We start from the raw sequence: 57,031 nt of genomic DNA on the forward strand, positions 1-57,031 counted from the left end.
CAGCGCTACGTCACGCGCTACAACACCGCCAGGCTCCATAGCTATAACGGGTATCGGTCGCCAGTTGCGATGGAAAGGCTGGCGGCGTGAAGCCTTAACTGGTGTCCAGAATTACTTGACCAGTTCAGCTTGCTCGCGAACATCCCCAAGCTTTCGCTAGCAAGGGGCCGCTGGCGGAGGTGCTTGTTTGCGCTCAACCCAATCGAGTGGCCGGTGTATACGGGGCTGGATCGATGATCGGCTCGCGCTCCAGCATAAGGTCCGCCAGCAACCGGCAGGACGCAGGAGCGAGGACGAGCCCGTTACGGTAGTGCCCGCAGTTCAGCCAGAGGCCGTCGAACCCCGCCACCGGGCCAATGAAGGGAATACCTTCCGGCGAGCCAGGGCGCAGTCCGGCCCAGTGCCCCACCAATTCGGCGTCGGCCAGGCCCGGTAGTAGCTCGAAGGCAGATGCCTTGAGACTTTCCAGGGCTTCTTCGGTGGGGGTCTTGTCGAATCCGGCGTGCTCCAGGGTGCTGCCAACGAGGACGTGACCGTCACGCCGCGGAATCGCATAACGTCCCTTGGCCAGCACCATCGACGGCAGGAAGTCCTCCGCGCATTTGAACAGGATCATCTGCCCCTTCACGGGTTCCACCGGCAGTTCGACGCCCAAGGTTCCCAACAGCTCCCCACTCCAGGCACCGGCAGCCAGCACCACCCGATCGGCCAGGAGTTCGCCTTCGACCGTGCTCACACCGGTGACCCGCTGGCCATCACGGACAAAACCGCGCACTTCGCACGACTCATGCAAGGTCACGTTCGGCATCCGTAGCAAAGCCTCTCGCAGGGCACGAGTCAGACGCGGGTTGCGCACATTGGCCACGCCCGCCATATAGATCGCCCGCTGGAAACCCGGTCCGAGCGGGGGAACGGCGGCATGGACCTGCGCCATATCGACCGGGGCCAACGGCCGCCGCTGGGCGGCGGCCCAGGCCAGCGCCTCAGCCTCATCCTCCAGGTCCAGCCAGTAGAGCCCCGTGACGAAGACCTCAGGGTCCACACCAGTTTCTGCGAGCAGTTGCTGACCGAGCTGCGGATAGAAATCCTGCGACCAATGCGCCAACGCCGTAACGGCCGAGGAGTAACGCCAGGGATAGAGCGGGGATACGATGCCTCCGCCCGCCCAGGAGGACTCGCGTCCGCAAGGGCCCTTGTCGAGTACTCCGACACTCAATCCCTCCCGCCCAAGGATGCTTGCGGCAAGGAGACCTATGACGCCCCCCCCCACTATCAAGACGTCCATAGCGCCTCCTCGCATAGCAACAGACGACCCCTGCAGAGAAGCGGGATGTTATACGCGAGCCTCAGGAGGATGACCAGCGGAACGGAGCCGCCGGAGATATTCCTAGTACGTCATCTCCGCACAGCTCAAAACTAAGGTGCCGAAAATACGAAGGCGCCACTCTAGGCGCCTGCGCAGTGCGGTTTGCGGACTTCCGGTCAGTCCCGTTCCCGGAAGAACTCCTTGGTGACGTCAACGATCGACGTCACTGTTCCAAAAAATCCTCCGGCGTGTCTGATCGGTTTCAGGTTCGATCGGAATGGGGTCCAGGCCCTCACAACCAATGCAGACAGTCACGGTTTGCTCGTTGCCCTTTTCATCCGTGACCGGGACAGTGGTGATAATGGGCGGAATGGGCATACCACCGCCGGCAATATCTGTCGTCCTCTCAACATCACAGGAACGTGGGTTGAAGAGATTCACCCGGTAACCGGTGGCGATGCCCAGCGGCCTGGAGCAGCCGTTCTCCGAAGTACCACCGGGCCGGTACGAGTTGAAGAAGATCTGTCCCCCTGCAATCGTCGCCGGATTGACAATCTGTTCTCCTCGTCCTGCCAGGTCGAGGAGCCAGCCGCGTTGACCTTTGCCATTACATTGGTCACTGCTAGTCACATCACCAATCAGGCTTCCGTCTAGATCCACTGGAGAGTCGGAAGCCTCGGCTGGTTGATCAACGAAGACGTAGAAACGATCCTGAACATCTTGCACGAAGGGGTAATCAGTCTTCAAGGGACGTTCGCGATTACCTGAGCCGATGCCAACATAAACACTGTTCTTGACCACTGCAACGCTCGGCTGATTCAGGAAGCGCCGGGTGTTGTTCAGGGTATTGGCAACCTTGACGGTCCTCCATAGGGCGGGACTCAGGGTCGTCAAGGCTCCAGTGGAGTCCAGGGTCGAGAAATTGATGCGATAGAGCCCACCCGCAGCATCGGCCGCATAGGCAAAGTCAATTACGCCATCGAAATTCATATCGACAGAAGCCAAGTCCGCGACAACCGGGGCATCGGTAGTCAACTGTTCCGGACCAGCAATCAAGGTGCCATTGGCCGCGTCGAGTACGTAGATGCCCTTGCCCTTGACATTGAGATCACTGCAGTCGAGGGCCGCTTGCGTCGCATCCAAGCAGGAATCATAGCCCCCCCCAAACATGATGATCGGCTGCATCACACCAATGACGGTATATCCCCCCAGATACCCGGACACTGGCGTCGACCAAGTCTGCCCAAGATCGGAAAAGCCGTTACTACAACTGGCAGGCTCGCTGCTTGTACAGCCGACGCGCCAGAGCAAGGCGGGGTTTGTCGGGTTCGTAACGTTGAACCCATAAACCATCCGGCCACCACGTCGCATGGTCGGGAAGATGTAAGCAAGGTCTACTGCGCTCTGTTGGTTGTAACGAACCAGTTGACCGATTGACCCATCGAAGAAGTAATCTTTTGGGGATTCGCCTGCTTCGGCCTCGCCGAATGCGATCGGCGGTTCATTGTTATACAGCCGCTCAATCTTGCTGTAGTGCTCCGGAGCGATAAAAGACCACTGTTCGACTCCATCCTCGGCCCGCACGGAGCGGAACAAGCCGTCATTAGCACCATAGAATGCGTAGATCCCGTTGTCGTCGCCATAGTTGATGGTCAATGGGCGGGAATGGATCACATCGCCATGCAGGCTGGGTCTTACCCCTTGGTCGTCAGGATTTTCCCCCTGGCCCTGCTCACGCCCATAGAGATACTCAAGCCGGTGGGCGTCGCCCAACGCATCTGCGGAAGTCATGGGCGTCAATCCAGAACTGCCAACAGTCAGGATTGCCCGCTCGCCCAAGTCTGATTGGCGCGTAACCTGCGCCACCCCTCCCTTCTCCACGAATGGGCCATCCGGCAAATCGGACCATGCACTGGTAGTGCTACCCAAGCATTGCCCCAACGGCGCTGGCGTCACACCAAGGTCCTCCCAATAGTCTCTAGAGTCGCTCGTCCAGTAACTGGCAGCACACTCCGCCGCAAATCCCGTTAGAGGATTGATCGCCTGCAAGCGATTGACATCGGCTAGTTCAGGAACACCGTTGAACAGGGCAATCTGATACCGCTTGAGGTTTCCGTACCAACGTGGGTCCCCGTATGGCCTGAACATCCCAATGAAGACCTGGTTTTCTTGTTGCGCTCGATTGGTAGCGCTCAGGGGTAATGTAACGGCCGCAAAGGTAGAGCTCACGGAAAGAATGTCTGATAGTGCACTGTCAATCGCACTGACGATCTCGCCCTCACTCTTGGCAGCAAAATACCTTCCCCCGCCAACGCCCTCGGAGGCACTAAGCATCAGACCAGTCTGCTGGGCGTTCTGCTGTTTATTGAAGACATCGATTGTGTAGGTGGTAATCTTCACCCGCGGCGGGAGTTGCTCGTCTGAGCCAGTCCCTGCAACAGGTACGCCATAGTTATGCAGGAATTTTGCCCAGTCATCGAAGTTCCAATCACGTCCGGCACTCGTATTAGATGATCCGTTGGGGGTAACCACCGTGCTGGTACTCCCCCCTTGAGTAACAAGAAGCTTGTCACCCGCGCTCCCCTTCCCACACGACTGGGTTTGACTAGTCGAGCACTGACAGTCTGCTTTCCCTACGCACCAACCGCTTCCAGAAGACTCTGCCACAGTGCAACTGGCGATATCCGAACTCTGGTTGGCTTTGTAGCACTGAGCGGAAAATCCCAGGTTGACGACAGGATCAGTAACCGTCGTAACGCTAAAGCCCGGGATCGCCAACGGCGCTGGCGTTGAGGTCCCAGCCAGGCCATCTGGCGAGCTCCCAACTTCTGCATAAAGCGCCGTCAAAGCGGCCGTGTTTTCACTGCTATCGAGAACCGGTCCGCTCTGGTCAGGGTTGCCAATGAATATGAGATAGGTATTGACGCAAAGATTATCGGTGGTCAGCGGAGACTTGAAGGTGGAGTAGTTCGTCGCATATGCGCTGGAGTCCGCTAATGAAGGCGTCCCCGCCCCACCATCACTCTGCTGCCTGCCCGCCAAGTAGTTGTAGACGTCGTACATCAGGTCCCCATAGGGGGTATTGGAGTTCCTCTTCTCTGTGGGGTCTTCGATACCGACCTCTATGGCCGTCAATTTGCTATTCAGGCTGGCCAGGCTGCTGTCAGTCAGCTCCTGCAAATTGAATCGAACATAGCCACCATCCTCGTTGGCGTTACCCTGCGTCGTAAACTCAATGAGCGCGACATTGGCCTTACCTACGAGCCCTGCCACGGAGCTCCTGATCGCACGGACCTCGGACTGCCCCTGAGTGAAGCCACCCGGCCACTTCTGAGCCTGTCTGGACCAGTTTGAAGTGTTATCCAGCACGAAAATGACGTTAGGCAAGGGACCAGGACCACCGTCGCTCCCCACGAAGATGTCGATATCTTCTGCGAAGGCCGACAGCGCAATTGAAAAGAGCAATAGAACGCTCTTCAAGCACCCGAGGAAAAGTCTGTTCATTTCTATGCCCTTGCGCCCTTACGACCCTGGACAGGCCGTCGCAATATTATTGCTCGTTGCCCGAATGGCAATGCCTTGCCGCACCGTTACTTCTGCCCCGGTTACTAGGTCAGTGGCGGTTGCAAGGAGCTCCCACACTGAATTGACACACATGGAGTTCTCACCCGGGATAAAACAGCTGGCGTCCTTAGCATTATCTAGATTCAACTCGGAGTTCTTGATGGGAATCACAATCACGCAGGACGGAGTGTCCAGTTTGACGGCTATATCAACTGCCTTGTCGCCATTGAAGTCGTAACACTTGCGATTAGACTCTTCACAGGATGTCAAGAACACCGAACCCGGCGTCTTGATGAACTGAGCCGAACTTATGGCCTCTTCGATTGCAGCATTGGCCGCATGCTTGGAGAGGTTCCGACTCTCCATGTTGTGGATGACCTTCAAGTTGGTCTGGGTAAGGTTGAAACCACTGATGGCCAGCAAGGTGACCAACAGCAGCATGATCAACGCCACCAGCAACACCACGCCGCGCTCTTGCTTCCTCAAGCGCTCTTTCATGGCAACTCCCTCCTGCCCGCCACATTCCGCAGATGGACCGTTGTGGAGTACAACTGCCGCTTGTAGCCTTTCAATGAGTCTGGAACAACGTACGTTACGCCGGCCAAGACATAATCGTTGTCATCCGTATAACCTGAGGTTGGCTCGGGGTTTCTCGCTATCAAATAGACTTTCACGGAAACGACGTCAGCCCACTGCGCACCTGCCGGCGTCCGCGTGAAGGAATCAACCGTCCCGTCGCCGGTCGTATCCAGTCCGTACTCGAAGCGGATTATCTCGATATCGTCCACCAAGGAGGTGACGGTTGAATAATCGTTCCCCAGCAACTCGGCCCGCATCAGTACATCAGAGCTGCTGACGAAATAGACCCGACTGAGCATCTGATATCGCGGTGCCAAGGCCGTGCAGTCACGCGCCTTCAGATCCAGATCGCCAGTATTCGCGCTCAGTTTCAGTTCACCAGGCGCGAGCGACTTGCAGGCGGAAACCTGGATATGGAAGTTCGCGCCCGCCAACGCACACCCCGGCGAGCCCAGTGCACAGGTACTGGCTCGACGAATGGCGATAAAGTCAGTCCCACTTTTCGGACTGGAGCAATTGGTACCACCTCCAAGCGCACCCTGGACGGGGTACCCCATGGCGGCCTCTAGATCACTTTCACTGGTTGGACAGAGCGGAGGCACCGACGCCGGAAGTGTCTGTGCGCCCGCCTCCCCCCAGTAGCCGGCGTTCTCGAGCTCATCCTCCAGAAGCCGGAGCACGTAGTTACCGTTTTCGATCTGCCGACCAGTCCGGTCAATCTCCGTCCTGACCTGATTGTCTTTGAGGAAAATCTCGGTCACCGCTATCAGTATCACCAGCCCCAAAGTCATAGCGATCATGATCTCGACGATCGAGAAACCCTTCTGGGAAATCATGGGTGACTTGGCCAATGACATGATCACTCCCCCAGGAAACCCAATACGACATCAACACTGGCCGTCCGCCGCAGGCGGTCGTCATCACCATACAACCCCTTCCCGCAGTCCGATGCCGGTGCGACAGTCGGACTCAGCCCTTGCCAGGCGACCGTAACTCGAATAGTGGTTTGCTTGCCGGCGCCACCGCTTGCGACATTTTCGATACAACCCCGCGCACCGATGACGCTGCCAAGCTTCTGCGTAGAGTCGGAACCTGAACTGATCTCAGTCCCGCGAAGGGCCTCATTCCAGGCACACAAGTCGTAGTCCACTGAATAGCTCGTCGGGCACGTCTGAGCGTCAGCTCCGTAGACTTCGCTCCCGCCATACGAGCCATCCCGGGCGACCTTGGGATTGTTGCGAATCCTGTTGGCCATATCCTCCACCAACCGCAGCGCCTGGGACCGCTGATAGGCTTCGAACTGACCATTGAGCATCTTGGAGTTCAAGCCAGCCAGCCCAAGGAGCCCAACGGCGAGCACCAGAATGGCCACCAGCACCTCGATCAAGGTGAACCCTCTAGATGAACAGGCACTCCGGCACCTCATATCAGCAGCCCTCATTGCTGGACGTCACCCGCCCATCAGTGCCAAGGGCCAAGCAGCTGATCTTCGCCTCTTCATCACCGATGGCACTGCTGACCTCAAAGGTAACTGCGGTTGCAACCCTTCCGGATGCACTGAATTGGACCTGCACAGCCGATGCCTCTATTTCTACGCCTGTAACCGCGGAGTGGCTGATCAGATCTGGTTGCCCAGCGACGGGGTTCGCCAATGTCCATCCGGCGGCCCAGCCACTGGAATGGCCGGTCAGTATCATTGAACGATTGCGTTTGACCGCCTCGGAACGGGCGAGCACCAGATCCCCATGCAGGTCACTTACGGTGGCGCGAACGCGCTGGGCGGCGATGAAGCTTTGATAGGAGGGAACGGCCACGCCTATCAGCACTGCCAGCAGAGCGATGGCGACCATCAGCTCGATTAGGGTGAACGCCCGCTGCATCGACCGCCCTGAGAGCTTGTCTGGCAGAGGGCCGCCGTCTCGCTGCCCGCCACTCAACCTCACCAAGAGCCGCCCGTCCATGTCTTTCCACCGCTCTGATCGATGGTCAAGTCACCGTCACCAGCCTGAGCTGTGCCCGATTTAGGAGAAGCGGTGATAGTGAATGTTGGTGGAGCATTGCCAACATCACCGATGGAGATAGTGTAGTTCTTAGAGACACTGGCAGGCTCCGTGGCATTTAGGTCGCTGATATTCGCCGTGTACTTCCTAGCATCCATCAGATACTGCTGCTGCTTCTGGGCGAGATCCATCAGATAGGACTGCGCCTCTCCTCGATTCGCCCGAATGACGTAACTCGTGTAGGAAGGATACGCAACCGCCGCGAGAATCCCGATGACGGCAACAGCGATCATGAGCTCGACCAACGAAAAGCCAGACTGGTTCTTTCGCATACCTGACGGTTCCTTGCACGTCGTCTACGGCTTGAAAGGCCTGGGGTTCGCCAGAACTTCCATTGATATTTATTAGTTCAATATTCGCATGAATTTGCGCCGGATTCTCTGAGCAAGTCGACATCCTTTAAGTCCATGGTTTCCGACATAAAGGCCACAGTGCTCGCGACGCTAGGTTATATGCATTTCCCTTGGACCATCCCCGAGGCTACGATAGGCGGCAGCTCCGGTGTGACCACCGGTTAGCCGGGCAGGACGCCCGGAGACAGCCAGGAGGGCATGGATGCTATGTATCTGTCCAAAAAGGGCTTTACCCTTGTCGAGTTGCTGTTCGGACTCGCAATCGTGATGTTACTGATAGGTTTGGCCGCACCTACCTTCCAGAGCATCATTCAGGAGCAGCAGGTTCGCTCTGCCGTGATCTCCTTGGCTAGCAGCCTCCAGCTCGCGAGGGTCGAATCCATCAAGCGCAACAGGCCGGTTTTGGTCGACAATGAGAATGGGGATTGGAGCAGCGGCTGGATCGTCTACGTGGACCTTAACCGCGACGGTAGGCCCGACCCAGGCGAACCTGTTATTCAGCGTGAACCTCCGCTTGCAGCCCAGGTTGTAGTGAATAGCAACAGGCCTATCAGGCGTTATGTGCGCTATACCGCTAACGGCCGGACCAAGATGAATAGCGGAGCGTTCCAAGCCGGCACCTTCTGGGTGTGCCACCTGTCCGGTAACGTTTCCAGAAGAAAAATCATCATCAGTGCCAGTGGCCGGGCTCGTCGTGACGTCGAGCCCGCCGGCCCATGCAGTATCACGCCCTAGAGCGCCTTCACCCGCAATTCCTTGGGCATCGAGAAGGTTACATTCTCTGGCCTGCCATCCAACTCGACCGCCACATCGGCGCCCCATTCGCGCAGTTGCTCGATCACGCCCTGCACCAGCACCTCGGGAGCCGAAGCGCCGGCCGTGATGCCGACCTTCTGCGCATGCTCGAACCATTCGCGCTTCATGTCTTCGGCGCCGTCGATCAGGTAGGCCGGAGTCCCGATGCGCTCGGCAAGCTCGCGCAGGCGGTTGGAGTTGGAGCTGTTCGGGCTGCCTACGACCAGGACCAGGTCGCTTTCATTCGCCAGCTGTTTGACTGCATCCTGGCGATTCTGGGTGGCGTAGCAGATGTCGTCCTTGCGCGGTCCGCCGATACTGGGGAACTTGGCGCGTAGCGCGTCGATGACGCGGCTGGTGTCATCCATCGAAAGGGTCGTCTGGGTGACGAAGGACAGGGCTTCAGGATTGCGCACCACCAGGCGCTCGACGTCTGCTTCGTCTTCAACCAGGTAGATCGCTCCACCCGTGCTGGCGTCGTACTGGCCCATGGTGCCTTCGACTTCCGGGTGCCCGGCGTGGCCGATCAGGATGCACTCGCGGCCATCGCGACTGTAGCGCGCGACTTCCATATGCACCTTGGTCACCAGTGGGCAGGTCGCGTCGAACACCTTGAGGCCACGGCGTTCGGCTTCCTGGCGCACGGCCTGGGAAACGCCATGGGCGCTGAAGATGACGATGACGTTGTCCGGCACCTGGTCCAGCTCTTCGACGAACACTGCGCCACGGGCTCGCAGGTCTTCGACCACGAACTTGTTGTGCACCACTTCGTGGCGCACGTAGATCGGCGGGCCGAAGACTTCCAGCGCTCGGTTGACAATTTCGATGGCGCGATCGACACCGGCACAGAAGCCGCGGGGATTGGCGAGTTTGATTTGCATGGCGGTTACCTCGTCCTGCCTCAGCGGTCTGAAATTAGCCATTCGCGAGCAAGCTCGCTCCTACAAGGGAGGCCGTGGCCTGTCAGGCTGGTTTGACCGCCAGGATTTCCACCTCGAAGCTCAGCGGCTTGCCGGCCAGGGGGTGATTGAAATCGATGGTCACGTGCGAGTCGTCGATGAATTTGACCACACCCGGCAACTCGGCATTCGCCGCATCATTGAAGATGATCAGCAGGCCTTCGGAAAGCTCCATGTCCTGGAACTGGCCACGTGGCATCACTTGCACGTTCTGCGGGTTGTGCTGGCCGAACCCCTGCTCGGGCTCGATGGCCAGCACGCGCTTGTCGCCAGCCTTCAGGCCGAACAGCACGCCCTCGAAACCGGGGAGCAAGTTGCCGTCGCCAACTTTGAAGGTGGCCGGATTCTTGTCGAAAGTACTATCCACCACGTCGCCATTATCCAGCTTGATGGCGAAGTGCAGGGTGACCTCCATGTCCGGCCCTATGCGATGTTCAGTCATGGGCGGTTTCTCCGGGCTTATTCGCTTTGAACATATCCAGCGCCAGCATCACGGCACCGACGGTGATGGCGCTATCGGCCAGGTTGAACGCAGGGAAGTACCAGCGGTTCTGCCAATGCACCAGGATGAAGTCGACCACATGGCCAAGCACCACGCGGTCGTAGAGGTTGCCCAGGGCGCCACCGAGGACCAGGGCCAACGCGACGGCCAGCCAGGTTTCCTGCGGTTTCAGGCGTTTGAGCCACACCACCAGCACGCCGCTGACCACCAGGGCGATCAAGGCGAAGAGCCAACGCTGCCAGCCGGAGCTGTCGGCCAGGAAGCTGAAGGCGGCGCCGGTGTTATAGGCCAGCGTCCAGCTGAAGTAGTCAGGGATGACTACGATCTGCTGGTAAAGGTTGAGCTCAGTCTCGAAGAACCACTTGCTGGCCTGGTCGAGCACGAACACCAGCGTGCTCAACCAGAGCCAGCCCAGGCGGCCGTATGCCTTAGGCATAGTGACGAACCTCGCCGGCGCCATCGATATTCTCTACGCAGCGGTCGCACAGCTCAGGATGCTGGGCGTGCTGACCGACGTCCTCACGGTGGTGCCAGCAGCGGCCGCACTTGGCGTGGGTAGACTTCTGGATCTTCAGCTTGAGGCCGGATACCTCGGTCTCCACGGCATCGGCCGGTGCATTGGCGAGCGGCTGGATCTGCGCAGCCGAGGTGATCAGCACGAAGCGCAGTTCGTCGCCGAGCTTGGTCAAGCGCTCAGCCAGGCTGTCTTCGGCATACAGGGTCACTTCCGCCTGCAGGTTGCCGCCGATGGCCTTGGCACTGCGCAGGTTCTCCAGCTCCTTGTTCACCGAGGCTTTGACGGCCATGACCTGTTCCCAGAACTCGCGGCCCAGTTCGGCGCCTTCCGGCATCTCGGAGAGCCCCTGATACCAGGTGTTGAGCATGACGGACTCGTTGCGCTCGCCCGGCAGGTACTGCCAGATTTCCTCGGCAGTGAAGGCGAGGATCGGCGCAACCCAGCGCACCAGAGCCTCGGCGATGTGGAACAGCGCGGTCTGGCAGGAGCGGCGCGCTACGCTGTCGGCCGCGGTGGTGTACTGGCGGTCCTTGATGATGTCCAGGTAAAAACCGCCCAACTCCTGCACACAGAAGTTGTGCACCCTGGAGTAGACGTTCCAGAAGCGGTATTCGCCGTAGGCTTCTTCCAGCTCACGTTGCAGCAGCAGCGCACGGTCGACAGCCCAACGATCTAGGGCCAGCATGTCCGCAGCGGGCAGCAGGTCTTTCGCCGGGTCGAAGCCGTTGAGGTTGGCCAGCAGGAAGCGCGCGGTGTTGCGGATACGGCGGTAGGCATCGGCGCTGCGCTGGAGAATCTGCTGGGAGACCGCCATCTCGCCGGAATAGTCGGTCGCGGAAACCCACAGGCGCAGGATGTCGGCGCCGAGGCTGTCGGTGACCTGCTGCGGTGCGATGACGTTACCAAGAGACTTGGACATCTTGCGACCGGACTCGTCCACGGTGAAGCCGTGGGTCAGCAGCTGGCGGTAGGGCGCGTGACCGTCAATGGCGCAACCGGTCAGCAAGGACGAGTGGAACCAGCCACGGTGCTGGTCGGAGCCTTCCAGGTAGAGGTCGGCAGCCGGGCCGCTGGTGTGGCCCAGTTCGGCATGGGAGCCGCGCAGTACGTGCCAGTGGGTGGTACCGGAGTCGAACCAGACGTCCAGGGTGTCGCTGATCTTGTCGTACTGGCCGGCCTCGTCACCGAGCAGCTCAGCGGCATCCAGCTTGAACCAGGCCTCGATGCCTTCCTGCTCGACGCGCTGGGCCACCTGCTCCATCAGCTCGACGGTGCGCGGGTGCAGTTCACCGCTCGCCTTGTGCAGGAAGAGCGGAATCGGTACGCCCCAGTTGCGCTGGCGCGAGATGCACCAATCGGGACGACCGGCGATCATGCCATGCAGGCGCGCCTGGCCCCAGGCCGGGACGAATTCGGTCTGGCCGATGGCGTCCAGCGCACGCTCACGCAGGGTGACGCCCTGGTTGGGCTGCTTGTCCATGCCGACGAACCACTGCGCAGTAGCGCGGTAGATCAGCGGGGTCTTGTGGCGCCAGCAGTGCATGTAGCTGTGGGTGATGCCTTCATGCTTGAGCAGCGCGCCCACTTCTTCGAGCTTGGCGACGATGGCCGGATTGGCCTTCCAGATGAACTGGCCACCGAAGAACGGCAGCGAGTCGACGTAGACGCCATTGCTCTGCACGGGGCTGAGAATGTCGTCATTGCTCATGCCGTAGTGCTTGCACGTACGGAAGTCGTCCTCACCGTAGGCCGGTGCGGAGTGAACGATGCCGGTGCCGGCGCCCAGTTCGACGTACTCGGCGAGATACACCGGGGACAGGCGTTCGTAGAACGGATGGCGGAAGCGCACCTGATCCAGCGCCTCACCCTTGGCGGTTGCGATGACCTGGCCCTCCAGGCCGTAGCGCGAAAGGCACGACTCCACCAGCTCTTCGGCCAGCAACAGCAGACGCGCGCCGGTATCGACCAGGGCGTAGGTGAATTCAGGGTGAACGTTCAGCGCCTGGTTGGCCGGGATGGTCCAGGGCGTGGTGGTCCAGATCACGATGGCCGCAGGCTTGGCCAGGCTCGACAGACCAAAGGCCGCTGCCAGCTTGTCGGCATCTTCAACGGCGAAGGCTACGTCGATGGCATCGGACTTCTTGTCCTGGTACTCGACTTCCGCTTCAGCCAGGGCCGAGCCGCAGTCGAAGCACCAGTTCACAGGCTTCAGGCCTTTGAACACGAAACCTTGCTTGACCATTTCCGCCAGCGCGCGGATTTCGCCGGCCTCGTTAGCGAAGTCCATGGTCTTGTAGGGGTTGTCCCAATCACCGAGCACGCCCAGGCGGATGAAGTCGGCTTTCTGGCCTTCGATCTGCTCGGCGGCGTAGGCGCGGCACAGCTCGCGGGTCTTGTCGGCGGAGAGGTTCTTGCCGTGGGTGGTCTCGACCTTGTGTTCGATCGGCAGGCCGTGGCAGTCCCAGCCCGGCACATAGGGGGCGTCGAAGCCGGACAGCGTCTTGGAACGGACGATGATGTCCTTGAGGATCTTGTTGACCGCGTGACCGATGTGAATGTTGCCGTTGGCATATGGCGGGCCATCGTGCAGGACGAACTTCGGGCGCCCTTCACCGATCTGCCGCAGTTTCTGGTACAGGCCAATGCCGTTCCAACGCTGCAGCAGTTCCGGCTCGCGCTGGGGCAGACCGGCCTTCATCGGGAATGCCGTTTCCGGCAGGTTGAGGGTCGCTTTGTAATCGGTCATTTCAGTCCAGGCTCGTCAATTTGAGTGGGTGCCCAGCCAATAGGCACGGGCTGCAGCGACATCCGCATCGATCGCCGACTTCAACGCCTCCAGAGAGGCAAAACGCTGCTCTTCGCGCAGCTTGTGGTGGAAGGTCACGCTGATCCGCTGGTCGTACAGATCGCCGGCGTAATCCAGCAGGTGAACCTCCAGGTGGGCGCGCCCGTCCCCCTTCACACTGGGTCGCACGCCGATGTTGGCCACACCAGGCACCTGGTGGCCATTCAGCTCGACACTCACCAGGTAGACCCCGTTCAGGGGGACCCGGCGACGCTTGAGCTGGACGTTGGCTGTTGGAGTGCCCAGCTGGCGGCCCAGTTTCTGGCCATGCAGGACACGTCCGGTAATGCTGAACGGACGCCCCAGCAAACGCTCAGCCAGCGTGAATTTCCCCTCAGCCAATGCCTGACGCACCCGGGTGCTGCTCACGCGATGACCATCGAGTTCTACGGTCGCTGCCGCCTCGACGCTGAAACCTTCAGCTGCACCGGCCTGCAGCAGGAAGCCGAAATCACCGGCACGGTCGCAGCCAAAGCGGAAGTCATCACCGATTTCCAGGTGGGCCGCCCCCAGGCCTTCGACCAGCACCGCATGAACGAACTCAGCCGCACTCAACTCGCGCAGGCGGCGGTTGAAAGCCAGGCACAACACACGATCGACCCCTTCCCTGGCCAGTAGCTCGAGCTTGTCGCGCAGGCGCGTCAGCCTGACTGGCGCCGTGTCAGGGCCGAAATATTCCCGGGGTTGCGGCTCGAAAATGACCACGCAACTGGGCACGCCAAGCTCGGCGGCACGCTCGCGCAAACGCTTGAGAATGGCCTGATGGCCACGGTGCACGCCGTCGAAATTGCCGATAGTGGCAACACAGCCCCGGTGCTGGGGTTGCAGGTTGTGGAGGCCTCGAACCAGCTGCATAGCACAAGTCTTGTTCACAAAGTGGTCGATTATACGCACAGGTGCCGCCTGACAACAGGCGGCGAAGGCGCGTTAGTGCGATAAGCGGATGCCGGGGCTGCACCCTGCCTCTGGCAGGGTCATTTCACGGCTCGCCTGGCAAAGTCACGCGGACGGAACCCGAGGAGCGCCAGCATGCCGAAATAGGCAATGACACCAGCCGTTACCAGGACGCCCAGCCGCAAAAGGCGCTCAAGCATACCTCCTTGCTCCCATGGCGGCATGAAATGCATGACACCCAGCAGTACGCCGGACATCACTACCACGGCCACTGCCAGCTTACCGAGGAACTTGCCCCAACCAGGTTGCGGCTGGAACAGTTGCTGACGACGCAGCTGCCAGTAGAGCAGACCGGCGTTCATGCAGGCCGCCAGGCTAATGGCCAGCGCCAGGCCGGCGTGCCGCAGCGGGAAGATGAACGCCACGTTCATCACCTGGGTCGCGACCAACGTGAAGATCGCGATACGCACCGGCGTACGGATGTTCTGCCGCGCATAGAAACCGGGCGCCAGCACCTTGACCAGGATGATCCCGAGCAGCCCTACCGCATATGCGATCAAAGCACGCTGTGTCATCAGCGCATCATTCGCGGTGAACTTGCCGTACTGGAAGAGCGACACCGTCAGCGGCTCAGCCAGTAGCGCCAGCGCCAGGGCACAGGGCAGCACCAGCAGGAAACACAGGCGCAGCCCCCAGTCCAGCAACTGCGAGTAGGCATGGCGGTCGTCACTGGCGTAAGTCTTGGCCAGAGATGGCAGCAGGATGGTCCCCAGGGCGACGCCCAACACCCCTGACGGCAGCTCCATCAGGCGATCGGCGTAATACATCCACGACACCGACCCAGCCGCCAGGAAGGAGGCGAAGATGGTGTTGATGATCAACGAAATCTGTCCGACCGAAACTCCGAAGATCGCCGGCCCCATCTGTTTCAGCACTCGCCAGACGCCAGTGTCCCGGACGTTGAGGCGCGGCAGCACCAACATGCCAATCCGCTTGAGTGCAGGCAGCTGATAAAGCAACTGGGCCAGGCCACCGACCAGCACCGCCCACCCGAGTGCCATGACCGGCGGATCGAAATAGGGCGTCAGGAACAACGCGAAGATGATCATGCTGACGTTCAGCAGGGTCGGCACGAACGCGGGAACCGAGAAACGGTTCCAGGTATTGAGAATGGCGCCAGCCAGTGACGACAGTGAGATCAGCAGGATATAGGGGAAGGTCACCCGCAACAGGTCAGAGGTCAGCTCGAACTTCTCGGGGGTATCGGTAAATCCAGGCGCGGTGACCCAGATCACCCACGGCGCAGCCAGCATGCCGAGCAGGGTGACCAGAGCCACCACCAGCGTCAGCAATCCGGCGATGTAGGCAATGAACGTCCGGGTCGCCTCCTCGCCCTGTTGGGTCTTGTATTCGGCCAGGATTGGAACGAAGGCCTGGGAGAACGCCCCCTCGGCAAATATCCGGCGCAGCAGGTTGGGAAGTTTGAAGGCGACGAAAAAGGCGTCGGTCGCCATGCCCGCCCCGAAGAAGCGGGCAATGATCGTGTCCCGTACAAAACCCAGGACACGGGAGATCATGGTGATCGAGCTGACGGCCGCCAGCGACTTGAGGAGGTTCATTCAGGGTCCGAACTAGATGAGACGATGCGCAGGACACCCTGCTGCAGGAACGAGCTTGCTCGCGAACAAGCTCCGCGCCAGGGCATTCGCGAGCAAGCTCGTTCCTGCAAAGGGGATCGAGTTTAGAGGCCGGAAGGGAATAAATCACCCAGATCAAACGTTAACGCTCGTCGCCAAGACACAGACACACGCCTCAACCACCCTTGACAATGGCAAAGCCTGTCGGCATGATTCGCGGCCTTATTTGAATGTATCCCCCCAGTTTCGAGGAGCTTGACGGTGGCCAACACACCTTCTGCCAAAAAACGCGCCAAACAGGCTGAGAAGCGTCGTAGCCATAACGCCAGCCTGCGCTCCATGGTTCGTACCTACATCAAGAACGTGGTCAAGGCTATCGACGCCAAAGACCTGCCGAAGGCTCAAGCCGCTTTCACCGTTGCTGTTCCGGTGATTGACCGCATGGCCGACAAAGGCATCATCCACAAGAACAAAGCTGCTCGTCACAAGAGCCGCCTGAACGCCCATATCAAGGCGCTCGGTCAAGCTGCTGCTTAAGCTTGAGTTCTTGCGAAAAACCGGCCTTCTGGCCGGTTTTTTATTGCCCACAGAAAAGCACATTCAGCACCCGCTCACTGCAGGGCCGCGCTCATTCACCAAGGGCCGCACAGCGCTCCCAACGATTACCGGACAGGCCTCCAGCCCACCCCGAGAATGCCCTGCATAAGCCAACAAAAAGCCCGGATTTCCGGGCTTTTTGTTGGCTCAAGACTTACTGGGCCAGGGCAGGATCGGAATGGCCGTCACCGCATTCTGCGGACTGCCCTCGATCACCCTGTCGCTATAGACGAGATAGACCAGCGCATTGCGCTTGCGATCGAAGAAGCGCACTACCTGCATGGTCTTGAAGACCAGCGATGTACGCTCCTTGAACACCTCCTCGCCATCCTTCAGCTCGCCATTGAAGCGAATCGGCCCCACCTGACGACAAGCGATGGATGCCTCCGCGCGATCCTCGGCCAGCCCCAGACCACCCTTCACACCCCCCGTCTTGGCGCGCGACAGGTAACAAGTGACACCCTCGACCTTGGGATCATCGAACGCCTCTACGACGATCTTGTCGTTCGGCCCCACCCACTTGAAGACCGTGGAAACCGAGCCGATCTCCTCAGCCGACACCATCAATGGCAGTGTCAGCAGGGCCACTACAAATCCCTTGAATACCCGCATCACTCCCTCCTCAAGCTCAGACCAGAATCAGGTTATCTCGGTGTACCAATTCAGGCTCATCCACGTAACCCAACAATTTCTCGATCAACTCGGAAGACTGACCAATGATCTTTTGTGCTTCGAGGGCACTGTAGTTGGCAAGGCCGCGCGCGACCTCAGCGCCATCGGGTCCGACACACACCACCATCTCACCACGACGGAAACTGCCCTGGACCGCCTTCACGCCGACCGGCAGCAAGCTCTTGCGATCCTGGCGCAACGCCTTGACCGCCCCCGCATCCAGCACCAGCGTGCCGCGAGTCTGCAGATGCCCCGCCAGCCATTGCTTGCGCGCTGCCAGGAGGCCGCGCTCAGGCGCCAGCAAGGTACCCAGGCGCTCGCCCGACTTGAGACGGTCCAGCACACGCTCGATACGCCCCCCCACGATCACCGTATAAGCACCAGAACGCGCCGCCAGCCGCGCAGCACGCAACTTGGTCTGCATGCCACCACGACCGAGGGCACCACCAGTACCACCCGCGACGGCATCCAGCGCCGGATCATCGGCACGCGCCTCAAAAATCAACTGGGCATCAGGGTTATGGCGCGGGTCAGCATCGAACATACCGTCTCGGTCGGTCAGGATGACCAGGAGATCCGCTTCGACCAGGTTGGCCACCAGGGCAGCCAGAGTGTCGTTGTCACCAAAGCGGATTTCATCGGTAACGACAGTGTCGTTCTCGTTGATGACCGGGATGGCGCCAAGCTCCACCAGGGTACGCAGAGTGCTGCGGGCATTTAGGTAGCGTTTGCGATCGGACAGATCGTCATGGGTCAGAAGGATCTGCGCGGTATGTCGACCGTGCTCGGCGAAGCTGGACTCCCAGGCCTGTACCAGCCCCATCTGCCCAACCGCAGCCGCCGCCTGCAGCTCATGCACCGCCTTCGGCCGGCTTTGCCAACCCAGGCGACTCATGCCAGCGGCAACCGCCCCAGAGGAAACCAGCACCAACTCGACGCCAGCATTCCTCAGGGCCACCATCTGCTCAACCCATACCGCCATGGCCGAACGATCCAGACCCCGACCATCCGCCGTCAGCAGTGCACTCCCGATCTTCACCACCCAGCGCTGCGCGCCAGTCACCTTGTCCCGCATATCATCCAACCTTAGCTAGAAGGCCGCGCACCAAGGCACGCAGCCCATGCGTTCACCCCGCAGCGCCGCCAGTCGGCGCCCAGGTCAGGGTACGTAGAAGATTTCCGGCCCGTCGCCGTCATCCTCGTCATCATCAAAATCGTCATCATCTTCAGCACCAGCGCTCTTCAAGCCCGCACGACGCAGCGCGCGCTGGTCATCCATGGCCTGCAGACGCGCACGCGCCTCATCCTCGATACGCTGATCCAACTCGACGAGCGCCTCGGCGTATTCGGGCTCCTCTTCCATGCGCAGCGCACGCTCATCCAGGTAACGCATGATTTCCTGGGACAGCGCCTCGGTGCCCTCACGCTCCAGAGCCGAAATAACGAACACCGGCCCCGTCCAACCCAGCCGTTCAATCACGGCCTTCATGCGAGCATCACGGTCTTCATCGAGCAACTGGTCGGCCTTGTTCAGCACCAACCAGCGATCCCTTTCGGTCAGCGCCGGACTGAAACGTCCCAACTCTTCGATGATGGTTTCAGCCGCATCAGCCGGATCGCTTTCATCCAGCGGCGCCATGTCAACGATGTGCAGCAGCAGGCGGGTACGCGCCAGGTGCTTGAGGAAGCGAATCCCCAGGCCGGCACCCTCGGCAGCACCTTCGATCAGCCCCGGAATATCCGCAACGACAAAGCTCTTGAAGCGACCAACGCTGACCACGCCAAGGTTCGGCACCAGGGTGGTGAAGGGATAGTCCGCCACCTTCGGCTTGGCTGCCGAAACCGCACGAATGAAGGTGCTCTTGCCGGCATTCGGCAGACCCAGCAGACCAACATCCGCCAGCACCTTCAGCTCCAGCTTGAGGTCACGGGACTCGCCCGGCTTACCCTTGGTGGTCTGACGCGGCGCGCGGTTGGTACTGGACTTGAAACGGGTATTTCCCAGGCCGTGCCAGCCGCCCTGAGCCACCAGCAGGCGCTGACCCGGCTTGGTCAGGTCACCAATGATTTCCTGGGTTGCAGCATCGATCACCGTGGTGCCGACCGGAACCGGCAACACCAGATCCTCACCCTTGTGCCCAGTGCAGTCCTTGCTGCCGCCATTCTCGCCGCGCTGGGCGTCGAATCGACGGGTATACCGGTAGTCCACCAGGGTATTGAGGTTCGGATCGGCCTCCATGAACACGGAGCCGCCATCGCCCCCGTCGCCACCGTTGGGACCGCCCTTTTCAATGAATTTTTCGCGACGGAAACTCATCAGGCCATTGCCGCCGTCGCCCGCTTTTACAAAGATCGATACTTCATCGACGAATTTCATCAGGACGCCTCCCGCCACGGGGACGGGTTGAGTAAACAAAGCACATAGGATACAGGGAACCCCGCACGATGCAGAGTTTCCATGAAGCAGAAACAAAAAAGCCCCGTCGCAAGACGGGGCTTTTCCAGCGAGGTCGCGATCAGGCCGCGACGATGCTCACGTACTTGCGATTGAAAGCACCTTTGACCTCGAACTTGATCACGCCGTCCACTTTCGCGAACAGGGTGTGATCCTTGCCCAGGCCAACGCCGAAACCGGCGTGGAACTTGGTACCGCGCTGACGCACGATGATGTTGCCAGCTTTGACAACTTGGCCGCCGAACAGCTTCACGCCAAGGCGTTTACTTTCTGAGTCGCGGCCGTTGCGGGTAGAACCGCCAGCTTTTTTGTGTGCCATGAGTCAAATCCTCCAAAAAGGAAATTAGGCCTGGATGCCGGTGATCTTGATTTCAGTGAACCACTGGCGGTGGCCCTGGCGCTTCATGTGGTGCTTACGACGGCGGAACTTGATGATGCGCACTTTGTCGTGACGGCCCTGGGAGACCACTTCAGCGACTACTTTGGCGCCATCAACAACCGGAGCACCGATTTTCACGTCTTCGCCATTGCCGATCAGCAGGACGCGATCGAAAGTCACGGATTCGCCGGTGGCGACTTCGAGCTTCTCGATCTTCAGGAATTCACCTTCAGCGACTTTGTATTGCTTGCCGCCGGTAACGATAACTGCGTACATGGATTTTCTCCGTTAAACCTGCTCACCCGACGCTTTGTAAAAAGAGGTATTGGTCGGCATGGCTGCATGGGGCCGGAACTGACGCCCGTGCAATTGCGTAAGGCAGGAAAATGCCCAAGGAAGTTCAGGGGCCGCGATTGTACGCAAGCCGCGATTGCGGCGCAAGCTCCGCCGGGGCTCGCCTTGACAGTCCCCGGCCCTGTCCCTAGCATGCCGCGCAACCCAACAGGAGCACCTCTGGCTGATGCAACCCCAGGCTTTCTACCGCGTGGTGGCGGACGATTTTACCGCAGTCGACGATATCATTCGCCGGCAACTGACCTCCCGCGTCCCCCTGGTAGAGAAAATCGGTGATTACATCGTCTCTGCCGGCGGTAAGCGCCTGCGCCCCCTGCTGGTACTGCTCAGCGGCAACGCCCTGGGTTACGGCGGCGACCAGCTGCGCCTGCTGGCCGCGACCATCGAGTTCCTGCATACCTCCACCCTGCTGCACGACGATGTGGTCGACGCCTCCGGCCTGCGCCGCGGCCGCTCGACCGCCAATGCCTTATGGGGTAACGCACCCAGCGTGCTGGTCGGCGACTTCCTCTACGCCCGCTCCTTCGAAATGATGGTGGAGCTCGGCTCCATGCCGGTGATGCGCATCATCTCCCAGGCTACCCGCGTGATCGCCGAGGGCGAAGTGCTGCAGCTGTCGAAGATCCGCGACGCCAGCACCACCGAAGAGACCTACATGGAAGTCATCCGCGGCAAGACCGCGATGCTCTTCGAGGCCTCGACCCACAGCGCAGCCGCCCTGGCCAAGGCCCCCGAGGAGCAATCCGAGGCCCTGCGTCGTTTTGGCGACTATCTGGGCATTGCCTTCCAGTTGGTAGACGACCTGCTCGACTACCGAGGTGACGCAGCCAGCCTGGGCAAGAACGTCGGTGACGACCTGGCCGAGGGCAAGCCGACCCTGCCGCTGATCGCCGCCATGCGTGACGGCACCCCGGAGCAGGCCGCTCTGGTTCGCAAGGCCATCCAGCAAGGTGGCAGCCAGGACCTGGAAGGCATTTGTGCCGCTGTAGAAGCTGCTGGCGCCCTTGACTACACCGCTCAGCTCGCCCGCGACTACGCCGCTCGCGCCATCGCCTGCCTGGATACCCTGCCCCGCAGCCAGTATCGCGACGCACTGGTCGAACTCAGCGAGTTCGCCGTAGCCCGTACCCACTGACGCACCCGCAATTCACATCCTGAAGAGCCCGTCCATGTGACGGGCTTTTTTCAGGCTCATCGCGGAGTCTGGGGGAGATGCGAGTTGACAGCCGGATAGCAGGCACTCTCTCTGTAGGAGCCAGCTTGCTGGCAAACATGTGCCATTCGCGATTCGCCAGCAAGCTGGCTCCTACAAGGTTTCGCGCGCCTTCGATGTGTCACTCCGCCCGACAAGTCCGCCAAGGTGGTGTTGCAGGCTGATGCGACAGAACGATTCCCGGTTCACGGATAGTTCCCATGCAGGGTGCCTTTTGGGGTTCATCATGCTTTCCGGGGAAGGCGGGAAGCCGGCGCCAGCCAGTCGATCCGCTCAGATACGCGTCCGCAGTACAGGCAGTCGACGACGCACCGGCAGTTGCAGCAGGACGCGCTGATCCAGCGGGTTGGGTTTGGCCTACCGGCTGCAAATCGGTAAGCGCTCGCCTGGGGCTCAAGACTGATTAGCAGGGTGTCGTGAGTGGATTGGCGACAGGTGACGACCTCGTAGCCTGGCCAGAAAGCAGCAAGATCAATAGGATGCACGGCGACAGCTGGGCGTGGGGGTTGGTGTGTTTGGCGACCGCCAATCTGCCCACTTCCCTGACTGTCAACTCGCTCTGCCCCCAGATTCCGCGAAGAACCTTTTTTCATGGCTGGACAAAAGGCGTCGATTGGTTCTTGCTATTTTGCTAATAAGAATTATTCTCACTAGCAATTTTCAAAGGAGATGAGCCATGACCTACCTGATCGACGCCTGGCTGGATCGCCCGCACCCCTACCTACGAATCCTGCACCGCGAGACGGGCGAAGTTTGTGCCGTATTAAAAGAGGGAGCGCTCGAAGAGCTGCGCGACCAAGGCGACCTCGACTTGGCCGAACTGAGCTCCAGCGAACCGCTGGTACTCAAGGAACTGGTGCGAAATCTGTTCCTGTTCTGCTTTGCCCGGGCCTTGCGCCCGCCTGAGGGGTAGTTCGATGACGCTGGGACGCGTCATCAGCAAGGCCTGCGCCCGGGCGCGAGCCTTGCAGCGAGGGCAAAGGCGCCCTCGCGGTTCCTGGGCAGGCCAGGGAAGGCCCGCCCAGCGGCCATCCGATCGACGAATCAGAGGATGTCGAGCAGCTCCACGTCGAACACCAGGACGCTGTGCGGCGGGATGCTGCCGACAGCCTGGCCACCGTAGGCGAGTTCACTCGGAACATGCAGACGCCACTTGCTGCCAGTGTTCATCAGCTGCAGGGCTTCGACCCAGCCAGCGATCACGCCACCAACCGGGAATTCGGCAGGCTGGCCACGATCGTAGGAACTGTCGAACACAGTGCCGTCGATCAGCGTGCCGTGGTAGTGGGTGCGCACCGTGTCTTCGCGGGACGGCTTGGCGCCCTCGCCTGCCACCAACACTTCGTATTGCAGGCCAGAGGCCAGCACGGTGACGCCTTCACGCTTGGCGTTTTCCACCAGGTACTCGCGACCGGCACCGGCAGCGGCTTCGGCCTTGACCTGTGCTTCGGCTTGCATACGCTCGCGGATCACCTTGAAGCTGGCGGACAGTGCAGCGCCATCAACGCGGCTTTCCTGGCCCTGGAAGGCATCGCGCAGGCCGGCGACTACGGCATCCAGGCTCACGCCCGGCGGGGGGTTGTCACGGATCTGATCGCCGAGCTGGCGGCCGATGCCATAGCTAACGCGGGTTTCGTCGGTGGAAAGATCGAGTTCGGACATGGCGGGGCTCCGCTTGGAAAAAAAGGCCGGCCAGACTAGCACAGCCTCAGGCTCGCAGCGCACCCCCTCGGCCAGCTACCGGCCCCGCCGCGCCCCTTCAGTGCGATAGCCGAGTCGACAGGGGTACGCTCACCTGGTCCTGACCACCCGCTTCGAGCCCACACATTTCGTCGTGGACGACGTCATGGACCAGGTGAAAAGGTAGCTTCGGGAACTGATGGAGCACCTCACGGGCATGCTCGACGGAGCGCAGTTGCACGACATGACCATGGCCATCGTCCAGCGCGTGGTTTCGCCCATCGATACGCGCCTCCAGCAAATAGATGCCGCCTTCCAGGGAGATCAGGTTGAGTTTTTCGATGTGCCCGGCCCGGGCATGGCTGGAGAGGTCTTGCAGGTTCATGGCACCACCTCACGCATGGGTTCACCCCAGAATCTAACGGGTGTTTGCCAGCATGGCCAAGAATCGGCAGATTGAAATGCAACCGCCCGTCTGCTTTTGACAGACGGGCGGTCGGGCTGACGCTGACAGCAGGCGATCAGTGGTCGTGCTTGGTCATCTTGTCCAGGTAGCCCATGGCAAAGGCTGAGATGACGAAGGTCATATGCAGGACGACGTACCACATGATCTTGGTGTTCTCGATGTTCTGGGCATCCATGAAAATGCGCAGCAGATGGATCGAGGAAATCGCGACGATGGACGCGGCCACTTTCATCTTCAGCGAACCGGAGTCCATCTTGCCTAGCCAGCTGAGCTTCTCCTTGCCGTCATCGATGTCCAGCTGGGAGACGAAGTTTTCGTAACCCGAGATCATCACCATGACAAGCAATCCACCGACCAGCGACATGTCGATCAGCGACAGCAGAACCAGGATCAGGTCAGCCTCGGTCTTCTCGAAGACGTGGGGCAGGATGTGGAAGATCTCCTGGAAGAACTTAAGGCTCAACGCCAGCAATGCGAGCGACAGGCCAAGGTAGATGGGAGCCAGCAGCCAACGGGCGGCATACATCGAATTTTCTAGAAGGCGTTCCATGGAACCTCGCTGCAAGGGAAAAAACGGCGGCGAGTATACCGAGGCGGCACTTTCAGAAAAATATCGGGGACCCTCCCAGACATATCCCCACACACTGTGGATAAGTCTGTGAATGAGCCTTGGAATGTCGAGCGTACCCCTGACTACCCGCAGCTCTCATGCGTCCGCTCAAATGTTGCTCAACCTTCCGGTCAGGTATCTGGACGGAACTGGTAATCACCCAGGTTCCGGCAACGCTCACCATTGAGACGTCGCAGCTCCCCCTGAAGGTGTATGCGCCAGATGGGCGGATCGTCCGCCTCCTTGTAGCCTTGTTCGGCCAGGCAATCGGCGATTGCACTGAGCACCGATTCAGCTACCAGAGGCCCATGGAATGGGCCCTGCGCCTTGATCGCCGAGGGCTGCTCCCCAGACATGCCCGCCGCACAGAGCAGCGTCCAGAGTCCTTTTTCTCCCGCCAGCGGGCGAATGACGCATTCGATCCGGGTGACCAATCCCAAGCATTGGCGGGTAAGGCAGAGGTTGCGCGGCATAGCGGCTTTCCTCGCAAGGGCCTGCAATTGAGCCTACACCCGGTTTGCCATATCGGAAAGGGAGCGGCTTATCCACGAAACCTGTGGATAAGCCTGTGCACAGCAAGAGGGAAAAGTGCACATCGAGCATGCCGACCAAGGGATGGCCGGCACTGTTCAGTGACTGACCAGCCGCACTAGAAACACGCCAGGGCAGCTGGTCGCATCACGGACTCAGGCGGGGTCCTGGGTCTTGTCAGCCACGGGCTTCCTGGCCGGAGCCTTGCGCACCGGCTTGGCCGGGGCGGCGGCCTTGGCGGCAACCTCGGCAACTTCAGGCGTCGAAGCAGGCTTTTCCTCTTCGTCCATTCCCATTTCGGCAATTTCACGTAGCCGCGCCACCACTCGGGCGTTGACGCTACCCTCCGGGAACTGCCCCTTTTCATCCGGCACACCAGCCGGCTCGCCGACCAGCAGACCGAGCGCTTCATCGGCCTGACGCACGGCATAGACATGGAACAGGCCATTGCGTACGGCTTGTAGAACGCGCTCGTCGAGCATCAACGTCGCCACGTTGGCCTGGGGAATGATGACACCCTGCTCCCCGGTCAAGCCGCGCGCCTCGCAAAGGCGGAAGAAGCCTTCGATCTTCTCGTTGACCCCGCCCACCGCCTGCACCTCACCGAACTGATTGATCGAGCCAGTGATGGCGAAACACTGCTTGAGGGGCGTGCGCGAAAGCGCCGAGATCAGAGTACAGGCCTCGCCCAGGGATGCGCTGTCGCCATCCACATAACCGTAGGATTGCTCCAGAGCGATACTCGCGGAAATCTCCAGTGGGAACTCCTGAGCATAGCGGCTGCCAAGGTAGCCGGTGAGGATCATCACGCCCTTGGAGTGGATCGGCTGGCCGAGGTTGACCTCACGCTCGATATCGACGATCCCGGAGCTGCCTGGGTAGACGGTGGCGGAAATGCGCGCCGGTACACCAAAGGCCGAGTCGCCGACTTCCAGCACGGTGAGACCGTTGCACTTGCCGACAGCCGCGCCTGCGGTGTCGATCAGGATGATGCCGGCCAGCATGTCGTCGAGGATTCGTGCCGAGACACGTCCGGTGCGGGTGGCCTTGGCCTTGAGGGCACGCTCGATATGCCCTGCATCAGTCACCGCGTCACCGGCGAGATGGCGGATGAAATCCGCCTCGCTGACCAACTGGAACAGGTCGCCGATACGCGCTGACAAGCGCCCCTGGTGTTCGGCCAGACGCGCGCTGTAAGTCGCCAGGCGAGCTACGGCCTCTGCCGTCAGGGGCGCCATGCCCTCTTCGGAGGTACGCGTTTTCAACAGCTGGGCGAACTGCTCGAGGCTGTCTTCGGACAGGGTGATTTCCTCGTCGAAATCCACCAGCACCCGGAACATCTCCTGGAAGTCCGGATCCAGGTCCTGAAGCGTGTAGTAGAGCTGGCGCGAGCCGATGATCACCACCTTGACCTGGAGCGGAATCACCTGCGGCGTCAGGGAAACGGTGGCCAGGCGCCCCAGCTCGGCCAGAGGAGACTCCATCTTCAGCTGGCGGGAATGCAGGGCGCGCTTCAGCGCATCCCAGACGAACGGCTCGCCGAGCAGCTTCTCCGCTTCGAGGACCAGGAAACCGCCATTGGCACGGTGCAGCGCTCCGGGGCGTAGCTGCCGATAGCTGGTGTACAGCGCGCCCTGGTCGGTGCCGTATTCGATACGGCCGAACAGGTTGTCGTAGGTCGGGTGGGACTCGAATACCACCGGCGCGCCACCGCTGGAGTGGTGACCCACTACCAGGCTGGGGCAGTACTGCTCTTCCAGCATCTCGCGGCGCTGGCCATCCGGCTTGTCGTCCAGCAACTGGTCGACCACGGTTTTCAGCAGGTTGATCTGCATGGCCTGGAGATAGGCCACCACCCCGGCGTTCTCCGCGTATTTCTCGGAAAGCGGCGCCAGCAGCGGCTGCAGGGCCTGGGTGATGGTCTCCTCGTTCAGTTGGCGCAGCTGGTTGCTGGTCTCGCGCTTCCATTGCGGCAAGCTGGAAAGCTCCTCATTGAGGCGCTCCTCCAGGGCGGCGATGTCATCGTGGAAGCGCTCGCGCTCGGATTCCGGCAACTGCGAGAAGTCCGCCTCGTCCAGCGCCTTGCCATCCTTCATCGGGGTGAAGGCGATATTGGCGCTATCGCGGTACAGGGCCACGTCTTTCTCCAGCGCAAGCCGCTCGATCACGTCGAGGGCGCGGTCATAGCGCTGGTTGAAGATGCGATCGATGGCGCTCTTCTTCTGTTGATAAGTCGGGGTTTCGAAGACCGCCGGGAAGGTCGACAGCAGGTTATCGACCAGATGACTGATGTCGCAGATGAAGGCGTTTGCCTCACCGGCAGGCAACTGGATCGCGCGCGGCTCCCGCGGCTCCTCGAAATTGTTGACGTAAACCCAGTCAGCGGGGGTTCCGAGGCGCTTGCCCTCTGCCTTGAGGTAGCGCTGTACATAGGAAAACCGCCCGGTACCCGGCTCGCCCATCACATAAACGTTGTAGCCCGGCCGTGGCATCGCCACGCCGAACTGCAGGGCTTCTACCGCGCGCTCCTGGCCGAGCACGCCACGGAAAGGCTCCAGGTCTTCGGTGGACTTGAAACAGAACTGCTCGGGTTGGAAGGGACGGGTCAGCGCATCGGGCGCCAGTCGCAGACTGGCAGCGAAGGAATTCAGCATCGAGAATCCTTGAAGGACGGTGAAGAAGCATTGGCCGCATTCTGGCGCTGCCTGAACATCACTGGCAAGGCATTGCGCCATGCCGTTTTCAGCCGGACATATCCGCACACCCCAGACAGAACTCCGCAGCAGGCAGAACCGCCAGGCGCGCCGGCTCTATGGGCTCACCGCAACGCTGGCAATAACCGTAGCTCCCATCGACCAACCGCAGCTTGGCCATGCCGACACGGCGCAGCGCCGCCTCGGTTTCCGCCAGGATAGCCTCGAGCACCTCGTCGTTTTCCCGCTGTAACGCCTGCTCGGCGAAGTCCGGCGAGTGACTTCGGGCCAGATCCTCGCGGATGGCATTGGCACGAGCGGTGTACTCCGCGATCAGGGCATCGAGAACGGTGCGGGGATCGGTGGCAGTCATATCGTCTACTCCCAGGGTCGTTCATTAAGTGTGGACGCTTTGGCAAAGGCTGCATGCCGCTGTACCAAACTTGCAAATATGGAAGCTCTGGCCTTGCTTGACACCCGCACCGGCCATCCCCAAAGCTCTGACCGCCGACGAACCTCTCGCGAAGAAGAGTTGCGCCCTTGAAACGGATTTTCCCGTACCTGACGCTTTGCACCTGCATCAATAGCCTCGCTACCCCTTCCCTCCCCGCCGAACACCTGGAGGTCCTGGCCGCAGATCCCTACTGGATTGCCCTCGGCCATTATGAGACCGGCAAACTGGGCGGCTGGCGCAGCTACGTGGACGACGAGAAGTTCTTCCTGGCCGACAACGGCGCCAGCGACCCGGCCGCCGAGCTGCGCGCCACGCTGGATGCACTGTACGCCCCGGCCGACCTGGGCGACCAGCACCCTCAATGCACCTACCCGGCGCGTACCCGCTGGCTACGCGACCAACTGCGTCTGACGGACTTGCCGCACCCTGCCTGCGCCGAGTACCGCGCGTGGTTCGCTGATATCAACCCGCACAGCACCGTACTGGTGTTCCCGGCCGCCTACCTGAACAGCCCCTCGTCGATGTTCGGCCACACGCTGTTGCGCATCGACCAGGCGGATGTGCATGAAAACAACACGGCCATGCTCAGTTATGCACTGAACTTCGGGGCCTTCATCGAGGGGGCCGACAACAGCATCCTTTACGCCTGGAAGGGCTTGATGGGTGGCTATCCCGGCCTGTTCGCCCTGGTGCCCTACCGCGACAAGCTCAGCGAGTACAGCCGCCTGGAGAACCGCGACCTCTGGGAGTACCGGCTCAACCTCACCGCTGAGGAAACCGGGCGGATGGTCGAGCACGTCTGGGAGCTGAAGCAGGTCCGCTTCGATTACTACTTCTTTGACGAAAACTGCTCTTACCGCCTGCTGGAGCTGCTGGAAATCGCTCGCCCCGGCATCGAACTCACCGAAGAATTCCCGATCACCGCCATCCCCACCGATACGGTCCGGGCCGTCAAGCAGGCGGGACTGGTGCAGTCCATCGACTACCGGCCGTCGCGGGAGAAGGAACTGCTCGCTCGTGCCGAGCCGCTCGACCATGACGAACAGCAATGGGTGCTTCGCCTGGCCGATGACACCCGCCTGCTGGATGACCCGGCTCTGCTCTCCCTGCAGGCAGAACGCCGTGCCCTGATCCAGGACGCAGCATTTCGCCTGGTGCGCTACCGCTCCACGGGCGAGCAACGCACCCGCGAGAACTCCGTCCGCAGCTTCGAGCTGTTGCAGGCGATCAGCCGCAATCCCCCCCAACCGCTGGACGTCGACCGCCCCGCACTTCCGGAAGAAGGCCACGAATCCCGCACCTGGCAGCTTGGCGCCGGCAGCCGCGATGACCGCGCCTTCGCCGAGTACGGACTGCGAATGGCCTACCACGACCTGAACGACAACCTGGAAGGCTTTCCGATTGGCGCACAGATCGAGATCCTCCAGCTCAAGCTGCGCCAGTACGAAAACAACCATTGGCAATTGCAGCGCCTTGACCTGGCAACCATCCGCTCGCTGACACCCCGTAGCGAGCTGCTCAAGCCCTGGTCCTGGCAGGTGGCCGGCGGCCTTGAACGGGCGCCGGGCGAGGACGACGACGAGCGCCTGGTCAGCCACCTCAATGGCGGCGTCGGCGGTAGCTGGCAACTGGGCGAAGAGGCCCTAGGATTTGCCATGGCCACCGCCCGCATCGAACACAACGAGGACTTCGCCCCCTTCATCGCCAGCGCCGCCGGCTTCGACACCGGACTGCTGTGGCACAACGCCTTGGGCAGCCTCACCCTCGAAGCGGCGGGCAACTACTTCCACAACGGTGAAGTACGGCGCCGCCTGTCGCTCAACCAACAATGGGAAATTTCCCGCAATCTCGGCCTGCGCTTCAGTGCGCAACGGGAGTTCAGCCAACTGGCGTCCCCGGTGAACGAGGTGATGCTGGAACTGAAGTGGTATCACTACTAAGCGCAAACCCGCTCCCCGGGGATCCGGGCTACCTACCTCCCGCGCCTCTTGCAGGAGCCAGCTCGCTGGCGAATTGCGCTGCAACATTCGCGAGCAAGCTCGCTCCTACGTAGTCCGCACTCCACCGGTAAGAACGATGCTCAGCCGGCCCGGAATGGCTCAGAATGCTTATCTACATCCCCATCAGGAACGGTCCATGAAGCACAACGCCCCACAGGTGCTGGAAGTCGCGGGCGGTAAGCCGATCAAGCTCTGGACACAGGATGTGCCGGTGGAGGACGAGGCCCGCCAGCAGCTGATCAATACCGCAAAGATGCCCTTCATCTTCAAGCACCTGGCCGTAATGCCCGACGTGCACTTGGGCAAGGGCTCGACCATCGGCAGCGTGATCCCCACCGTTGGCGCTATCATTCCCGCCGCGGTCGGTGTCGACATCGGCTGCGGCATGATCGCCGCGCTCACCTCGTTGCGCGCGGCAGACCTGCCGGACAACCTGCATCGCCTGCGCAGCGCCATCGAAAAGGCCGTGCCCCACGGCAAGACTTTTGGCAAGCGTGACCAGGGCGCCTGGGACGAGGTACCGGATGCCGCCAGCCAGGCCTGGCGGGCGCTTGACCGGCGCTTCAGGGCCATCACCGCCAAGTACCCGCGTCTGGAGAAGACCAACAACCGCCATCACCTCGGCACCCTGGGCACCGGCAACCACTTCATCGAGGTTTGTCTAGACGAGGCCGACCGCGTCTGGTTCATGCTGCATAGCGGCTCACGCGGCGTGGGCAATGCCATCGGTACGCTGTTCATCGAATTGGCCCAGGCAGACATGCGCCAGCACATCGCCAACCTCCCGGACCGGGACCTGGCCTACTTCGAGGAAGGTAGCCGGCATTTCGACGACTACGTGGAAGCCGTCGGCTGGGCCCAGGACTTCGCCCGCCAGAACCGCGCCCTGATGATGCAGGCGGTGATCGCCGCTGCACGCAAGGTCATTGGCAAGCCGTTCGAGGCGAGCCTCGAGGCGGTGAACTGCCATCACAACTATGTGCAGCGGGAGCAGCACTTCGGCCGCGAGGTGCTGGTGACGCGCAAGGGCGCGGTATCAGCGCAGAAAGGCGAGCTGGGCATCATCCCCGGCTCGATGGGCGCGAAAAGCTTCATCGTTCGCGGGCTCGGCAACGAAGACGCCTTCTGTTCCTGCAGCCACGGAGCCGGGCGGACCATGAGCCGCTCCCGCGCGAAGAAACTGTTCACGGTCGAGGATCAGGTACGCGCCACGGCCCATGTGGAATGTCGCAAGGACAAGGACGTGATCGACGAGATCCCCATGGCCTACAAGGATATAGATGCCGTCATGGCAGCCCAGCGTGACTTGGTCGAAGTGGTGCATACGCTACGGCAGGTGGTATGCGTGAAGGGCTGAGCGCCTTGACGCTTTCATCACATCGCGCCCCTTAGACTCCACGCATGTTCCTTGCTGTGCGCGTCACTTCTGCATGGCGCACTGGAGTCCGAAATGGCGTCACGTCGCGCCACCCTTCTGTTGATCATGCTCACCTACGGCCTGCTGGCGGGCTGTGAAGCCACTCGGGAGCACTTGCTCGCCCAGGGTTATCCCCCGGCGTTTGCCGACGGCTTCGACGATGGCTGCAGCAGCGGTCGCCAGGCGGCGGGCATTATCAGCGGAACGTTTCGCAAGGATGTGCCCCGTTACCTCAAGGACGCGGCTTACGCCGAGGGCTGGAGCGACGGCTTTCGGCAATGTCAGGCGCAGGTGGAAAGCGAAGAGCGCCGCGCCTATTTCGAACGCTTCCATGACGACGAGGATGACGACTGGGAGCGGAACCGGGATAACGCCATGGGGAGGGCGTTGCATCCCGATTGATGGGAGGTTGCCCCTCTCTTGTGAGGGGCGAATGAACTCCCCTCACAAGGCGACGCCTCAAGGAAAGGCCAATGCTTAAACCACCCCTTGCGCCAGCATGGCGTCGGCCACTTTGACGAAGCCAGCGATGTTGGCGCCCTTCACGTAGTTCACCCGGCCGTTTTCTTCGCCGTAGTGCACGCAGGCGTGGTGGATGTTCTGCATGATGCCGTGCAGGCGTTGGTCCACTTCGCCGGCGGTCCAGTGCAAACGCATGGCGTTCTGGCTCATCTCCAGGCCACTGGTGGCCACGCCACCGGCGTTGGAAGCCTTGCCCGGAGCGAAGAGGATGCCCGCCTCGATGAAGATATCCACGGCTTCCAGGGTGGAGGGCATGTTGGCGCCTTCGGCCACGCAGACGCAGCCGTTGGCCAGCAGGGCACGCGCATCCTCGGCGTCCAGTTCGTTCTGGGTCGCGCAGGGCAGCGCGATGTCGCAGGGCAGCGCCCATGGTCGCTGGCCCGCCAGGAAGCGCAGCCCCGGGCCGGTCAGCTCGCTGATACGCCCGCGGCGGACGTTCTTCAGCTCCATCAGGCTTTCCCACTGCTCCAGGGTCAGGCCGGCCTCTGCGAACAGGGTGCCTTCCGAGTCGGACAGCGAGATCACCTTGCCGCCCAGCTCCATGACCTTCTGTGCCGCGTACTGGGCGACATTGCCGGAGCCAGAGATGGCGACGCGTTGGCCGTCGAAGTCGCGACCAATGCCCTTGAGCATCTCCTGAGCGAAGTAGACGCAACCATAACCGGTGGCCTCCGGACGGATCAGGCTGCCACCGTAGGCCAGCCCCTTGCCGGTGAATACCGAGGTGAATTCGTTGGCCAGGCGCTTGTACTGACCGAAGAGGAAGCCGATTTCCCGAGCGCCCACGCCGATGTCACCGGCTGGCACATCCAGGTCGGCGCCGATATGGCGATAGAGCTCGCTCATGAAGGACTGGCAGAAGCGCATCACTTCCGCGTCACTCTTGCCCTTGGGATCGAAATCCGAACCGCCTTTGCCGCCGCCCATGGGCAGCGAGGTCAGCGAGTTCTTGAACACCTGCTCGAACGCCAGGAACTTGAGAACACCGAGATTCACCGAAGGGTGGAAGCGCAGGCCGCCCTTATAAGGGCCGATGGCGCTGCTCATCTGTACGCGGAAGCCACGGTTGACCTGCACCCGCCCCTGGTCATCGACCCACGGCACCCGGAACAGCACCGCGCGCTCTGGCTCCACCAGGCGCTCGAGAATGCCGGCTTGCTGGTATTGCGGGTTGGCCTCAAGGAAAGGCCAGAGGCTGCGCAGCACCTCTTCCACCGCCTGGTGGAACTCGGGCTGATCGGGGTCGCGCCGCTTCAGGCGCGCGAGAAACACGTCGAGGGATTGGCTCATGTCTCTTCCTGGAGATTTGTTGATCGGTCGGACAAAATGGCCGCCGACTCTATCAAGGAAGCGCAGCGCCAGAACAGTGCAAGATGACGCTTTTATGAAACTTTTTGGTGCATGGATATAAATTACCCACCCTCTCCTACCGGCCTTCCGGCAGTTTCACCACTTGGCGAGGGCTGATTCCCAGCCCACTGCGCTTGCCCTGTAGCAACACTTCCCCGCTCTCCGGCAAGGTGCGCCAGAGGCTCTCAGGCACGCAGACACCAAGTGCCACCGCCTGATCATCCAGCACCAGCGCGATGCGATGCCCGCAGCCCAGGCCACCCTCTTCCTTGGCCAGCACACGGGCCGTGAATTCGGCATCTACCCCAAACCACTGGGTATAGAGCGCCGCGACAGGCACGTTGAGCGCCCCCCAGGCCACAAGTGCCATCAGCGAGCCCAATGTCAGGTGCAAGTACAGCCGGGCACTACCCGAATCCAGCTTGAACAGGACAGCCAGGCGCTCGCGCCAGGCCAGCAAGGCATAGAGTCCACCGCCCAGCAGCAAGGCCCCGCCGACCGACCCCAGTTGCCAGGCCGAGGATGGGTAGAAGGAAAAATAGAGGCCGCAGGCCCCGAACAAGGCCAGCGCACACAGCCACATCAGGTAGGCGTTGAATCCTTTCATTCATCACTCCCTGGAAACGACAACGGAGCCTTTCAGCTCCGTTGTCTTGACGCTTACTGCGCCAGCTTCTTGTAACGCACACGGTGCGGCTGGGCTGCCGCCTCGCCGAGGCGTTTCTTGCGGTCCGCTTCGAACTCGGTGTAGTTGCCCTCGAAGAAGACCACCTTGCCGTCATCCTCATAGGACAGGATGTGGGTCGCGATGCGGTCCAGGAACCAACGGTCGTGGGAGATCACGATGGCCGCGCCCGGGAAGTCCAGCAGGGCCTCTTCCAGTGCACGCAGGGTTTCCACGTCCAGGTCGTTGGACGGTTCGTCGAGCAGCAGCACGTTGGCGCCCTGTTTCAAGGTCAGCGCCAGGTGCAGGCGGCCACGCTCACCGCCGGAGAGGTCCTTGACGAACTTCTGCTGGTCCGCGCCCTTGAAGTTGAAGCGGCCGACATAACCACGGGAGGGCACTTCATAGCCACCCACCTTGATCATGTCGAAACCGTCGGAAACCTGCTCCCATACGGTCTTGCCGCCGTCCAGGCTGTCGCGGCTCTGGTCGACGCTGGCGATCTGAACGGTCTCGCCGATCTCGATGGTGCCCGAGTCAGGCTCTTCCTTGCCGGTGATCATGCGGAACAGGGTGGACTTGCCCGCGCCGTTGCCGCCGATCACGCCGACGATGGCGCCTTTCGGCACGCTGAAGGTCAGCCCGTCGATCAGCACGCGATCGCCGTAGCCCTTGCAGACGTTGTTGAACTCGATGACCTTGTCGCCCAGGCGCGGACCGGCCGGGATGTAGATCTCGTTGGTCTCGCTGCGCTTCTGGAATTCCTGCGATTGCATCTCCTCGAAGCGCTGCAGGCGGGCCTTGGACTTCGCCTGACGCGCCTTGGCACCCTGGCGCACCCACTCCAGCTCGGCCTTCATAGCCTTGGCATGGGAGGCTTCCTGCTTGGCCTCCTGGGCCAGGCGGTTGGCCTTGGATTCCAGCCAGCCGGAGTAGTTGCCTTCGAACGGGATGCCGTGGCCACGGTCCAGTTCGAGGATCCAGCCGGCAACGTTGTCGAGGAAGTAACGGTCGTGGGTAATAGCCACCACGGTACCGGGGAAGTCGTGCAGGAAATGCTCCAGCCAGGCGACCGAGTCGGCGTCCAGATGGTTGGTCGGCTCGTCGAGCAGCAGCATGTCGGGGGCCGACAGCAGCAGGCGGCACAATGCGACGCGGCGCTTCTCACCACCGGACAGATGCTCGATCTTGGCATCCCACTGCGGCAGGCGCAGGGCGTCGGCGGCCACTTCCAGTTGACGTTCGAGGTTATGGCCATCGGAGGCCTGAAGGATGGCCTCCAGCTTGGCCTGCTCCGCAGCGAGCGCGTCGAAGTCGGCATCCGGCTCGGCGTAGGCGGCATAGACCTCATCGAGACGGGCCTGGGCCTGCTTGATCTCGCCTACGGCCTCCTCAACGATGTCGCGCACGGTCTTGGTTGGATCGAGTTTCGGCTCCTGCGGCAGGTAGCCAACCTTGATCCCAGGCATCGGACGGGCCTCGCCATCGATCTCGGTATCGACGCCGGCCATGATTCGCAGCAGGGTCGACTTGCCCGCGCCGTTCAGACCGAGCACGCCGATCTTGGCGCCAGGGAAGAAGGACAGGGAAATGTCTTTGAGAATCTCACGCTTCGGGGGCACAACCTTGCCGACCCGGTGCATGGTGTAGACGTATTGAGCCATGGCTACCTTGGTGCTGTGACGAATTGAGAAATGGGCGGGGCGCAGGCTGCGTGAATTGCCGCGAACAACGATCCTGCGAGACGAAAACAGTCGAAAAGCGCGATTACCTTCAGTAAAAGAGCACTTCACCCGGGTTTTGGCCAAGGATTGCTGTCGACGCCGCAGAACCACGCACAGCCGTATTTACACAAACTGAAACGCGGGCGCTCCCGCGCGCGTGGCGCAAAGCTACCGGAATGCACCAGCAAGGGCAAACGACACTCGTCGCCGATGCTGGCACTTTGTCCGCCAGACAGGCATGCTACCGCCCCCCTGATCCTAAGGGCCGCCCCTGCCCACCGAGCCGTACACGCAGGAAACGCACTCGTGCCCCACACCCCGCTGCCTCCAACCTCGAGCGAGCCAGGTCAATCACCCCACGCCCATGCGCGCGGCTCGGTGAAAGGCTTGTTGGCGGGCCTGGTGCTGATGATGTTGGCCCTGCTGCTCTGGCAGTTGCACCTGGAATACCGCCAGCTGCAAGAAAGCGTACGCGAGCGCAGCTACAGCCTGACCAGCGCACTGGCCAGCAACCTGGAACAGAACATGGCCTTGAAGGCGCGCGCCGGCCTGGCCCTTCTCCGACAGGGCACAGCTGCCGGCACCGATCAACAAACGCTACTGGAAAACCTGCGCTCGATCTTTCCGTCACTGCAGAGTCTCGTCTGGCTGAACCTCCGCGGCGGGGCGATACACGACACCCAGGCCGTCAGCGACGACGCCCTTTACCTGGCCAGCCTGGCGCAGCGCAGCGATGGGGAGCCGTACCGCTATGCATTCAGCGCCCAGGATCACGGCCAGGTCTACCTGATCCTGCGCCAGTCCCCGGCCCCCGGCAGCGGTGGCTCCTGGGTCCTCCGCCTCGACCTGGAGACTTCGGGCGCCTGGGCGCTGAGCAGCGAGGATCACGACTATCGCTGGCTGCTGGAGGACCGCTTCAACCAGCGCGTCCTGTTTCACAGCTCCCGCCCCCATGGCAGCAGCCCCATCGTGCTGCCGGTCACTGCCGAAGAGCAGGCGCAAACCATCCTGATTGCCCCGCTGGCCAACAGTGACTGGCAGGTTCGCGCCCTGCACGATGAGCTGCAGGTACGCACCGAGCTGCTGCCGGAACTGCTGGTCAAGCTCCTGCTGTTCCTGATCAGCGCCTGCCTGGCCTTGATCGCGCTCTACTACCTGCAGCGGGAGCAGCGCGGTCTGCGCGAGCTCAACGATGCATCGCGGCGCTCGTTGCGCCAGGCGGCCAGTGCGCTTGGAGTAATCGAAGAGCGAGTGTTGGTGACCCGGGTCGATGGCCGGCTGAGTTATCTCAACCCGCAGGCCGAAGCCATGTTCGGTATCAGCGGGGAGGCCGCGCAGGATCACCACTTGCTAGCCCTGCTGCCGGGGCTTGATCCGCTGATGCTCAACGCCCCTGACCTGCACAACGAACATGGACCAGATCTCGTGCACTTCGAGCGCGACGATGAGCAGCTCATGCTCGCCGTGACTCGGAGCGAGCTGAACGACGGCATCCAGTTGCTCGGCTATGTCTGGGTGCTGCGCGATGTGACCGAGGAACAGCGTGCCCTTCGCGTGCTGCAGGAAACCCGCCGTCGCTACCAGGATATCTTCGAGGGCTCCGGCGTTGCCCTGTGCGTGCTGGACCTCGCTGAACTGCGCACGCACCTGCTTCAACTGGGCCTGCGCGACGCGCCAAGCCTGGCCGCCTGGCTCACCGCCAACCCACTGCAGCACCTCCAGCTGCAACGCCAGCTGCGCATCACCGAGGTCAACCAGGTGGCGCTTCGCCTGCTGGGCGTGAACTGCAGCGAAGAGGCCTGGCAGTTGCTGATCAGCTTCGGCCCCATTCGTGAAAACGGCGTACGCTTCCAGTTGATGGCAGCGCTGCTCAGCAGCCAGTCCCAGGTCGAAGTCGAGTGCCAGATCACCACGCCGCAAGGGCATGAGCGTCACCTGTGGCTGGTCCTGCAACTGCCCTCGATGATCCAGGACCTGCATGCCGTCACCCTCAGCATCAGCGACATCACCAGTCGCAAGCGCATCGAACTCTCGCTGATCGAGCGCGAACGCTTCTGGTCCGATGTCGTGCTGGCCGTCCCCGACTCACTTTACGTACACGACATCGGCGGCAAACGGGTGATGCTCAGCAACAATCGCCTTGGCCCCCAACTCGGCTACAGCCGGGACGAGCTTCGAAAGATGGGCGAGCGCTTCTGGGAGCAGGTCCTGCATCCAGACGACGCAGAGCAGTATTGGCGCATGCGCAGCTTGCAGCAGGTGGTCGGCGACGGTCTGTTGCTGCAGTGCCAGCTGCGCTGGCGGCACAAGGACGGCAGCTGGCGCTGGTTCGATATCCGCGAACAGGCGCTGGCACGGGATGATCGCGGGCGTGTCAGCCGCCTGATCGGCGTCGCGAAGGACATCACCGAACAAATCGAAGCCGCCGAGTCCATGCGCGACAGTGGTCGGCGCTACCGCATGCTGGCCGAAAGCATCAGTGACGTGATTTTCACCACCGACAGCGAGCTGCAGCTGAACTATGTCAGCCCGTCGGTACAACCCGTACTCGGTTACAGCGCCGACTGGGTCATCGACAACAGCTTCCAGGGCATGGCCGCCGATCCGCGCCAGCTGGCCACCCTGTTCGCCCAACTGGAACAGGTCCGCGCTGCGCTGGGCAACCCCAAGCGCCTTGCTGGACTGCGCGATCGGATGCCCGCGCAGGTGTTCCTGTTCGACTGCATGCGCGCCGACGGCCAGAAGATCCCGGTGGAGCTGCGCACCATGCTCATGTGGGACGAACACGGGCGTTTCGAAGGCATGCTTGGCGTCGGCCGCGACATCAGCCAACAGCGCCGTGCCGAAAAAGACCTCCGCATGGCCGCGACCGTCTTCGAGCACTCGACTTCGGCGATCCTGGTGACCGACCCGGCGGGCTATATCGTCCAGGTCAACGAGGCCTTCACTCGCATCAGCGGCTATGCCTCCGGCGATGTGCTCGACCAACTGCCAGCGATCCTCACCGCCGACCGCCAGCAGGCCAACCAGCTCACCTACATCATCAGCCAACTCAACCAGCGCGGCAGCTGGGAGGGTGAGATCTGGCTCAAGCGCCGCCAGGGCGACAACTACCCGGCGTGGGTCGGCATCACCGCCGTGCATGACGAGGAAGGCGACCTGGTCAGCTACGTCTGCTTCTTCAGTGACATCAGCGAACGCAAAGCCAGCGAACAGCGCATCCACCGCCTGGCGTACTACGATGGGCTGACCCACCTGCCCAACCGCACCCTGTTCCAGGACCGCCTGCACACCGCGCTGCAGCATGCCGAAAGGCACCAGGAGTGGGTGGTGCTGATGTTCCTTGACCTCGATCGTTTCAAACCGATCAACGACTCCCTCGGCCACGCTGCCGGCGACCGCATGCTCAAGGATGTGGCCGTGCGCCTTGCCGCCTGCGTCGACGAAGACGACACCGTGGCGCGCATGGGCGGTGACGAGTTCACCCTGCTCCTGCAACCGCGTGCAACCCGCGAAGGCGCCCTGAACCGTGCCATCCACGTTGCCGAGCAGATCCTCGCCAGCCTGGATCGGCCTTTTGTGCTCGAAGGCCGCGAATTCTTCGTCACCGCTAGCATCGGCATCGCCCTGAGCCCTCAGGACGGTCGAGAGCTGAGCCAGCTGATGAAGAACGCCGACACGGCGATGTACCACGCCAAGGAGCGCGGCAAGAACAACTTCCAGTTCTACCAGGCCGACATGAACGCCCGCGCCCTGGAGCGCCTGGAGCTGGAAAGCGACCTTCGCCACGCGCTGGAGCAAGGCGAATTCCTGCTCTATTACCAGCCGCAGTTCTCCGGCGACGGCCGGCGCCTGACGGGCGTCGAAGCCCTGCTGCGCTGGCGCCATCCCACGCGTGGTCTGGTACCGCCAGCCGACTTCATCCCTGTGCTGGAAGAGCTCGGGCTGGTGGTCCAGGTTGGCGACTGGGTACTCAGCGAGGCCTGCCGTCAGCTCAAATGCTGGCATCAGGCGAAAATGCGCCTGCCGAAGATTTCGGTAAACCTTTCCGCACGCCAGTTCGCCGATGGCCAACTGGCCGAGCGCATCGCCGCCATCATCGAAGACAGAGGCCTGCCACCGGCCTGCCTGGAACTGGAACTGACCGAGAGCATCCTGATGCGCGACGTCGGCGCAGCCATGCAGATTCTCGAAAGCCTCAAACGACTTGGCCTGTGCATTGCGGTCGACGACTTCGGCACCGGCTACTCGTCGCTTAACTACCTCAAGCAGTTCCCCATCGACGTACTCAAGATCGACCGCAGCTTCGTCGATGGCCTGCCCGACGGCGAACGTGATGCGCAGATCGCCCGCGCCATCATCGCCATGGCCCATAGCCTGAACCTGGCGGTCATCGCCGAGGGCGTGGAAACCCAGGCGCAGCTGAACTTCCTCCGCGAACATGGCTGCGACGAGGTGCAAGGCTATCTGTTCGGCCACCCCATGCCGGCGCAACAGTTCGAGCGTATGTTCGGCGGCTCCGCACTGTTCGTGCTCAATTGACGCCGGGTGCGCCATGCACATCGGGCAGCCTCACTTCGGTGCGCACGGCCCACGCCACGAGCTGGATGAAGCCCACTTGTCTGTCACATGACCGACCTTCATATGCCAGCCAGCGACCGATGCGTTAGAATGCGCGCCTTTCCCCGTCCCGTTCCCCAAGAGGACCGCCATGTTCAGCCGTGATTTGACCCTCGCCCGCTACGATGCCGACCTGTTTGCCGCCATGGAGCAAGAAGCCCAGCGCCAGGAAGAGCACATCGAGCTGATCGCCTCCGAGAACTACACCAGCCCGGCGGTGATGGAAGCCCAGGGCTCCGTGCTGACCAACAAGTACGCCGAAGGCTACCCGCACAAGCGCTACTACGGTGGCTGCGAATTCGTCGACATCGTCGAGCAGCTGGCCATCGACCGCGCCAAAGAGCTGTTCGGCGCCGACTACGCCAACGTCCAGCCGCACTCCGGTTCCCAGGCCAATAGCGCTGTCTTCCAGGCCCTGGTTCAGCCGGGCGACACCGTACTGGGCATGAGCCTGGCACATGGCGGCCACCTGACCCACGGCGCTTCCGTCAACTTCTCCGGCAAGATCTACAAGGCCGTGCAGTACGGTCTGAACCCGGAAACCGGTCTGATCGACTACGACGAAGTCGAGCGTCTGGCCGTCGAGAACAAGCCGAAGATGATCATCGCCGGCTTCTCCGCCTACTCTCAGGTCCTGGACTTCCCGCGTTTCCGCGCCATTGCCGACAAGGTCGGTGCCTACCTGTTCGTCGACATGGCCCACGTGGCCGGCCTGGTCGCCGCTGGCGTATACCCGAACCCGATGCCCTATGCCGACGTGGTGACCACCACCACCCACAAGACCCTGCGCGGCCCGCGCGGCGGCCTGATCCTGGCCAAGGCGAACGAAGAGATCGAGAAGAAGCTGAACTCCGCCGTCTTCCCGGGCGGCCAGGGCGGCCCGCTGATGCACGTGATCGCCGCCAAGGCCGTGTGCTTCAAGGAAGCTCTGCAGCCTGAGTTCAAGGCTTACCAGGAGCAAGTGGTGAAGAACGCCCAGGCCATGGCCCAGGTGTTCATCGAGCGCGGTTTCGACGTGGTGTCCGGTGGCACCCAGAACCACCTGTTCCTGCTCTCCCTGATCAAGCAGGACATCACCGGTAAGGATGCCGACGCCGCCCTTGGCCGCGCCTTCATCACCGTGAACAAGAACGCCGTCCCGAACGACCCGCGCTCGCCGTTCGTCACTTCCGGTCTGCGTATCGGCACTCCGGCCGTGACCACCCGTGGCTTCAAGGAAGCCGAGTGCCGCGAGTTGGCCGGTTGGATCTGCGACATCCTGGTGAACATGGGCGACGAGTCCGTCGTCGACCGCGTTCGCGATCAGGTCAAGGCCATCTGCGCCAAGCTGCCGGTTTACAGCAAGTAAGCGACAGCAGCACGCAAAAAGCCCGGCACATGCCGGGCTTTTTCGTTTTCGGAGAAGCGCCGCCAGAACTCGTTTGGTAGGTTGGTGCTGAGTGAAACGAAGCCCAACAAGGCATGCGGACACGCCCCACAAATTGGGCTTCGCTGTGCTCAGTCCTTCGCGGCCCGCATCAACCTGCGTCCGGGTCACGCCTGGGCTTCGGCAAAGCCTGCGCGGATCTTCTCTTCCGGTAGCTGGTCGCCGATGAACACGATCACGCTCTCTCGCGCCTCGTCGTCACGCCACTCGCTGTCCCAGTCGAAGCCGTGGAGCCGCAGCACGCCCTGGAACACCATCCGGCGCTCCTCACCAGCGATGGCCAGCACACCCTTGTAGCGCAGCAGCGAGTTGCCGTGCTCTTCCAGCAGCTGCTCCATGAAAGCGCTGAGCTTGTCGATGTCCAGCGGCCGCGCGCTCTTCAGCACCAGGGTAGCGATGCGGTCAGGCGTGCCCGCCGGGGCCAGTGGACGCAAGCTCAGGGTCGGGCCGAAATCGGCATTGAGGTTGAAGCCGCGCACGTCCAGCAGTTCGCCCAGGTCAATGCGGCCGTGCTCCACCACGCGAATCGGCGCCCGCCGGTTGATGCGTTGCAGGCGCTGGCTGAGCGCCTCGAAAGTCGCCTCGTCCACCAGGTCAAGCTTGCTCACCAGGATGCGGTCGGCGAAGCCCACCTGGGCCTGGGCGATGGTTTCCTGCAGGTGCCGCTCGGCGTTCGCCGCATCCACGAGGGTGATGATGCCGTCCAGCACATAGCGCTCGCAGAGTTCCTCGTCGGCGAAGAAGGTCTGCGCCACTGGCGCCGGGTCGGCCAGGCCAGTGCACTCGATCACCAGGCGGTCGAACGCCAGCTCGCCGCTGTCCAGGCGCTCCAGCAGCACGAACAGCGCCTTTTCCAGCTCGACATGGATGGAGCAGCAGACGCAGCCATTGGCCAGCGTCATCACCTGCACCGGCTCGCTGCCGAGCAGCTGGCCGTCGATCGGCGTCTCGCTGAATTCGTTCTCGATCACGGCGATCTTCAGGCCGTGTTCGGCCTTGAGGATATGCCGCAGCAGCGTGGTCTTGCCGGCACCGAGAAAGCCGCTGAGTACGGTCACCGGGATGGGGAGATGGGCAGACATTAGAGCAATCCTTGAAATCGGGGTTCAACCGTAGGAGCGAGCTTGCTCGCGAATCGCTTTGCTCGGGGCTTTCGCGAGCAAGGCCCAAGGGTTCCCCCCTAGATCCTACAAATGAAAAGCGCCACGACGAAGCGTGGCGCTCAGGTTACCGCAACGGGAACTCAACAGCAGCGGACAGGCCTCCCTTTCCCACCACCGTAGCGGGCTTCCTGCCGCTCGCGGAAGAACTCCTCATAGGTCATCACCGATTTGTCCGGGTGCTTGCCGCGCATATGCTCGACGTAGGTATCGTAGTCGGGCATGCCCACCAGCATGCGGGCAGCCTGGCCCAGGTACTTACCCATGCGACTCAGGTCATTGAACATGCGTGAGCCCTCCTCAGGCGTCCGGGATCGGCTGGAACGGCGATTCCTTGTCGCTGCGTTCCGGCTTCATCCAGGCGCTGCGTCCTACCTTGATCGCATAGAACAGGATGCTCAGAACCACGAAGAGGAACAGCACGGTCAGGGTCGCGTTGGTGTAGGCGTTGAAGATCACGTGCTGCATCTGGCCGATGTCCTTGGCCGGAGCCAGGACCTGGCCGGCCTCCAGCGCATCGCTGTACTTCTTGGCCAGGGCCAGGAAGCCGACGGCCGGATTCGGGTCGAGCAGCTTGATCAGGCCTGCCGTAGTGGTGCAGATCAGCAGCCAGGTGGCCGGGATCAGCGTCACCCACACATAGCGCTGGCGCTTCATCTTGATCAGCACCACGCAGCCCAGCATCAGGGCGATGCCCGCCAGCATCTGGTTGGAGATGCCGAACAACGGCCAGAGGGTATTGATGCCACCCAGCGGGTCGACCACGCCCTGGTACAGCAGCCAGCCCCACATGGCGACGCAACCGGCGGTCGCGATCACGTTGGCAGTCCAGGATTCGGTGCGCTGCAGCGGGGAGATGAAGTTGCCCAGCAGGTCCTGCAGCATGAAGCGACCGGCACGGGTGCCCGCATCTACTGCGGTAAGGATGAACAGCGCCTCGAAGAGGATCGCGAAGTGGTACCAGAAGGCCATGGTGTTCTCGCCCGGCAGCAGCTGGTGAAGGATCTGCGCGATACCGACCGCCAGGGTCGGTGCGCCACCGGCGCGCGCCAGCACAGTGTGCTCACCGATATCCCTCGCCGTCGCTTCCAGGGCCTCCGGCGTGATGGCGAAGCCCCAGCTGCTGACAGTGGCGGCGACTGCCTGGACGTCGGTCCCAACCACGGCCGGCGGGCTGTTCATGGCGAAGTACACACCCGGCTCGATCACCGAGGCCGCCACCATGGCCATGATGGCGACGAAGGACTCCATCAACATGCCGCCGTAACCGATGTAACGGGCATGGGACTCGCTGGCCAGCAGCTTGGGCGTGGTACCGGAAGAAATCAACGCATGGAAACCGGACACTGCACCGCAGGCGATGGTGATGAACAGGAAGGGGAACAGCGCGCCCTTCCACACCGGCCCAGTGCCATCGACGAACTGCGTCAGCGCCGGCATCTTCAGGTCCGGCATTGTGATCAGAATGCCAATGGCAAGCGCGACGATGGTACCGATCTTGAGGAAGGTCGACAGGTAATCCCGCGGTGCCAGCACCAGCCACACTGGCAGCACGGCGGCGACGAAGCCGTAGCCGATCAGCATCCAGGTAATCTGGATACCGGTGAAGGTGAAGGCCGGCCCCCAGACCGGGTCAGCGGCGACCTGACCGCCCAGCCAGATAGAGGTCAGGAGCAGGGCGACGCCTACCACCGAAATCTCACCGATGCGGCCTGGGCGGATGTAGCGCATGTAGATACCCATGAACATCGCGATCGGGATGGTCGCCATCACTGTGAACATGCCCCAGGGGCTCTCGGCCAGGGCCTTGACCACGATGAGTGAGAGCACCGCGAGGATGATGACCATGATCAGGAAGGCACCGAACAGCGCGATGGTCCCGGCCACCTGCCCCATCTCCTCGCGCACCAGCTCGCCCAGGGAGCGGCCGTCACGCCGGCTGGAGATGAACAGCACCATGAAGTCCTGCACCGCACCGGCCAGGACCACGCCGGCAATCAGCCAGAGGGTACCTGGCAGGTAGCCCATCTGTGCGGCGAGCACCGGGCCCACCAGGGGGCCGGCACCGGCGATGGCAGCGAAGTGGTGGCCGAACAGAACGTGCTTGTTGGTCGGCACGTAGTCGAGGCCGTCGTTGTGAATGATTGCGGGCGTGGCGCGGGTCGGATCGAGCTGCATCACCTTGGTGGCGATGAACAGGCTGTAGTAACGGTAGGCAACCAGATACAGGGCAACCGCGGCAACCACGATCCACAAGGCGTTGATGGCTTCGCCACGACGCAGCGCGACGACCCCCAAGGCGCATGCGCCGACCACTGCCAACGCTACCCAGGGTAGCTGGCGCAGGACGCTGTTGTTATTGTTCATAAGGCTCTCCAAATGGATAGACAGACAAGCTGCCGCAGAAGCTTAGCCGCTCCACCGGAAATCGGTATGAGACCTTGATCTAGAGCGCTCCGCGACAGAATCGGAGCGTTATTAAGGATCGCCTTCGAACCGAGGGTCCGATGCGTCCTGAAGCAGTGACCACTGCAGGAAACTGGATGCCCCAGACCTGACCGCCTTGCTCTGCAGCTTCCCCCATTGGCAGGACGAGCAAAACAAAAGCCGGGCAGCGCCCGGCTTTGCTCGGCCGTCTGTGCTTAGCTCGGCAGTTTGGCGTAACGCGCGAGTTGCTGGTCCTTGCTCATGACGTCCAGGGTGGCCGCCAGAACCTGCTCGCCAGTCACGTCCGGAGCGGAGAAGATGGTCGAAAAGTTCTCATGAGTGACCTGGGCGAAGCGGGCGCGGTCGGATTGCTCGATGCCCAGGAGAGTGGCATAGGCGTCCAGCGCCTCCCCTTGCCCCTTGGCCATGTCCTCAGCGATGTTGTCGAGCATGCCATTCATGGCGAATAGCGAACGGCCTCCATACCCCAGGCGAACGCTGGAGTCGCAACCGTTGGTCCCCGAAGTCAGACCGAAAGTGGCATTACCCGAAGTACCGTTGGTAGTGGTAGCCAGCAGATGGGGTACCAAGCCTCGCTGCCCTTCGAACAGCATGTTGCCCCAGCCGCAACCGCCGCCCCCGGCCTGGTCGGCTTGTACCGCCAAACTCGCTGCGCCTAGCAGCCCCACGATCAACCCCTTGCTAAGCAGTCGCTTATCCATAGTTGCGCTCCGCATATATTTATAGAAAAACCGCTTAAGCAGCTTTGGCGACAGTTGCAGAACTGTCAAACGCCGACGCGGCGAAGGATGTGCTTACCGGGAGGCGACGGCAGGATTCGGCCTTCGCTATAGTGCACGGACCCTTGAAGGAGAAATGCAATGAGTGACACCGCCAACGATCGTCGGCGCTTTCAGCGCATCACTTTCGATGCCGCTACCGAAATCAAACAGGCCCAACGCAGCTGGACGGTGGAATTGCAGGACATCTCGCTCAAGGGCTTGCTGGTCCAGCGCCCAAGCGATTGGGACGGCAATTCGAATACGCCGTTCAACGCCTGCATTCGCCTGACAGCGGATATCCAGCTGGAGATGGAAGTGGCGCTCACCCGCGAGCAGGACAACCAACTGGGTTTCGTCTGCCGGCACATCGACCTTGATTCCATCAGCCATCTGCGACGCCTGGTAGAACTCAACCTCGGTGACGAGACCCTGCTGGAGCGCGAACTGGCTGCACTGGGCGAAGACTGACCGACGCTGGCGCCCATCCCGCCGGACTGGGCTTCGCAAGGCTCAGCGGAGTACCGTCGGACGGATCGCCACCCGACGGAACACCGCCCGCCCCGGCCTGCTGGCCATTGCTGCTACTCGAACAGGGCATCCAGCGCCTGTTCCAGGCGCGTCACCGCCACCACCTGAAGCCCCGGAGGCGACTCCTTCGGCGCATTGCCCTTGGGCACGATGGCGCGCTTGAAGCCGTGCTTGGCGGCTTCCTTCAAGCGCTCCTGACCACTCGGTACCGGACGCACCTCACCGGAAAGCCCTACCTCGCCAAACACCAGCACATCGTGGGGCAGTGGACGGTTGCGCAGGCTGGACATGATGGCTGCGATCAACGCCAGGTCCGACGCGGTCTCCAGCACCTTCACACCGCCCACGACATTGAGGAATACATCCTGATCGTAGGTCGGAATGCCGCCATGACGGTGCAGCACAGCCAGCAGCATGGCCAGGCGGTTCTGGTCCAGGCCCAGGGTGACCCGTCGTGGATTGGCCAGATGACTGGTGTCCACCAGCGCCTGGACCTCCACCAGCATCGGCCGGGAACCCTCCCAGGTGGCCATCACCACGCTGCCCGGCACCGATTCCTGGGCGCGGGTCAGGAAAATCGCCGATGGGTTGGACACCTCCTTGAGCCCCTTGTCGGTCATGCCGAACACGCCCAACTCATTGACTGCACCAAAGCGGTTCTTCACGGCCCTCAGCAAGCGCAGGCGCCCGTCGGACTCCCCTTCGAAATACAGCACCGTATCGACCATGTGCTCCAGCACACGGGGCCCGGCGAGCGCGCCTTCCTTGGTCACATGCCCCACCAGGAATACGGCCGTGCCGCTTTGTTTGGCGAAGCGCACCAGCAGGGCCGCGCTCTCGCGCACCTGGGCTACGCCGCCCGGGGCCGATTGCAGCTGCTCGGTGAAGATGGTCTGGATCGAGTCGATCACCATCACCTTGGGCTGCTCCATGCGCGCGGTGGCAACGATGGTCTCGATGGAGGTCTCAGTCATCACCTTGAGCTTGTCTTCCGGCAGGCCGAGACGGCGGGCACGCATGGCGACCTGCTGCTGGGACTCTTCACCCGTGACATAAAGGGCGGGAAAGCGCGAGGCGATGTTGCAGAGTGTCTGCAGCAGGATGGTCGACTTGCCAATCCCCGGATCACCGCCGATCAGCACCACCGAACCATCCACCAAGCCACCACCGAGCACCCGATCGAGCTCGTTGGAGCCAGTAGAAAAACGCGGCATCTCTTCGACGCTGACCTCAGCCAGGGTCTTGAGTTGCGCCTGCTGCCCAGCCCAACCGGTACGCCCGCCGGAACTGGCGGCGCCTTCCAGCACGGTTTCCACCAAGGTATTCCAGGCACCGCAATCGGCGCACTGGCCGGCCCATTTGGGAAAGGTCGCACCGCACTCGGTGCAGCCGTACATGCGCTTGGCCTTGGCCATCTGCGGACTCCGTCAAACGAAAGCCCGCATGATAGCCGGATCAGCCGCGGCAGGCGCCTCCACAACCGCAACACTTTCCTGCTGCGCGCTTGCGTAAGCGTTCCAGCTCCAACTCCAACCCTTCCCGACGCATTTCCAGGGCCCTCAAGCTCGAGCCATCCAGAGGTTCGCTCCCCGCCTCGACTCGCCGGATGCGCTGCTGCAGAAGCTCGAACTGCTGTTGCAGGCGATCCAGGTACTCGTCGGCGAGGACTTGTTCAGGAGATGCTTCGGAAGCAGGGTGAGCGCCATGCTGAGTTTGGTTGGTAGACATGAAGGACTCTCCGGACAGGTGATGACTCAGCCTATCCGGAGGCCTGACGGCGCTGATTGATATCGATCAACGCAACAGGACCATCGCCTGCGCGCAAGACCAGAGTTAACGAGTCACCCCGGGGCTGCAGTCAGCTCTGGGCGTCTTTCAGAATCTTGGCAATTTCGTCTTTCAACGCAACCCGCTGCATTTTCAAGCCATTCAGCGCGGTGTCATCCAGAGCCTGGTTGCCGTCTTCGACCTCATAGATGCGTGAATCAAGCTGCTGGTACTCCCCCGCCAGCCGGGCAAAGTGCGCGTCCTTCTGCAGCAACGTGCGCATGGAGTCCTGGAAATCTGGAAACTCGCGGTTCAACGGGTGATGTTCTAGCGGCATGGCAGTGGCCCTCCTTCTGCACCATCAATCTCAGGCTAGTCCACCCAGAGAGGGCTTGAACGCCGACTGACGAAAATACCTTTTGCGGCGCGTAACCGTCCTCCAGCATTCAGAGATGGCAGCATCAGGGTGCTGATTTACACTTCAGCCCAGAATCAATAAACCTCAAGGAGTGAAGCATGAAAGTACTCAGTGAATTCAAAGATTTCGCCGTCAAGGGCAATGTCGTCGATATGGCCGTCGGGATCATTATTGGTGCGGCCTTCGGCAAGATCGTCACGTCTTTCGTTGGCGACGTGATCATGCCGCCCATCGGCCTGCTGATAGGTGGGGTCGACTTCTCGGACCTGGCAATCACGCTCAAGGCCGCGGAAGGTGAAATCCCCGCCGTGGTGCTGAGTTACGGCAAGTTCATCCAGACGGTGCTGGACTTCGTCATTGTCGCTTTCGCCATCTTCATGGGCGTGAAAGCCATCAATAAGCTCAAGCGCGAGGAAGCTGCCGCGCCCGAGGCGCCGCCCGCACCCACCAAGGATCAGGAGCTGCTGAGCGAGATCCGCGACCTGCTCAAGTCACAGCAGAACAAGTAGGCCCGGGCTGCACCTTCTGCTCTGTGGGCGAGTTCATTCGCGAAGCAGGCAACACGCCTACCCTGTCAAAGCAAAAGGGCCGCTTAGCGGCCCTTTCTTCTTTCGCGAATGAATTCGGTCTCATAATGCTCAGTCACCCTAGGACAAGGGCCTAAGTATCAACCGGTTCACCCGCCGCTCCTTAACCTCGACCACTTGTAGCTGCCAGCCGTCGAACTCCAGCGAGTCGCCGATGACGGGCAGGCGGTCCAGCAGACTCATGGCCAGACCGGCAATGGTCTGGTAGTCATCGCTTGGTTTCCCTGAAAACCCCAACCGCTCGCCCAGTAGCGTCAGGTTCACCGCGCCGCTGACCTTCCAGCCCTCTTCGCACGGCTCGATCTCCAGACCATCCACCTCGCTCGCATCCGGCAGCTCACCGGCAATGGATTCGAGAATGTCGGTCATGGTCAGCAGGCCCTCGAAGCCGCCGAACTCATTGACGACAAACGCCACGTGGGTCGAGGCCTTGCGCATTTCTTCCAGCGCACCGAGCACCGAAGCGCTCTCTGGAAGGTTCGGCGGAACACGCAGCAGATGCTGGATATCTGGCACCTGGCCTTGCAGCAGTTCGCGCAGTAGCTCTTTCTTGTGCACATAGCCCAGCGGCTCGTCGACATCGCCGCCACGGATCACCAGCAGACGCGAGTGCGGCGCGCGCAACAGAGCGTCGTAGATGACCTCGCGCGACTCGTCCAGATCGATGCGCTCGACCTCCACACGATTGGTCATCACCGTGCGGATGGCACGATCGGCCAAGCCCAGTACGCCGCTGATCATCACCCGTTCACGGCGATCGAAGGGCACCGCTGCGCCATCGCCGCCGTCCAGCAGGTCGGCAATGTCGTCGCCCACTTCATCGGCTTCGACGCTGCGCCCGCCGAGCAGTCGTAACACGGCATGGGCCGTTCGCTCACGCAGGTCGCGGTCGCCTTGCAAGTGGCGTTTGCGACGCCAACGCACCAGCTGGTTTGCCGCTTCGATCAGCAGCGAGAAGCCGATGGCCGCATACAGGTAGCCCTTGGGAATGTGGAAGCCCAGGCCTTCGGCGGTGAGGCTGAAGCCGATCATCATCAAAAAGCCCAGGCAGAGCATGATCACGGTCGGGTGGGCATTGACGAAGGCGGTCAGTGGCTTGCTGGCCAGGATCATCAGGCCGATGGAAATCACCACGGCGATCATCATCACTTCCAGGTGCTCAACCATGCCGACCGCGGTGATCACCGCATCCAGCGAGAACACCGCGTCCAGCACCACGATCTGCGCCACCACCGGCCAGAACAACGCATAGGTGCGGCTGCCGCCCTGGACGTGGGTGCGGCCCTCCAGGCGCTCGTGCAGTTCCATGGTGGCTTTGAACAGCAGGAACACACCACCGAACAGCATGATCAGGTCACGCCCCGAGAAACTCTTGCCGAGCACCTCGAACAGCGGTTCGGTCAGCGTCACCAGCCAGGAAATGCTCGCCAGCAGGCCCAGGCGCATGAACAGCGCCAGCGACAGGCCGATCAGCCGCGCTCGGTCGCGCTGCGACGGCGGCAGCTTGTCCGCCAGGATGGCGATGAACACCAGGTTGTCGATGCCCAGCACGATCTCCAGGACAATCAGAGTCAGCAGGCCCAGCCAGGCCGTAGGGTCAGCAATCCATTCCATATGTTCAGGCTCTCGCAGCCGTCAGGCGAGCAACAGCAAACGACACCGGCAGGCCACATTGGCCCGGGTATTTCGTCGACGTGCTTGAAGGGGATACAGCAGGGCGCTGCAGATCAGGCCGGCACTCCGAGGTGCCGGGGAGGTAGGTGGCCACGCCCATTCGGGCAGGGGGCGGCTTGCAACAATCGCTGTCCATTGGATTCCAGGTTGGGAAACGGACTGCAAAGCCTAGGTCAGAACGACTCCCGGCTTAAGCCGGGAATCTTTACCAATCATGTACGAATGGTCTCAACGCCTACGGAATAGCGGTCTTGGCTCGATGACCGAGCGGCCGTAGAGCACGCTCACACCGGCTAGTCCCTTGAGCGCATCTTCGGCGGACTTGTCCTCGCGCACGGCAAAGGCATCGAAACCACATTGGCGCATGTGGCTGAGCTGGTCACGCAGCACATCGCCTACTGCTCGCAACTCGCCACGCCAGCCCAGTCGCGTGCGCAGCAGATAAGCCTGGCTGTAGCCACGACCATCGCGAAAGCTGGGAAATTCGACGGCGATCAGCGGCAACTCCTTTAGCCAGGGTCCCAAGGCTTCGACTTCGTCATCCGGCTGCACCAGCAGGCCATCGCGGCGAGTACCGTTCGTCTCCAGACGCTCGCGCCAGAGCGTCATCGGCAGGATCAGCGGCCCATCAGGCCATGGTCCTTGCTCCTCACGCAACAACGTCCAGTCATCTGCCACCAGGCGCGCCTGACCGTCCACCAGCTTGATCAGATTGTTCATGCCACCTCCCCGGCCTTGGCGTAGACCCGCTCCTTGAACGGCTCCAGGCCAATGCGTTGGACGGTATCGACGAAGCGTTCCTCTCCCTCGCGGTAGTCGACGAAGGTCTCGACGATACGCTCGATCACGTCCGGAACCTCTTCGGCACTGAACGAGGGACCGACCACCTTGCCCAGCGCGCTGGCCATGCCCTGAGCGCCACCGAGCGTGATCTGGTACCACTCGCTGCCGCCCTTATCCACACCCAGGATGCCAATGTTGCCGATGTGATGGTGGCCGCAGGCATTCATGCAGCCTGAAATGTTCAGGCTGAGTTCGCCTAGGTCGTGCAGGCGTTCGATATCCTCGAAGCGCGCCTGGATGGCCTGGGCAATAGGGATCGACTTGGCATTAGCCAGCGAGCAGTAGTCACCGCCCGGGCAGGCGATGATGTCGGTCAGCAGGCCGATGTTCGACGTCGCCAGGCCAACGGCCCGGGCCTTCTGCCACAGCGCATGCAGATCGGCCTTGCGCACATCCGGCAGCACCAGGTTCTGCTCGTGAGCGATGCGGATTTCGCCGAAACCGAAGGCATCCGCCCAGTCGGCCACCGCCTCCATCTGCTCGGCGGTCACGTCCCCCGGCGGCGACTCTGGCCCCGGCTTGGTGGACAGCACCACGGCGGCATAGCCCGGCACCTTGTGCGGCTGCAGGTTGCGCGCTGCCCAGCGGGCGAATTCGGGCGCCTCGGCCAGGCGCGTGCCATATTCCAGATAGGTGTGATGCAGCCTGGCGTAGGGTGGCGTATCGAAGCTGGCTGCCACGCGCTGGTATTCGGCCTCGGTCAGCTCGGCGGGCCCATCCTTGAGATGCTGCCACTCGGCTTCCACTTCGCGGGCGAAGGCTTCGATCCCGAGCGCCTTCACCAGGATCTTGATCCGCGCCTTGTACTTGTTGTCGCGCCGGCCGTGGCGGTTGTAGACCCGCAGGATAGCTTCGACGTAGGACAGCAGATGCCGCCAGTGCAGCCCTTCACGGATCTGCAATCCGAGGATCGGCGTGCGCCCCAGGCCCCCGCCCACCATCACTCGCAGGCGCATCTCGCCAACTTCGTCGCGGTAGAGGTAAAGGCCGATATCGTGCATCTGTATTGCTGCACGGTCCTGCTCAGCAGCGCACAGGGCGATCTTGAACTTGCGCGGCAGGAAGAGGAATTCCGGGTTGATGGTGGACCATTGGCGGAGGATTTCCGCCAGCGGACGCGGGTCCAGCAACTCGTCGGCAGCCACTCCGGCGAAGGCCTCGGTGGTGATGTTGCGAACGCAGTTGCCGGAAGTCTGGATGGCGTGCATTTCCACTTCGGCCAGCTGCTCGAGGATATCCGGCACCTCGGCAAGATCGATCCAATTGAACTGGATGTTCTGCCGGGTGGTGAAATGGCCATAGCCGCGGTCATGCTCGCGGGCGATGCGCGCCAGCGTGCGCAGCTGCGTCGACGACAGGGTTCCATAGGGAATGGCCACCCGCAGCATGTAGGCATGCTTTTGCAGGTAGAGACCGTTCTGCAGGCGCAGCGGCAGGAACTCCTCCTCGCTCAGTTCGCCACTGATGCGCCGCGCCACCTGGTCGCGGAACTGGGCGACGCGCTCGAAAACCAGGGCGCGGTCGTAGTCGTCGTAGTGATACATGCCGGGGCTCCCCGCAGGCGGGTGATGAAGAGCCGTCACTATGGCCAGCCGGGCCGTGGATAAACAGCAGCAGATCGTGCGCAAAAAAGCAGATCAGCATGCGTTTCGATTGGCCCTCATCAAACCTGGGCAGGCTCTGGGACAGCCTATTATCTGAGATCCAAAAAGCACCACGATCTGAGTCTGTTTCGTGCGAGCCGACCTTTCTAGAGTGGCCCCCCGCCTCGCTCCCTACTGAAAGGCCTGCACATGAACACCGCACTTAAGGAGCCCACCTACAACTACAAGGTGGTTCGTCAGTTCGCTCTCATGACCATCGTCTGGGGCATCGTCGGCATGGGCCTGGGCGTGTTCATCGCCGCCCAGCTCGTCTGGCCGGCGCTGAACCTCGACCTGCCCTGGACCAGCTTCGGCCGCTTGCGCCCGCTGCACACCAACCTGGTGATCTTCGCCTTTGGCGGCAGCGCGCTGTTCGCCACCAGCTACTACACGGTGCAGCGCACCTGCCAGGCGCGGCTCTATGGTGGCGGGCTTGCCGCCTTCACCTTCTGGGGCTGGCAGGCGCTGGTGGTGATCCTGCTGGTCACCCTGCCCCAGGGCCTGACCACCACCAAGGAATATGCAGAGGTGGAGTTCACCGGTGCGGTGTGGATGGGCATCATCTGGGTCGCTTACGCGGTGGTGTTCTTCGGCACCATCGTCAAGCGCAAGACCCGGCACATCTATGTGGGCAACTGGTTCTTCGGTGCCTTTATCCTGGTCACCGCCATGCTGCACATCATCAACCACCTGGCCATCCCAGTGAGCTGGTTCAAGTCCTACTCGGTGTACTCCGGCGCTACCGACGCCATGGTGCAGTGGTGGTACGGCCACAACGCGGTGGGCTTCTTCCTCACCACCGGCTTCCTCGGGATGATGTACTACTTCATCCCCAAGCAGGCCGGGCGCCCGGTGTATTCCTACCGCCTGTCCATCGTGCACTTCTGGGCGCTGATCACCCTGTACATCTGGGCCGGCCCGCACCACCTGCACTACACCGCCCTGCCGGACTGGGCCCAGTCCCTCGGCATGGTGATGTCGATCATCCTGCTGGCACCTAGCTGGGGCGGCATGATCAACGGCATGATGACCCTCTCCGGCGCCTGGCATAAGCTGCGCGACGACCCGATCCTGCGCTTCCTGGTGGTGTCCCTGGCCTTCTACGGCATGTCCACCTTCGAAGGCCCGATGATGGCCATAAAGACCGTCAACGCCCTCTCCCATTACACCGACTGGACCATCGGCCACGTGCACGCCGGCGCGCTCGGCTGGGTGGCGATGATCACCATCGGCTCGCTCTACCACCTGATCCCCCGGCTCTACGGCCGCGCGCAGATGCACAGCCTCGGCCTGATCAACGCCCACTTCTGGCTCGCCACCATCGGCACCGTGCTCTACATCGCTTCCATGTGGGTCAACGGCATCACCCAGGGCCTGATGTGGCGGGCGGTGAACGAGGACGGCACCCTGACCTACTCCTTCGTCGAGGCGCTGGAGGCCAGCCATCCGGGCTTCGTGGTGCGCCTGGTCGGCGGCGTCTTCTTCGTCACCGGCATGTTGCTGATGGCGTGGAACACCTGGCGCACGGTGCGCGTGGGCGATGCCCGCACCACCGCGGCCGTGCCGCAGGCGGTGGCCCATGGATAGCGAGAGCGCCTTCGCCCTGCTCAGCCTCGGCGCGGTGACTTTCTTCTACCTCGCCACCCAGGCCAGCCTGGGTGGCAGGAGCCAGCGTCAGCTGGACGAAGCCACCATGCTGCCCTTCGCCGATGACGAACCGGTTGCCCGACGCATGGAACGCGCCACCGGCCGCAGCCGCACGGGGTGCAGTTGTCCGGGAAGCTGTGATGGGAGTTGTGCGAGCAGAGTTGAGATGGAGGTTTGAAACTGAACGTATTACGTAGGATGGGTAGAGCCTGCGAAACCCATCAATTCGGCAGCATGGGTTTCGCTCCGCTCTACCCATCCTACAAATCGTCCGCGCGCTACCAGTAGTTCTCCACCGCAACCTGCCCGGGCCGGCGGCTGAGGCTCAGGTGCATGTCACGCTTTTTCAGTACGGCGCGGGTATCGTCGATCATCTGCGGGTTGCCACAGAGCATCACTCGCGAATGCTCAGGCGTCAGTTCGAGGCCGGCGGCGCGCTCCAACTCGCCGTTCTCGATCAGCGTGGTGATGCGTCCGTGCAGCGCGCCGGGCACTTCCTCGCGGGTCACCACGGGGATGTAGGTGAGCTTGTCGGCAGCACCCTCCAGATAGTCCAGTTCCTTCAATGAATGGATCAGCGACTGGTAGGCCAGTTCGGCAGCATGGCGCGCGCTGTAAACCAGCACGATGCGCTCGAAACGCTGCCACACCTCCAGGTCCTGGAGGATGGCGAGGAAGGGTGCCAGCCCGGTGCCGGTCGCCAGCAACCAGAGGTCGCGGCCATCGACGAAGCGGTCAAGGGTGAGGAATCCGAACGCCTGCTTGTCGACCATCAGCGTGTCGCCCACCTTCAAGCGGGAAAGCTCGCTGGTGAACTCGCCGTCCGGCACCACGATCGAGAAGAACTCCAGGTGCTCGTCATAGGGTGCCGAGACCATCGAATAGGCTCGCCACACCGTGCTGCCATCGGCCTTGGTCACCCCAAGGCGCGCAAACTGCCCGGCGCGGAAGCGGAATCCGGCATCGCGGGTGGTGCGCAGGGTGAACAGGCTGGGCGTCAGGGTCTGCACATCCAGCAAGGTCTGGCGGGTGAACTTCTCTTCGCTGGCGGTCATACTCCGCTCCCATCCCTTTTCGATTCGATCCGAAGTCCGCCTCAGTGTCTCGCAAAGCGGCCTTCAGAAACACCGCCGGTTCTTATGCCTATATTCGCTACGCCTTTTGCCCAACTCGAACTACTGCGCCAGCCCGAGCAGCAGGATGATCCGCTGCAGGCCTTCGATGCCGCCGACGAATATCTGCTCAACCACCTGCATGAGCAAGGTCTGGCCGCCGATACCCGCGTCCTGGTACTGAACGACAGCTTCGGTGCCTTGGCCGCCAGCCTGGCCTCCTGTGCACAGGTCACCAGCAGCGGAGACTCGCACCTGGGCCATATCGCCCTGCAACGCAATCTGGCGCGCAATGGCCTGGCCGATGCGGCGGTACGCTTCGTGCCCGCCAGCGAGACAGTCAAGGGGTCCTTCGACCGGGTGCTGATCCGCGTCCCCAAGACCCTGGCCCTGCTGGAGGAACAACTGATCCGCCTGCACGGCCAACTGGCTCCAGGCGCCACGGTAGTGGCTGCCGGCATGGTCAAGCACCTGCCCCATGCGGCGGGTGACCTGCTGGAGAAATACATCGGTCCGATGCAGCCGTCACTGGCGGTGAAGAAGGCCCGCCTGCTGATTGCCACGCCTGTGGATAAACCCGCTGTAGCCTCGCCCTACCCGACCCG

At 61.8% G+C, this 57,031-nt stretch carries 52 protein-coding genes and 1 pseudogene (1 of these 53 cut by a window edge); 14 read left to right on the forward strand and 39 right to left on the reverse strand.

What is annotated here, in order from left to right; all coding sequences use genetic code 11:
* Positions 1-193: 193 nt before the first annotated feature.
* The 7 genes from thiO to J7302_RS26895 all read right to left on the reverse strand — a co-directional run bounded on the left by thiO (position 194) and on the right by J7302_RS26895 (position 7,781).
* Entirely contained in the window at positions 194-1,285 is a 1,092-nt protein-coding gene (thiO, locus tag J7302_RS23070; protein ID WP_215380230.1) for a glycine oxidase ThiO, read from the reverse strand.
* A gap of 231 nt (positions 1,286-1,516) precedes the next feature.
* Complete coding sequence (locus J7302_RS23075) at positions 1,517-4,810, reverse strand: pilus assembly protein (protein ID WP_215380233.1); 3,294 nt, start codon at positions 4,808-4,810, stop codon at positions 1,517-1,519.
* A gap of 18 nt (positions 4,811-4,828) precedes the next feature.
* Positions 4,829-5,368 (reverse strand): hypothetical protein, encoded by a 540-nt coding sequence (locus J7302_RS23080; RefSeq protein WP_215380235.1) that lies wholly within the window; start codon positions 5,366-5,368, stop codon positions 4,829-4,831.
* Positions 5,365-6,306: a PilW family protein gene (locus J7302_RS23085; protein ID WP_215380378.1), complete on the reverse strand. Its 942-nt coding sequence runs from the start codon at positions 6,304-6,306 to the stop codon at positions 5,365-5,367. The genes J7302_RS23080 and J7302_RS23085 overlap by 4 nt, the downstream gene beginning before the upstream one ends.
* 2 nt (positions 6,307-6,308) lie before the next feature.
* On the reverse strand, positions 6,309-6,890 hold the full coding sequence (pilV, locus tag J7302_RS23090) for a type IV pilus modification protein PilV (RefSeq protein ID WP_349814470.1): 582 nt from the start codon (positions 6,888-6,890) through the stop codon (positions 6,309-6,311).
* On the reverse strand, positions 6,877-7,329 hold the full coding sequence (locus J7302_RS23095; protein WP_215380380.1) for a GspH/FimT family pseudopilin: 453 nt from the start codon (positions 7,327-7,329) through the stop codon (positions 6,877-6,879). The genes pilV and J7302_RS23095 overlap by 14 nt, the downstream gene beginning before the upstream one ends.
* Before the next feature lie 59 nt (positions 7,330-7,388).
* Complete coding sequence (locus J7302_RS26895; protein ID WP_215380241.1) at positions 7,389-7,781, reverse strand: type IV pilin protein; 393 nt, start codon at positions 7,779-7,781, stop codon at positions 7,389-7,391.
* Between the two features lie 288 nt (positions 7,782-8,069).
* On the opposite strand from J7302_RS26895, the gene J7302_RS23105 reads away from it, so the two are divergent.
* Positions 8,070-8,597, forward strand: a complete 528-nt coding sequence (locus tag J7302_RS23105; RefSeq protein WP_215380243.1) for a GspH/FimT family pseudopilin — start codon at positions 8,070-8,072, stop codon at positions 8,595-8,597.
* On the opposite strand, the gene ispH is transcribed toward J7302_RS23105, so the two are convergent.
* From ispH to murJ, 6 genes are all read right to left on the reverse strand, one after another.
* A complete protein-coding gene (gene ispH, locus J7302_RS23110) occupies positions 8,594-9,538 on the reverse strand; it encodes a 4-hydroxy-3-methylbut-2-enyl diphosphate reductase (protein WP_215380245.1) in 945 nt (314 codons plus the stop codon). The genes J7302_RS23105 and ispH overlap by 4 nt on opposite strands.
* 82 nt (positions 9,539-9,620) lie before the next feature.
* Positions 9,621-10,058: an FKBP-type peptidyl-prolyl cis-trans isomerase gene (locus J7302_RS23115; RefSeq protein WP_215380248.1), complete on the reverse strand. Its 438-nt coding sequence runs from the start codon at positions 10,056-10,058 to the stop codon at positions 9,621-9,623.
* A complete protein-coding gene (lspA, locus tag J7302_RS23120; protein ID WP_215380251.1) occupies positions 10,051-10,554 on the reverse strand; it encodes a signal peptidase II in 504 nt (167 codons plus the stop codon). The genes J7302_RS23115 and lspA overlap by 8 nt, the downstream gene beginning before the upstream one ends.
* Positions 10,547-13,381, reverse strand: a complete 2,835-nt coding sequence (gene ileS, locus J7302_RS23125) for an isoleucine--tRNA ligase (RefSeq protein ID WP_215380254.1) — start codon at positions 13,379-13,381, stop codon at positions 10,547-10,549. The genes lspA and ileS overlap by 8 nt, the downstream gene beginning before the upstream one ends.
* Before the next feature lie 15 nt (positions 13,382-13,396).
* Positions 13,397-14,335, reverse strand: coding sequence for a bifunctional riboflavin kinase/FAD synthetase (gene ribF / locus J7302_RS23130; protein ID WP_215380257.1), 939 nt, complete (start codon positions 14,333-14,335; stop codon positions 13,397-13,399).
* A 119-nt stretch (positions 14,336-14,454) separates the two neighbouring features.
* Positions 14,455-15,993 (reverse strand): murein biosynthesis integral membrane protein MurJ, encoded by a 1,539-nt coding sequence (gene murJ, locus J7302_RS23135; RefSeq protein ID WP_215380259.1) that lies wholly within the window; start codon positions 15,991-15,993, stop codon positions 14,455-14,457.
* A 279-nt stretch (positions 15,994-16,272) separates the two neighbouring features.
* On the opposite strand from murJ, the gene rpsT reads away from it, so the two are divergent.
* Entirely contained in the window at positions 16,273-16,548 is a 276-nt protein-coding gene (gene rpsT / locus J7302_RS23140) for a 30S ribosomal protein S20 (protein ID WP_215380262.1), read from the forward strand.
* A 207-nt stretch (positions 16,549-16,755) separates the two neighbouring features.
* On the opposite strand, the gene J7302_RS23145 is transcribed toward rpsT, so the two are convergent.
* The 5 genes from J7302_RS23145 to rplU form a co-directional block, all read right to left on the reverse strand.
* Positions 16,756-17,220 (reverse strand): CreA family protein, encoded by a 465-nt coding sequence (locus tag J7302_RS23145; RefSeq protein ID WP_215380264.1) that lies wholly within the window; start codon positions 17,218-17,220, stop codon positions 16,756-16,758.
* A gap of 16 nt (positions 17,221-17,236) precedes the next feature.
* Entirely contained in the window at positions 17,237-18,355 is a 1,119-nt protein-coding gene (gene proB, locus J7302_RS23150; RefSeq protein ID WP_215380266.1) for a glutamate 5-kinase, read from the reverse strand.
* Positions 18,356-18,439: 84 nt separating this feature from the next.
* The gene (gene cgtA / locus J7302_RS23155) at positions 18,440-19,657 is read right to left on the reverse strand and encodes an Obg family GTPase CgtA (protein ID WP_215380268.1); all 1,218 of its coding nucleotides are present in this window, start codon (positions 19,655-19,657) and stop codon (positions 18,440-18,442) included.
* 139 nt (positions 19,658-19,796) lie between these two features.
* Positions 19,797-20,054 (reverse strand): 50S ribosomal protein L27, encoded by a 258-nt coding sequence (rpmA, locus tag J7302_RS23160; protein ID WP_215380270.1) that lies wholly within the window; start codon positions 20,052-20,054, stop codon positions 19,797-19,799.
* Between the two features lie 24 nt (positions 20,055-20,078).
* Positions 20,079-20,390: a 50S ribosomal protein L21 gene (rplU, locus tag J7302_RS23165; RefSeq protein WP_016490856.1), complete on the reverse strand. Its 312-nt coding sequence runs from the start codon at positions 20,388-20,390 to the stop codon at positions 20,079-20,081.
* A 244-nt stretch (positions 20,391-20,634) separates the two neighbouring features.
* Between rplU and J7302_RS23170 the strand changes: the two genes are divergently transcribed.
* Positions 20,635-21,603 carry a polyprenyl synthetase family protein gene (locus tag J7302_RS23170; RefSeq protein WP_215380273.1) on the forward strand — a complete coding sequence of 323 codons (969 nt, stop codon included), beginning with the start codon at positions 20,635-20,637 and terminating at the stop codon, positions 21,601-21,603.
* 308 nt (positions 21,604-21,911) lie between these two features.
* Here J7302_RS23170 and J7302_RS27180 read toward each other — a convergent pair.
* Positions 21,912-22,166: pseudogene (locus tag J7302_RS27180) on the reverse strand (ISL3 family transposase); the annotation flags it as partial.
* 191 nt (positions 22,167-22,357) lie between these two features.
* On the opposite strand from J7302_RS27180, the gene J7302_RS23175 reads away from it, so the two are divergent.
* The gene (locus tag J7302_RS23175) at positions 22,358-22,594 is read left to right on the forward strand and encodes a PA4570 family protein (protein ID WP_215380276.1); all 237 of its coding nucleotides are present in this window, start codon (positions 22,358-22,360) and stop codon (positions 22,592-22,594) included.
* Between the two features lie 131 nt (positions 22,595-22,725).
* On the opposite strand, the gene J7302_RS23180 is transcribed toward J7302_RS23175, so the two are convergent.
* From J7302_RS23180 to J7302_RS23205, 6 genes are all read right to left on the reverse strand, one after another.
* Positions 22,726-23,343 carry an FKBP-type peptidyl-prolyl cis-trans isomerase gene (locus J7302_RS23180; protein ID WP_215380279.1) on the reverse strand — a complete coding sequence of 206 codons (618 nt, stop codon included), beginning with the start codon at positions 23,341-23,343 and terminating at the stop codon, positions 22,726-22,728.
* Between the two features lie 97 nt (positions 23,344-23,440).
* On the reverse strand, positions 23,441-23,746 hold the full coding sequence (locus tag J7302_RS23185) for a DUF6482 family protein (protein ID WP_215380283.1): 306 nt from the start codon (positions 23,744-23,746) through the stop codon (positions 23,441-23,443).
* 136 nt (positions 23,747-23,882) lie between these two features.
* Entirely contained in the window at positions 23,883-24,377 is a 495-nt protein-coding gene (locus J7302_RS23190; RefSeq protein WP_215380285.1) for a TIGR00645 family protein, read from the reverse strand.
* Between the two features lie 191 nt (positions 24,378-24,568).
* Positions 24,569-24,910 carry a PA4575 family protein gene (locus J7302_RS23195; protein ID WP_215380287.1) on the reverse strand — a complete coding sequence of 114 codons (342 nt, stop codon included), beginning with the start codon at positions 24,908-24,910 and terminating at the stop codon, positions 24,569-24,571.
* Positions 24,911-25,123: 213 nt separating this feature from the next.
* A complete protein-coding gene (locus tag J7302_RS23200; protein WP_215380289.1) occupies positions 25,124-27,622 on the reverse strand; it encodes a Lon protease family protein in 2,499 nt (832 codons plus the stop codon).
* Positions 27,623-27,710: 88 nt separating this feature from the next.
* Complete coding sequence (locus tag J7302_RS23205; RefSeq protein WP_215380291.1) at positions 27,711-28,034, reverse strand: TraR/DksA family transcriptional regulator; 324 nt, start codon at positions 28,032-28,034, stop codon at positions 27,711-27,713.
* Between the two features lie 167 nt (positions 28,035-28,201).
* Here J7302_RS23205 and J7302_RS23210 point away from each other — a divergent pair, with 167 nt between their 5' ends.
* The 3 genes from J7302_RS23210 to J7302_RS23220 all read left to right on the forward strand — a co-directional run bounded on the left by J7302_RS23210 (position 28,202) and on the right by J7302_RS23220 (position 31,934).
* A complete protein-coding gene (locus tag J7302_RS23210) occupies positions 28,202-30,055 on the forward strand; it encodes an Lnb N-terminal periplasmic domain-containing protein (RefSeq protein ID WP_215380293.1) in 1,854 nt (617 codons plus the stop codon).
* 196 nt (positions 30,056-30,251) lie between these two features.
* The gene (locus tag J7302_RS23215) at positions 30,252-31,472 is read left to right on the forward strand and encodes an RtcB family protein (RefSeq protein WP_215380296.1); all 1,221 of its coding nucleotides are present in this window, start codon (positions 30,252-30,254) and stop codon (positions 31,470-31,472) included.
* Between the two features lie 93 nt (positions 31,473-31,565).
* The gene (locus J7302_RS23220; protein WP_215380298.1) at positions 31,566-31,934 is read left to right on the forward strand and encodes a hypothetical protein; all 369 of its coding nucleotides are present in this window, start codon (positions 31,566-31,568) and stop codon (positions 31,932-31,934) included.
* Positions 31,935-32,009: 75 nt separating this feature from the next.
* Here the strand turns inward: J7302_RS23220 and gdhA are convergent, their stop codons facing one another.
* From gdhA to ettA, 3 genes are all read right to left on the reverse strand, one after another.
* Entirely contained in the window at positions 32,010-33,344 is a 1,335-nt protein-coding gene (gene gdhA / locus J7302_RS23225) for an NADP-specific glutamate dehydrogenase (RefSeq protein WP_215380300.1), read from the reverse strand.
* A gap of 136 nt (positions 33,345-33,480) precedes the next feature.
* Complete coding sequence (locus tag J7302_RS23230; RefSeq protein ID WP_215380302.1) at positions 33,481-34,011, reverse strand: hypothetical protein; 531 nt, start codon at positions 34,009-34,011, stop codon at positions 33,481-33,483.
* Positions 34,012-34,064: 53 nt separating this feature from the next.
* Complete coding sequence (ettA, locus tag J7302_RS23235) at positions 34,065-35,732, reverse strand: energy-dependent translational throttle protein EttA (protein WP_215380304.1); 1,668 nt, start codon at positions 35,730-35,732, stop codon at positions 34,065-34,067.
* A 468-nt stretch (positions 35,733-36,200) separates the two neighbouring features.
* On the opposite strand from ettA, the gene J7302_RS23240 reads away from it, so the two are divergent.
* A complete protein-coding gene (locus tag J7302_RS23240) occupies positions 36,201-40,334 on the forward strand; it encodes a bifunctional diguanylate cyclase/phosphodiesterase (RefSeq protein ID WP_215380382.1) in 4,134 nt (1,377 codons plus the stop codon).
* A gap of 169 nt (positions 40,335-40,503) precedes the next feature.
* A complete protein-coding gene (gene glyA / locus J7302_RS23245) occupies positions 40,504-41,760 on the forward strand; it encodes a serine hydroxymethyltransferase (RefSeq protein WP_215380306.1) in 1,257 nt (418 codons plus the stop codon).
* Between the two features lie 185 nt (positions 41,761-41,945).
* Here glyA and yjiA read toward each other — a convergent pair whose 3' ends face one another.
* From yjiA to J7302_RS23265, 4 genes are all read right to left on the reverse strand, one after another.
* Positions 41,946-42,920 (reverse strand): GTPase, encoded by a 975-nt coding sequence (gene yjiA, locus J7302_RS23250; protein ID WP_215380308.1) that lies wholly within the window; start codon positions 42,918-42,920, stop codon positions 41,946-41,948.
* 161 nt (positions 42,921-43,081) lie between these two features.
* On the reverse strand, positions 43,082-43,285 hold the full coding sequence (locus tag J7302_RS23255) for a YbdD/YjiX family protein (protein ID WP_215380311.1): 204 nt from the start codon (positions 43,283-43,285) through the stop codon (positions 43,082-43,084).
* A 13-nt stretch (positions 43,286-43,298) separates the two neighbouring features.
* Positions 43,299-45,365 (reverse strand): carbon starvation CstA family protein, encoded by a 2,067-nt coding sequence (locus tag J7302_RS23260; RefSeq protein WP_215380314.1) that lies wholly within the window; start codon positions 45,363-45,365, stop codon positions 43,299-43,301.
* A gap of 275 nt (positions 45,366-45,640) precedes the next feature.
* Positions 45,641-46,147, reverse strand: a complete 507-nt coding sequence (locus tag J7302_RS23265; protein ID WP_215380317.1) for a DUF3015 domain-containing protein — start codon at positions 46,145-46,147, stop codon at positions 45,641-45,643.
* A gap of 159 nt (positions 46,148-46,306) precedes the next feature.
* Between J7302_RS23265 and J7302_RS23270 the strand changes: the two genes are divergently transcribed.
* Complete coding sequence (locus J7302_RS23270) at positions 46,307-46,675, forward strand: PilZ domain-containing protein (protein ID WP_215380320.1); 369 nt, start codon at positions 46,307-46,309, stop codon at positions 46,673-46,675.
* A 113-nt stretch (positions 46,676-46,788) separates the two neighbouring features.
* Here the strand turns inward: J7302_RS23270 and radA are convergent, their stop codons facing one another.
* The 3 genes from radA to J7302_RS23285 form a co-directional block, all read right to left on the reverse strand.
* Complete coding sequence (gene radA / locus J7302_RS23275; protein WP_215380323.1) at positions 46,789-48,150, reverse strand: DNA repair protein RadA; 1,362 nt, start codon at positions 48,148-48,150, stop codon at positions 46,789-46,791.
* Positions 48,151-48,190: 40 nt separating this feature from the next.
* Positions 48,191-48,463: a hypothetical protein gene (locus J7302_RS23280; protein ID WP_215380327.1), complete on the reverse strand. Its 273-nt coding sequence runs from the start codon at positions 48,461-48,463 to the stop codon at positions 48,191-48,193.
* 130 nt (positions 48,464-48,593) lie between these two features.
* Positions 48,594-48,839, reverse strand: coding sequence for a YdcH family protein (locus J7302_RS23285; protein ID WP_215380330.1), 246 nt, complete (start codon positions 48,837-48,839; stop codon positions 48,594-48,596).
* 179 nt (positions 48,840-49,018) lie between these two features.
* Between J7302_RS23285 and mscL the strand changes: the two genes are divergently transcribed.
* Positions 49,019-49,429 (forward strand): large-conductance mechanosensitive channel protein MscL, encoded by a 411-nt coding sequence (gene mscL, locus J7302_RS23290; RefSeq protein WP_215380333.1) that lies wholly within the window; start codon positions 49,019-49,021, stop codon positions 49,427-49,429.
* Positions 49,430-49,567: 138 nt separating this feature from the next.
* Here the strand turns inward: mscL and J7302_RS23295 are convergent, their stop codons facing one another.
* The 3 genes from J7302_RS23295 to J7302_RS23305 form a co-directional block, all read right to left on the reverse strand.
* Positions 49,568-51,121 (reverse strand): TerC family protein, encoded by a 1,554-nt coding sequence (locus J7302_RS23295; RefSeq protein ID WP_215380336.1) that lies wholly within the window; start codon positions 51,119-51,121, stop codon positions 49,568-49,570.
* A gap of 288 nt (positions 51,122-51,409) precedes the next feature.
* Complete coding sequence (locus tag J7302_RS23300; protein ID WP_215380338.1) at positions 51,410-51,901, reverse strand: DUF934 domain-containing protein; 492 nt, start codon at positions 51,899-51,901, stop codon at positions 51,410-51,412.
* A complete protein-coding gene (locus tag J7302_RS23305) occupies positions 51,898-53,568 on the reverse strand; it encodes a nitrite/sulfite reductase (protein WP_215380340.1) in 1,671 nt (556 codons plus the stop codon). The genes J7302_RS23300 and J7302_RS23305 overlap by 4 nt, the downstream gene beginning before the upstream one ends.
* Before the next feature lie 249 nt (positions 53,569-53,817).
* Between J7302_RS23305 and ccoN the strand changes: the two genes are divergently transcribed.
* Positions 53,818-55,254: a cytochrome-c oxidase, cbb3-type subunit I gene (gene ccoN, locus J7302_RS23310; RefSeq protein ID WP_215380343.1), complete on the forward strand. Its 1,437-nt coding sequence runs from the start codon at positions 53,818-53,820 to the stop codon at positions 55,252-55,254.
* Positions 55,247-55,492, forward strand: coding sequence for a cbb3-type cytochrome c oxidase subunit 3 (locus J7302_RS23315; protein WP_215380347.1), 246 nt, complete (start codon positions 55,247-55,249; stop codon positions 55,490-55,492). The genes ccoN and J7302_RS23315 overlap by 8 nt, the downstream gene beginning before the upstream one ends.
* Before the next feature lie 100 nt (positions 55,493-55,592).
* Here the strand turns inward: J7302_RS23315 and J7302_RS23320 are convergent, their stop codons facing one another.
* Positions 55,593-56,369, reverse strand: coding sequence for a ferredoxin--NADP reductase (locus tag J7302_RS23320; protein ID WP_215380350.1), 777 nt, complete (start codon positions 56,367-56,369; stop codon positions 55,593-55,595).
* Positions 56,370-56,453: 84 nt separating this feature from the next.
* Here J7302_RS23320 and J7302_RS23325 point away from each other — a divergent pair, with 84 nt between their 5' ends.
* Positions 56,454-57,031, forward strand: the 5' portion of a protein-coding gene (locus tag J7302_RS23325) for a methyltransferase (protein WP_215380354.1). The gene runs 547 nt beyond the window's last position; 578 of the gene's 1,125 nt are visible here — the first part of the coding sequence; the start codon lies at positions 56,454-56,456; its stop codon lies beyond the right edge, outside the window.

Source organism: Metapseudomonas boanensis (assembly GCF_018704125.1).
Taxonomy (GTDB): domain Bacteria; phylum Pseudomonadota; class Gammaproteobacteria; order Pseudomonadales; family Pseudomonadaceae; genus Metapseudomonas; species Metapseudomonas boanensis.

Coding starts and splice junctions, on each gene's coding strand:
- thiO (WP_215380230.1), bottom strand. CDS start 1,285: ATGGACGTCTTGATAGTGGGGGGGGGCGTCATAGGTCTCCTTGCCGCA.
- J7302_RS23075 (WP_215380233.1), bottom strand. CDS start 4,810: ATGAACAGACTTTTCCTCGGGTGCTTGAAGAGCGTTCTATTGCTCTTT.
- J7302_RS23080 (WP_215380235.1), bottom strand. CDS start 5,368: ATGAAAGAGCGCTTGAGGAAGCAAGAGCGCGGCGTGGTGTTGCTGGTG.
- J7302_RS23085 (WP_215380378.1), bottom strand. CDS start 6,306: ATGTCATTGGCCAAGTCACCCATGATTTCCCAGAAGGGTTTCTCGATC.
- pilV (WP_349814470.1), bottom strand. CDS start 6,890: ATGAGGGCTGCTGATATGAGGTGCCGGAGTGCCTGTTCATCTAGAGGG.
- J7302_RS23095 (WP_215380380.1), bottom strand. CDS start 7,329: ATGCAGCGGGCGTTCACCCTAATCGAGCTGATGGTCGCCATCGCTCTG.
- J7302_RS26895 (WP_215380241.1), bottom strand. CDS start 7,781: ATGCGAAAGAACCAGTCTGGCTTTTCGTTGGTCGAGCTCATGATCGCT.
- J7302_RS23105 (WP_215380243.1), top strand. CDS start 8,070: ATGTATCTGTCCAAAAAGGGCTTTACCCTTGTCGAGTTGCTGTTCGGA.
- ispH (WP_215380245.1), bottom strand. CDS start 9,538: ATGCAAATCAAACTCGCCAATCCCCGCGGCTTCTGTGCCGGTGTCGAT.
- J7302_RS23115 (WP_215380248.1), bottom strand. CDS start 10,058: ATGACTGAACATCGCATAGGGCCGGACATGGAGGTCACCCTGCACTTC.
- lspA (WP_215380251.1), bottom strand. CDS start 10,554: ATGCCTAAGGCATACGGCCGCCTGGGCTGGCTCTGGTTGAGCACGCTG.
- ileS (WP_215380254.1), bottom strand. CDS start 13,381: ATGACCGATTACAAAGCGACCCTCAACCTGCCGGAAACGGCATTCCCG.
- ribF (WP_215380257.1), bottom strand. CDS start 14,335: ATGCAGCTGGTTCGAGGCCTCCACAACCTGCAACCCCAGCACCGGGGC.
- murJ (WP_215380259.1), bottom strand. CDS start 15,993: ATGAACCTCCTCAAGTCGCTGGCGGCCGTCAGCTCGATCACCATGATC.
- J7302_RS23145 (WP_215380264.1), bottom strand. CDS start 17,220: ATGCGGGTATTCAAGGGATTTGTAGTGGCCCTGCTGACACTGCCATTG.
- proB (WP_215380266.1), bottom strand. CDS start 18,355: ATGCGGGACAAGGTGACTGGCGCGCAGCGCTGGGTGGTGAAGATCGGG.
- cgtA (WP_215380268.1), bottom strand. CDS start 19,657: ATGAAATTCGTCGATGAAGTATCGATCTTTGTAAAAGCGGGCGACGGC.
- rpmA (WP_215380270.1), bottom strand. CDS start 20,054: ATGGCACACAAAAAAGCTGGCGGTTCTACCCGCAACGGCCGCGACTCA.
- rplU (WP_016490856.1), bottom strand. CDS start 20,390: ATGTACGCAGTTATCGTTACCGGCGGCAAGCAATACAAAGTCGCTGAA.
- J7302_RS23170 (WP_215380273.1), top strand. CDS start 20,635: ATGCAACCCCAGGCTTTCTACCGCGTGGTGGCGGACGATTTTACCGCA.
- J7302_RS23175 (WP_215380276.1), top strand. CDS start 22,358: ATGACCTACCTGATCGACGCCTGGCTGGATCGCCCGCACCCCTACCTA.
- J7302_RS23180 (WP_215380279.1), bottom strand. CDS start 23,343: ATGTCCGAACTCGATCTTTCCACCGACGAAACCCGCGTTAGCTATGGC.
- J7302_RS23185 (WP_215380283.1), bottom strand. CDS start 23,746: ATGAACCTGCAAGACCTCTCCAGCCATGCCCGGGCCGGGCACATCGAA.
- J7302_RS23190 (WP_215380285.1), bottom strand. CDS start 24,377: ATGGAACGCCTTCTAGAAAATTCGATGTATGCCGCCCGTTGGCTGCTG.
- J7302_RS23195 (WP_215380287.1), bottom strand. CDS start 24,910: ATGCCGCGCAACCTCTGCCTTACCCGCCAATGCTTGGGATTGGTCACC.
- J7302_RS23200 (WP_215380289.1), bottom strand. CDS start 27,622: ATGCTGAATTCCTTCGCTGCCAGTCTGCGACTGGCGCCCGATGCGCTG.
- J7302_RS23205 (WP_215380291.1), bottom strand. CDS start 28,034: ATGACTGCCACCGATCCCCGCACCGTTCTCGATGCCCTGATCGCGGAG.
- J7302_RS23215 (WP_215380296.1), top strand. CDS start 30,252: ATGAAGCACAACGCCCCACAGGTGCTGGAAGTCGCGGGCGGTAAGCCG.
- J7302_RS23220 (WP_215380298.1), top strand. CDS start 31,566: ATGGCGTCACGTCGCGCCACCCTTCTGTTGATCATGCTCACCTACGGC.
- gdhA (WP_215380300.1), bottom strand. CDS start 33,344: ATGAGCCAATCCCTCGACGTGTTTCTCGCGCGCCTGAAGCGGCGCGAC.
- J7302_RS23230 (WP_215380302.1), bottom strand. CDS start 34,011: ATGAAAGGATTCAACGCCTACCTGATGTGGCTGTGTGCGCTGGCCTTG.
- ettA (WP_215380304.1), bottom strand. CDS start 35,732: ATGGCTCAATACGTCTACACCATGCACCGGGTCGGCAAGGTTGTGCCC.
- J7302_RS23240 (WP_215380382.1), top strand. CDS start 36,201: ATGATGTTGGCCCTGCTGCTCTGGCAGTTGCACCTGGAATACCGCCAG.
- glyA (WP_215380306.1), top strand. CDS start 40,504: ATGTTCAGCCGTGATTTGACCCTCGCCCGCTACGATGCCGACCTGTTT.
- yjiA (WP_215380308.1), bottom strand. CDS start 42,920: ATGTCTGCCCATCTCCCCATCCCGGTGACCGTACTCAGCGGCTTTCTC.
- J7302_RS23255 (WP_215380311.1), bottom strand. CDS start 43,285: ATGTTCAATGACCTGAGTCGCATGGGTAAGTACCTGGGCCAGGCTGCC.
- J7302_RS23260 (WP_215380314.1), bottom strand. CDS start 45,365: ATGAACAATAACAACAGCGTCCTGCGCCAGCTACCCTGGGTAGCGTTG.
- J7302_RS23265 (WP_215380317.1), bottom strand. CDS start 46,147: ATGGATAAGCGACTGCTTAGCAAGGGGTTGATCGTGGGGCTGCTAGGC.
- J7302_RS23270 (WP_215380320.1), top strand. CDS start 46,307: ATGAGTGACACCGCCAACGATCGTCGGCGCTTTCAGCGCATCACTTTC.
- radA (WP_215380323.1), bottom strand. CDS start 48,150: ATGGCCAAGGCCAAGCGCATGTACGGCTGCACCGAGTGCGGTGCGACC.
- J7302_RS23280 (WP_215380327.1), bottom strand. CDS start 48,463: ATGTCTACCAACCAAACTCAGCATGGCGCTCACCCTGCTTCCGAAGCA.
- J7302_RS23285 (WP_215380330.1), bottom strand. CDS start 48,839: ATGCCGCTAGAACATCACCCGTTGAACCGCGAGTTTCCAGATTTCCAG.
- mscL (WP_215380333.1), top strand. CDS start 49,019: ATGAAAGTACTCAGTGAATTCAAAGATTTCGCCGTCAAGGGCAATGTC.
- J7302_RS23295 (WP_215380336.1), bottom strand. CDS start 51,121: ATGGAATGGATTGCTGACCCTACGGCCTGGCTGGGCCTGCTGACTCTG.
- J7302_RS23300 (WP_215380338.1), bottom strand. CDS start 51,901: ATGAACAATCTGATCAAGCTGGTGGACGGTCAGGCGCGCCTGGTGGCA.
- J7302_RS23305 (WP_215380340.1), bottom strand. CDS start 53,568: ATGTATCACTACGACGACTACGACCGCGCCCTGGTTTTCGAGCGCGTC.
- ccoN (WP_215380343.1), top strand. CDS start 53,818: ATGAACACCGCACTTAAGGAGCCCACCTACAACTACAAGGTGGTTCGT.
- J7302_RS23315 (WP_215380347.1), top strand. CDS start 55,247: ATGGATAGCGAGAGCGCCTTCGCCCTGCTCAGCCTCGGCGCGGTGACT.
- J7302_RS23320 (WP_215380350.1), bottom strand. CDS start 56,369: ATGACCGCCAGCGAAGAGAAGTTCACCCGCCAGACCTTGCTGGATGTG.